Raw genomic sequence first — 53586 nt, 5'->3', positions numbered from 1 at the left:
GCCGCCGACACGGCCGCCGGGCAGCAGGACGTCGCCGGTACCGCGGGCCCCCGGCGTGGCCGGAGCGCGTCGCAGGGCTCGGCGAGCCGGCGGGACGCCTCTGACGCCGGGCAGCCGGACGACGCGGGTCCCGGCGGCGGCACCCGGGACGGCGACGCCACCGGCACTCCCGCCTCGCCCACCGAGGAACCGGCCGCGAAGCCGACGCCCACGACACCGCGCAGCCCGGACGCCCCGTGGCACCACGCCCGCCCGGCGTTCGACGAGCCTGCCGCCGCCGGGGAGCCGGGGGCTGCCGAAGAGTCACCGGCCGCTCCCGACGACGGGTCAGAAGCCTCCCGCGAGCCGGAGTCTCCCCAGGAGCCTGAGGCCCCGGGTGACACCGACACCCCGCCCGACCCGCCGAACTCCCCAGGAGGCCCGCAGTGAACGACGCGCTCGACGTCACCCTGCGCCTGCTGGTCGTCTTCGTCGTCTTCCTCGCGTTCCCCCTGATCGTCGGCCAGACCGAGCACAAGGTGATGGCCCACATGCAGGGCCGCCTGGGCCCCATGTACGCGGGTGGCTTCCACGGCTGGGCCCAGCTCGTCGCGGACGGCGTGAAGTTCGCGCAGAAGGAGGACGTGGTCCCCGCCGACGCGGACCGCCGCATCTTCCAGCTCGCCCCGGCCGTGGCCCTGCTGCCGTACCTCCTGGTCCTCCTGGCCATCCCGGTCGGGCCCGGAGAGGGCGCGGTCGGTCAGGCCGTCGACGCCGGCGTCTTCTTCGTCCTCGCCGTCATGGGCGTGGGCGTCCTCGGCTCGCTCATGGCCGGCTGGTCCTCCGCGAACAAGTTCTCCCTCCTCGGCGGCCTGCGTACCGCCGCCCAGCTCCTCGCGTACGAACTCCCGATGCTGCTGACCGCGGCCTCCGTGGCCATGGCGGCCGGCACCGTCTCCCTCGTCGGCATCCTCGACGCCTTCGAGTGGTGGTGGCTGCCCTGGCAGATCGTCGGCGCGATCGTCTTCTTCGTCGCCGGGCTGGCCGAACTGCAGCGGCCCCCGTTCGACATGCCGGTCGCCGACTCGGAGATCATCTTCGGCGCCTACACCGAGTACACCGGCCTGCGCTTCGCCCTGTTCCTCCTCGCCGAGTACGCCGGGATCGTCGTCCTGTGCGGTCTGACCACCGTCCTCTTCCTGGGCGGCTGGCACGGCCCCTGGGGCGACGACGGCCTCGGCTGGGTGTGGACCCTGCTCAAGGCGGCCGTCCTCGCCTTCGTCGTGATCTGGCTGCGCGTCACCTACCCGCGGCTGCGCGAGGACCAGCTCCAGAGACTGTCCTGGACGCTCCTCGTCCCCCTCTCCCTCGCCCAGATCGCCCTCACCGGCATCGTCAAGGTGGTGATCGCGTAATGGCCCCCGTCCCCGGCAGCGGCCTGGCCAAGGGCCTGGCCGTCACCCTGCGCACGATGACGAGGAAGACCGTCACCGAGCAGTACCCGGACGCCCAGCCCGAACTGCCGCCCCGTACCCGCGGTGTGATCGGCCTGTTCGAGGAGAACTGCACGGTCTGCATGCTGTGCGCCCGCGAGTGCCCCGACTGGTGCATCTACATCGACTCCCACAAGGAGACGGTCCCGGCGGCCACCCCCGGCGGGCGTGACCGCAGCCGCAACGTCCTCGACCGGTTCGCCATCGACTTCTCCCTGTGCATGTACTGCGGTATCTGCATCGAGGTCTGTCCTTTCGACGCCCTGTTCTGGTCCCCGGAGTTCGAGTACGCCGAGACCGACATCCGCGAGCTCACCCACGAGCGGGACAAGCTCCGCGAGTGGATGTGGACCGTGCCGGCCCCGCCCGCCCTCGACGCCGGCGCGGAGGAGCCCAAGGAACTCGCCGCCGCCCGCAAGGCCGCCGACAAGCTGGCCGCGCAGCCACGGACGGACCAGCCCGGGCAGACCGACCAATCCGGACAGACGGACCAGCCCGGAGAGGAGGACCGGTCATGACCCTCGCAGCGACCGTCGGCCACCTCGCCGCGTCCGCGCACCCCACGACCACCGCCGCCGGATCCCACGGCTTCCTGTCGCCGACCGGCGTGGAGATCGCCTTCCTCCTCGTCGGCCTGGTCACCCTCGGAGCCGCCGTCATCACCGTCACCACCCGCCAGCTCGTCCTCGCCGCCCTGTGGCTCGTGGTGGCCCTGGGCGGCCTCGCCGTCGAATACCTGCTGCTCACCGCCGAGTTCATCGCCTGGGTCCAGGTCCTCATCTACGTCGGTGCCGTCGTCGTCCTCATCCTGTTCGGGCTGATGCTCACCAGGGCGCCCATCGGCCGGTCCCCGGACGCCGACTCCGGCAACCGCTGGGCCGCGCTCACCGTGGCCGTCGCCTCGGCGGCGGCCCTGGTGTGGGTCGTCGTCGACGCCTTCCGCACCACCTGGATCGACCTGGACGGTCCGGCCGCAGGCTCCACCGCCGTCACCGGAGCGAGCCTGTTCCAGAACTGGGTCCTCCCCTTCGAGGCCCTCTCGGTCCTCCTCCTCGCCGCCCTGGTCGGCGCCATCGTCCTGTCCCGCAAGGCCAAGGCGGCCCGCGCGGGCGAGGCGTCCCAGCCGGGAAACCCCCAGGCCGGCACTTCCCAGCCCGGCACTTCCCAGTCCGGCACCTCCCAGACGGGTGGTGTCCGCTGATGCACCTCGCCTATCCCGCGGTCCTCTCCGCCCTCCTGTTCTGCACCGGCCTCTACGGCGTCCTCGCGCGCCGCAACGCGATCCTGGTCCTGATGTCGGTCGAGCTGATGCTGAACGCCGTCAACCTCAACCTGGTCGCGTTCGACGTCTGGCTCAGCAGGGCCGCCGAGGAGACCCTGCACTCCGGCCAGGCCCTGACCCTGTTCACCATCGCCATCGCGGCCGCCGAGATCGGCATCGGCCTGGCGATCGTCCTCGCCGTCCACCGCAACCGCGGCACCTCGGACATCGACAAGCTCCGCGACACCGCCGAGGGCCACGAGCCCGACGGCCCCGGCACCGACACCCCCGCGACCGGGACGGCCGCCGAGAAGGCTGAGGCCACCGCGTGACCACGACCACCCTCGCCGTACTCGTCCCCCTCCTTCCCTTCCTCGGGGCGGCCGCCGGTCTCCTGCTGGGCCGGTCGGCGCCCGGGTTCGTCCGCCCCCTCGCCGTCCTGCCGACGCTGGCGGCCCTCGTCCTCGCCGTACTCGTAGCGGCCCGTCAGGACGGCGGCCGGGCCGTCGACGCCGTCACGGAGCTGACACCCACCGGTTCGGTCCCCGTCGAACTCGCCCTGCACATCGACGGCTTCGCCGCCCTCGTCGCCATCCTGGTCGGCACCGTCGCCACCTGCGTGCAGATCTACTCGACGGGCTATCTGCGCGACGACCCGCGCTACGCCTCGTACGCCGCTCTCGTCTCCCTGTTCACCTCCGCGATGTTCCTCGTCGTGTACTCCGGCGACCTGATGGTGCTGCTGGTCGGCTGGGAGGTCATGGGCATCTGCTCGTACTTCCTGGTCGGCCACTACTGGGAGACCCCCGAGGCGCGCGCCGCCTCCCTCAAGGCCTTCCTGGTGACCAAGCTCGGCGACGTCCCCTTCCTGATCGGTCTGCTCGCGCTGGCGACGGAGGCCGGCTCCTTCCGCATCACCGAGATCCTCGGCGCGGTCGCGCACGGCTCGCTCGACCACCCGACGCTGATCGCCCTGCTGCTCCTGGCCGGCGTGGCGGGCAAGTCGGCGCAGTTCCCCCTGCACACCTGGCTCCCCGACGCGATGGCGGGCCCGACGCCCGTCTCCGCGCTGATCCACGCCGCGACGATGGTCGCCGCCGGTGTGTACTTCGTCGCCCGGCTCCTTCCGCTGTTCGAGGCCTCACGGGCCGCGATGGTCGTCCTCGCCGTCATGGCCGCCGTCACGATGGTCGGCTCCGCGCTCGCCGCCCTCGCTCAGGACGACATCAAACGCGTCCTGGCCTACTCGACGATCGGACAGCTCGGCTACATGACCGGCGCCCTCGCCACCGGCGACCGCGGTGCCGCCGTCTTCCACCTCCTCACACACGGCGCCTTCAAGGCGCTCCTGTTCCTCGCCGCCGGCGTGATCATCCACGCCGCCGGCACCAATTCGCTGGCCGCCATGTCCCGCATGCGGGGCCTGCGCGAACGCGTCCCGGACGCCTACTGGACGATGACCGTGGCCCTGCTCGCGCTCGCCGCGATCCCACCCTTCAGCGGTTTCTTCTCCAAGGAGTCCGTCCTCGGCGCCGCGGAGCACGTCGTCACCGGTCACACCGAGCACGCGCCCGGCGCCGCGGGCTGGACCGTGCTCCTCGCCGGGCTGATCACGGCCCTGCTCACCGCCGCCTACGCGACCCGCCTGTGGCTGCTGGCCTTCCGCGGCCGAGGCGCCGAGGCCCCCGACCACGGCAGGCAGCCGGTGGTCATGAACGCCGTGCTCTGGGTGCTCGCCATCCCCTCACTCGCCCTGGGCGGACTGGCCTTCCGACTGCTGCCCGACTGGTTCGACGGCCTCGACCTCACCCCGACCCTCACCACCTCCGTGCTGGGCACGGGAGTGGCACTGGTGGGCGGCATCGTCACCTACGCCGCCTGGCGGCACACCTCGTCGCTCGCAACCCGCACCCCGCTGGGCGCCGTCGCCGCCCACCCCGAGGGCGACGCCGCCCTGGTGGAGGCCGAGGCCATCGCCGCCCACCGGCCCGCCTACGGAGACCTCGCCTCCGCGCCCGACCCGTCAGACCCGGGGCGACTCCTGCTCGGCCCGGTGCACCGGCACGCGGCCGCCGGCTTCCACCTGGACGCGGTGTACACGACCCTCTTCGTCCGCCCGGTCCAAGCGGGCGCGAGCCTCGTCCGCTTCCTGGACCGCGAGGTGGTCGACACCTACGTACGTGCGGCGGGCGTGCTGCCCCGCTTGCTCGGGGCCGCCGTACGGCGTGCCCAGACCGGCAATGTGCAGACCTATGTGAGCGCGCTGCTCGCCGGCACCGTCGTCCTCGCGGTCGCCGCCGTCCTCGTCGCCACGGGAGCGTGAGCAGGCGTGATCGATATCAACGAGTCCGTGATGCAGGTCCTTCTCGCGTTCATCGTCGTCGGCCCGCTCCTCGGTGCCGCCGCCGCTCTTCTGCCGGCCCCGCCCGGACTGAAGGGGAAGTCACCCGAGCAGGCCGTACTCCGGCACGGCGTCACCGTCACCGGCGCCGTCCTCCTCGCGGCGGTCGTCCTCGTGCTCGGCTTCGACCACGACCATCCGTCGAAGATGCAGGCCAGCACGGACATCAGCTGGATCCCCGCACTCGACGTACGCATCCACCTCGGCATCGACGGCATCTCCCTCCCCCTGCTGGTCCTGACCGCGCTGCTGACTTTCCTCTGCGCGCTCTACTCGTACTTCAGGCCGCGACACGAGCGGCTGACGGCGCGGGCCTCCGGCCCGAGCCCGAAGGCATTCGTCGCGCTGCTGCTCGTCCTGGAGTCCGGCACCCTCGCGACCTTCGCCGTCCTCGACCTGATCCTGTTCTTCCTCGCCTTCGAGACGGTCCTCATCCCGATGTACTTCCTCATCGCCCGCTGGGGCGGCGAGGGACGGGCCGGGGCCGCCTGGAAATTCATCCTCTTCACCCTCCTCGGCTCCGTCGTCATGCTGCTCGGCCTGCTCCTGATCGGACTCACGGCGGGCACATTCGACATGGTGGCACTCGCCACTGACAACGGCCGGTCGCTGACCACATCCGTGCAGGTCATCGCCGTTCTGGCGATCGGGATCGGGCTCGCGGTCAAAACCCCGATGTGGCCGCTGCACAGCTGGCTGCCCGACGCCCACACCGCCGCGCCGACCGTCGGCTCGGTCCTGCTGGCCGGTGTCCTGCTGAAGATGGGTACGTACGGGTTCGTCCGGATTCTGCTCCCGGTCGCGCCGGAGGGCTTCCGCACCTTCGCGCCCTACCTCGCCGCCTTCGCCGTCGTCGGCATCATCTACGGCTCCCTGGCCTGCCTGGCCCTCGCCAGAAGGGGCGCCAAGGGCGACCTCAAGCGCCTCATCGCCTACTCCTCCGTCGGCCACATGGGCTTCGTCCTGCTCGGCGTCGCCACCATGACCCCGACGGGCGTCAACGGCGCCCTGTTCGCCAACATCGCCCACGGCCTCATCACCGGCCTGCTCTTCTTCGTGGTCGGCGCGCTCAAGGACCGCACCGGGACCACCGACCTCGACGCCCTCGCCGAAGAGTCCGGTCACGCCCTGTACGGCAAGGCACCGCGTCTCGGCGGACTGCTCGCGTTCGCGGCGGTCGCCTCGCTCGGTCTGCCGGGCCTGGCCGGATTCTGGGGCGAGATGCTCGCCCTGTTCGGCGCCTTCGACCCGCACGACGACCTCAGCCGCCCCGCCTTCCTCACCTTCATGGCCATCGCCGCCTTCGGGACCCTGCTGACCGCCGCGTACATGCTGATCGTGGTCCGCCGCGTCTGCATGGGCGCCGTGCCGCAGGACACCCCGCAGCCGAAGCTCGCCGACGTGCGCACCTACGAGTTCGCCGCCTGGACGCCGCTCGTCGCCCTCACCGTCGTCGCCGGACTGTGGCCCAGGACCCTCCTCGGGCTGACCGACCCGGCCGTGCAGCAGCTCCTCTCAGGAGGCATCCGATGAGCTCCCCGGCCCAGCTCCTCGCCGAGCCCCTGTCGCAGCCACTGGCCCAGAACCTCGTCCAGTCCGTCGACTGGCTCGCCATCGCGCCGCCCACCATCACGGCGGTCGTGGGTCTCGTCGTCCTCGTCACCGACCTGTTCGTCAAGGACGCCCGCAAGTCCCTGCTCGGCTGGCTCTCGGTCGCCGGACTCGCCGCCTCCGCCCTCATGCTGCTGCCCCTGGTGAACGACGACCGCTCGACGTTCTGCCTGGCCGGCGAGCCCGGCGTGTGCAGCTACACCGCAGACACCTTCACCCTCGCCATCCAGTTCCTGGTCCTCGGCGGGGCCCTGCTGACCGCCCTCCTGTCCGTCACCGCGGTGAAGGACGCCGACCGGGGACTGCCCGAGGGCGAGTTCTGGTTCCTGCTGCTCTCCTCCGCGGCCGGCGCCGCCCTCCTGCCCGCCTCCCGCGACCTCGCGACCCTCGTCGTCGCCCTGGAGGTCGCCTCCCTGCCCGCCTTCGCCCTCGTCGGCCTCCGGCAGGGCGACCGCAGGTCCTCCGAAGCGGCCCTGAAGTTCTTCCTGTCCTCGGTCACCGCCACCGCTGTCAGCCTCATGGGCATCAGCTTCGTGTACGCCACCACCGGCACCCTCTACCTCACCCAGGTGGCCGACCGCATCCAGCACGTCGACGGGCAGTTCACGACCCTCGCCCAGACCGGTGTCGTCCTCACCCTCGTCGGCTTCGCCTTCAAGACGGCCGCCGTCCCCTTCCACTTCTGGGTGCCCGACACCTACGTGGGGGCCCCGCTGCCGATCGCGGCCTACCTGTCCGTGATCGGCAAGGCGGTCGGCTTCTCCGGCCTCATCCTGGTCACGGTCGTCGCCCTGCCCTCCTACGCGGACGTCTGGGGCCCCGCCCTCGCGGCACTGGCCGCGCTCACCATGACCGTCGGCAACGTCGGCGCCCTCCGGCAGCAGGCCACGCGCGCGTACAGCGCGGTACGCCTGCTCGCCTGGTCGTCCGTCGGCCAGGCCGGCTACCTCCTGGTGCCGATCGCCGCCGCCGCGTACTCCGACGACGCCGAGCGCTCCATCGGCTCCACCGTCGCCTACGCCCTCATGTACGCCGCGGTGAACCTCGGTGCCTTCGCGGTGGCCGCGCTGGTGGGCCGCGCGAGGGCCCTGAACCGCGTCGCGGACTACCGCGGCCTGTACGCGTCCAACCCCCTCACCGCCCTGACCCTGGCGTTCTTCCTGCTCTGCCTCGCCGGACTGCCGCCCGGCGTCATCGGTCTCTTCGCCAAGGTCACGGTGTTCTCCGCGGCCGTCGACGCCGGACTCGGCTGGCTGGCCGTCGTCATGGCCGTCAACGTCGTGATCGCGCTCTTCTACTACCTCCAATGGACGGCTCTGCTGTTCCGGGCGCCCGAGGAGGCGCCCGCCGGCCACCGTGCCCCCGGCCCCCTCACGGCCACGATCGCCGCGACCGCCGTCCTCGCCGTCGCCCTCTCCGGAGCACCCCAGCTGATCCTGCGCTTCGCCGACACCGGCCTCTTCTGAGCGCACCCGCCCCGACACGCGCGTGCGGCACCGGGCTCCACGCGCGCGTGGAGCCCGCCGCGGCCGTCACCCGTACGGACCACACGTGCCGCGCGGGGGCCCGGGGAACTGGTGGCCTTCGCCTGGCGTTGACCAGTACGGAAGGGTCCACTGGACGTGTCACCCACGGCACCGGTGGCACCGGAGACCAGGAAGCAACCACAGCGAGCGAGACCAGCAAGCAAAGGGTTCCCCTGCTGCACGACTTGGAGGGCGTACCGTGCACCGCCGGCACAACGGGCTCAGGACCGCAGTACTCCTCGGGGGACTGTCCGCGCTCATCATCGTCATCGGCAGCTTCTTCGGCCGAGCGGGCCTCGTCGTCGCCGTCCTCGTCGCCCTGGGCACCAACGCCTACGCGTACTGGAACAGCGACAAGCTCGCGCTCCGCGCCATGCGCGCCCGCCCGGTCAGCGAGTTCGAGGCCCCGGCGCTGTACCGCATGGTGCGCGAGCTCTCCACCCAGGCCCGCCAGCCGATGCCCCGCCTGTACATCTCACCGACGGAGGCGCCGAACGCCTTCGCGACCGGCCGCAACCCGCGCAACGCGGCCGTGTGCTGCACCGAGGGCATCATGCGTCTGCTCGACGAGCGCGAACTGCGCGGCGTCATCGGCCACGAACTCAGCCACGTCTACAACCGCGACATCCTCATCTCCTCCGTCGCCGGTGCCCTCGCCTCGGTGATCATGTTCCTGGTCAACTTCGCCTGGCTGATCCCCGTGGGACGGTCCAACGACGATGACGGACCCGGTCTGCTGGGCATGCTCCTCATCATGCTGCTCGGACCGCTCGCCGCCACCGTCATCCAACTGGCGATCAGCCGTTCCCGGGAGTACGAGGCCGACGCCTCCGGCGCCCAGCTGACCGGCGACCCGCTCGCCCTGGCCGGTGCCCTGCGCAAACTGGAACTCGGCACCAAGCAGCTTCCGCTCCCCCCGGAGCCCCGGCTCGAGACCGCCAGCCACATGATGATCGCCAATCCCTTCCGGCCGGGGCAGGGACTCTCGAAGATGTTCTCCACCCACCCGCCGATGGCGGAGCGAATCGCCCGGCTCGAAAAGATGGCAGGTCGTCAGCAGTGAAGACCATCCTCAACGTCATTTGGCTCGTGCTCAGCGGCTTCTGGCTGTTCCTCGGCTACCTGCTCGCAGGCGCGCTGCTCTGCGTCACGATCATCGGAATCCCCTTCGGCATCGCGGCCTTCCGCATCGGCGTCTACGCCCTGTGGCCCTTCGGGTACACGGCGGTCGAGCGCCGCGACGCCGGAGCACCCTCCTGCATCGGGAACGTGCTGTGGCTCGTCCTCGCCGGCTGGTGGCTGGCGCTCGGCCACATCGTCACCGGTATCGCGCTGTGCGTCACGATCATCGGCATCCCGCTCGGCCTCGCCAACTTCAAGCTGATCCCCGTCTCGCTGCTCCCGCTGGGGCGCGAGATCGTGCGCACGGACCAGCCGTTCACCGCTGCGGCGACGTCGCAGCGGACCGGCTGGTGAAGGGTCTTCGCGGGCCGTCGTGGCCCACGTTGTCCACAGCGTCCTGGTTGTCCACAGGCCCGCCCGGATGTCAGTGGCGACCCGCATCATGAACCCATGACCGAGAACGAGCAGTTGCTGGAACGGGTGGCCGCCAAAGCGCGGAACACCCGCCCGTGGGGCTGGGCTTCCCTGCCCGAGCCCGTGGACGGGGCGACGCCGGCCCGCGCCGAGGCCGCCCTGGGCTTCCCCCTCCCCGTACTGCTCGCCGAGCTGTACCTGCGCATAGGAGACGGCGGGTTCGGCCCCGAGTACGGCCTGTTGCCCCTGCTCGACGGCCCGCCGTCGGGCGAGCCCGCCGCCGTCGCGCAGTACCTCGCCAACCGCGACAGCGGCGCCAAGGACCCCGACTGGCCCTGGCCCGAGGGTGTCCTGCCCATATCCAACTGGGGTTGCGCGATGTACGCGTGCGTCGACTGCCGCTCCCCGCAGGCCACCGTCCTCCTCTTCGAGCCCAACGGCGTCGACGCCGACCATGCCTGGTACGTCGACGCCCCGAGCCTCGCCGACTGGCTGCGCGCCTGGGTCGAGGGCACGGGCTGGTACGAGGAGGCCCACGAGGGCCCGGAACCGCCCCCGTGGGGCGACTTCCCCATACGCACCGGCAGAGGACCCGTGACGACGGTTACGTCGCCCACACCAGCCTCCTGAAGGGACACCGGCCGAACCCCTCCCGCCGGCTACCGCGGGACCTGCCGCCCCCGCACCCCGTACGCCACCACACCCACCGCCAGCACGCCCACACCCACGACGACCGACAGCGCCGGAAGCGAGAAGGCGAGCAGCACACAGCCGATCAGCCCCAGCGCCGGGACGACCCGCGACACCCGCGAGGGACCGAGCGTCCAGGCCGACGCGTTGGCCACGGCGTAGTACGTCAGCACACCGAAGGAGGAGAAGCCGATCGCTCCACGCACGTCCACCGTCGCCGCCAGGACCGCGACCACCGCGCCCACGGCCAGCTCCGCCCGGTGCGGCACCTGGAAACGCGGATGCACCGCGGCCAGCGCTCCGGGCAGATGACGGTCCCGGGCCATGGCCAGCGTCGTCCGGGAAACGCCCAGGATCAGCGCCAGCAGGGAGCCCAGCGCGGCCACGGCGGCCCCCACCCGCACGACCGGCGCCAGCGCCGGCACACCCGCCGCGCGTACCGCGTCGGCCAGGGGCGCCGTCGCCTGCCCCAGACCGGCCGGGCCCAGCACGGAGAGGACAGCCACCGCGACACCCCCGTACACCACCAGGGTGATCCCCAGTGCCAGTGGGATCGCGCGCGGGATCGTGCGCCGCGGATCCCGCACCTCCTCACCGAGGGTCGCGATGCGCGCGTACCCCGCGAACGCGAAGAACAGCAGGCCGGCCGCCTGCAGGACTCCGCCGACGCCGCCCGACAGGCCGACGTCCAGCCGTCCGGCGTCGGCCCGCCCCGACCCGAGACACACCACCACGACGGAAGCGAGGACAGCGAGGACCACCGCCACGATCACGCGCGTCAGCCAGGCGGACTTCCGGATCCCGCCGTAGTTCACCGCGGTCAGCGCCACCACGGCGGCGACCGCCACCGCATGCGCCTGCTCCGGCCAGACGTACGCGCCCACGGTGAGCGCCATGGCGGCACAGGAAGCCGTCTTCCCGACGACGAACGACCAGCCCGCGAGATATCCCCAGAACTCCCCGAGCCGCTCACGCCCGTAGACGTAGGCGCCACCCGAGGCCGGATAGCGGACGGCCAGCCGGGCCGAGGACATGGCGTTGCAGTAGGCGACGACGGCTGCCACGGCGAGGGCGAGGAGCAGTCCCGAGCCGGCGGCGCGCGCCGCCGGCGCCAGGGCGGCGAAGACGCCGGCACCGATCATGGAACCGAGTCCCACGACGACGGCGTCGCCCAGACCAAGGGTGCGACGCAGCCCCGAACCCGCAGGTGTCATGGGTCGCACCCTACTGATCGGCGCAACCACCCGGCGCGGTCCGAACGTCCCCTTCACCAAGGGGACGTGAACACCGCGCGGAGGAACGGCCCGCAGCACTGGCACCGTGTGGGCACAGAGAGAAAGGGCAGGGTCACGGCATGACCGTCATCAGCTGGATCATCCTCGGACTGCTGGCCGGAGCCATCGCCAAGGTCCTGCTGCCGGGCCGCGACCCCGGAGGGCTCATCGGCACCACCCTCATCGGCATCGCGGGCGCCTTCATCGGCGGCTGGATATCGGCCCGCTGGCTCGCCCACCCGATCAGCAAGGACTTCTACGACGGCGCCACCTGGGCGGCGGCGATCGGCGGTTCGCTGGTGCTCCTGGTCGCCTACCGGCTCCTGTTCGGCAATTCGCGCGACTGAACGCGCGGACCGGACGGGAAAGGGTGGACACCGTCGCGGTGCCCACCCTTTCCCGTCCCGGTTCAGCAGCTCACCGGTAGTTGACGAACTGCAGCGCGAAGTCGAAGTCCTGGCCCTTCAGCAGGGCGATCACGGTCTGCAGATCGTCCCGGCTCTTCGACGAGACCCGCAGCTCCTCGCCCTGCACCTGGGCCTTCACGCCCTTGGGGCCCTCGTCACGGATGAGCTTGGCCACCTTCTTCGCGTTCTCCTGGGAGATGCCCTCCTCGATCGACGCGAAGATCTTGTACTCCTTGCCGGAGAGCTGCGGCTCGCCCGCGTCCAGAGCCTTGAGCGAGATCCCGCGCTTGATCAGCTTGGACTGGAAGACGTCGAGGACTGCGGTCACCCGGTCCTCGGAGTTGGCCTCCATGAGGATCTTCTCCCCGGACCACGAGATCGAGGCGCCCACGCCCTTGAAGTCGTACCGCTGCGAGATCTCCTTGGCGGCCTGGTTGAGGGCGTTGTCGACCTCCTGCCGCTCGACCTTCGAGACGATGTCGAAACTGGAGTCGGCCATGTCCTGTGGCTCCTTGTATCTGGGTGCGTGTCGGGCCGCGTATCGGGTCCGTACCGGCATACGTCGGCGGCCGCCGGGCCCGGCGGGGTCCTCGGCCGCATCCGGACAAGCCTAGCCACCCGTCGCGGCAGGGGCGGCGATCAATCGGGTGGCGAAGCACCCCGCCACATCAGGTATTGTTTACGTCGTTGCCACGGAGCACCGCCCACCAGCGGTACGACGGGCAGCGAACCCCGGCGGTGTGCCCGAGCGGCCAAAGGGAGCAGACTGTAAATCTGCCGGCTCAGCCTTCCCAGGTTCGAATCCTGGCGCCGCCACACGGGAACGAAAGGGCCCCGTGACCTGCCCAACAGCAGGTTACGGGGCCCTTCGTCATGAGCTGGGTCGCCCGAGGGGGCGTGGGCCCCGCTCACCGTTCGCGGGGTGCGGGCAGACTGGTGTCATGGCCCCGTCCTCCCGCCGCAGGATCTGCCCCGAGTGCCGTCGCGAGATCGCCGTCGTCGCGGGGCGGTACGCGCGCCACGACCCGCCCGGCGCGCGGGAGAGCGGTGAGCTCGTGTCCTGTCCCGGTTCGCGGCGGTCGGCGCAACTCGGTGCGGCGCAGCCGTCCTTGGACGGGTACGTCGTCCCCGACTTCCCCGGGCAGCTGCCCCTCTTCTAGCCGCTGCCGGCCTTCGTGAGCGCCCGGGCCCCGAGTCGCCCCGCCGTCCTCAGTTCCCGGCCACCGACTTCACCGCCACCGACACCGGCGCCGAACCGCTGATCAGCTCCAGGGTCAGGCCGTTGGTGGCCGGGGTGTCGACCAGTTCCGCCAGGACGGCCGCGACGTCGTCGCGCGGAACGGGGCCGCGGCCGGTGTGCGCCTCCAGACGCACCAGGCCCGTGCCCGCGTCGTCCGTCAGGGCACCGGGGCGCAGGATCGTCCAGTCCAAGGCGTCCAACGAGCTGATGTACGCGTCCGCCTCGCCCTTGGCGCGCAGGTAGACGTCGAAGATCTCGTCCCCCTGGTGCCGGGGGTCGGCGCCCATGGACGACACGACCAGGAAGCGCCGTACGCCCGCCCGGACCGCCGCGTCCGCGAAGAGGACCGCCGCCGCCTTGTCCACCGTGTCCTTGCGGGCCACCCCGCTGCCGGGCCCCGCGCCCGCCGCGAAGACCGCCGCGTCCGCGCCCCGCAGCCGCTCCGCGACCTCCTCGACCGAGGCCGACTCCAGGTCCAGCACGACCGGTTCGGCGCCCGCGGCGCGCAGGTCGTCGGCCTGCTCCGCCTTGCGGACGATGCCCGCCACCTCGTCCCCGCGCGCGGCGAGCAACCGCTCCAGCCGCAGCGCGATCTGACCATGACCACCAGCGATGACAATGCGCATGCCTTCGACCGTACGCCTCGACGACCGCCCGCGCCGCACGACTTCGACCACCCCGCGCCAAGCCCGCTCGCCGCCCGCCCGGCTCCCGCTCAGGCCGTGTCCCCACGCCCGTCGCGACCGCCGGGCCCGCCGCGCCCGTCACCGCGTCCCCGCCCGCCACCGCCCTGCCGGGGCAGCCCCAGGTCCGGCGCGGCGGTCGAGTCGCCGTACTCCCGTACCGCGCTGGTCCGCGCCACCACGCGCCCCCGGTGCACCACGATCCGGCTGTACGCCAGCGACAGCGCGCCCGCCAGCCGGTCCCCGCGCACGGCGAGGAGTTCGGCCGGGAAACCCGCCTCCACCCGTACCTCGGGCAGCCCGAGCGCCGACCGTGCCGCCGCGCTCACCGCGTCGTACGCCTCCTCGGGGCGCAGCCCGTGGCGCGAGGCCAGCAGGTAGGCCGCCTCCAGGGGGTCGCCGCGCCCGACCGGGTTGGACACGTCCCGCAGCGCCCCGCTCCCGGCGGCGACCCGTACCCCGGCCGCCCGCAGCAGCCGTACCGGAGCCGTGCCGTCGGGGTGGTCCACGGTCCCGCAGGCGCCCTGCGGCAGGCAGACCACGCTCACTCCCGCCGCCGCGAGCTGGTCCGCGGCCCGGGAGAGCGCGTCGGCGGGCAGCCGGCCCAGGCCGTCGCAGGGGCCGATGGCGACTCCGGGGCGCAGCCCGCCCGCCATGGCCGCCAGCCGGGCCAGCCGCGCCGGGTCGGCGGCGTCCGTGTGCAGGTCGACCGGGCAGCCGTGCTCGGCGGCGACCTCCAGGACCGCCTCCACGTACCCCGCCGGATCGGGGTCCAGGTCCGGACACCCGCCCACCACGTCGGCGCCCATCTTGAGCGCGTCCCGCAGCATCGCCAGCCCGTCGGCGCCGGCCACCCCGGTCAGCACCCTCGGCATCGCCACCGCGGTCAGTTCGGCGAGCCCGCGCAGGGAGCGCCGGGTCCGCAGTACGGCGGTCAGCGCGCCGAGGCCCGCGACGTCGCCCACCCGCACGTGCGCCCGCAGCGCGGTGGCGCCGTGTCCCAGCTGGAGCAGGGCGGCCTCGGTGGCCCGGCGCTGGACGTCCTCGGGCTGGTAGGAGACGGGGCCGGGAACGTCGGCGGTGAGTGCCGTGTCGGCGTGGACGTGGGGATCGGCCGGGGCCGGGAGCAGCAGGTAGCCGCCCAGGTCGAGGTGGCCGCCGGGGCGGGGGCCGGGGCGTGGGCCGGGCGCGCGTCCCGGGGGCAGGTTGCCGAGGGCGCGGCGCGGGGTCAGGCTGCCGGCCGTGCCGACCGCCTCGATGCGGCCGCCGTGGAGCCGTACGTCCACGGTCCGGCCGTCGGTGAGCCGTGCCCCGGAGAGCAGGAGCGAGCCGTGGTCGGCGGGGTCCGAGGGGGAGGGCGAGTGGGGCGGCTGCGGCTGGCTGTCGGGCATCGCGCTCCTCTGGGCTCGGGGCTGCGCAGTGGGGGACGCAAGATCACGCAGAGTGAGACGAGCCTAGGACGGTGATCAGCCCGTGGCGCGGAGGAGCGCAATAGTCGTACCGGTGCGGTCCGCGTCGTCTCGGACCCCTCCGTCCCGTCCCACGGCGGTCGGGACGGGACGGGGCAGGGTCGGCGAAACGGATTTGGGCGAACGGCGGGCGACCGTGTAATGTCTTCATCGCTCGCCCCAATAGCTCAGTCGGCAGAGCGTCTCCATGGTAAGGAGAAGGTCAACGGTTCGATTCCGTTTTGGGGCTCTGGTGTGAGAGGTTCCCGTCGCGAGGCGGGGCCCGATCGCATCACAGCGGTGTAGCTCAGTCGGTAGAGCAAGCGGCTCATAATCGCTGTGTCACCGGTTCAAGTCCGGTCACCGCTACTCTCAGTAGCCGATTGCGGGGTCGGTCCTTCAATCGGCTACTCTTTCCTGCGTTAATACATCAATCCGTTCGTCAAGGAGTGCACTCACGTGGCTGCCACCGACGTCCGCCCGAAGATCACGCTGGCCTGCGTGGAGTGCAAGGAGCGGAACTACATCACCAAGAAGAACCGGCGTAACAACCCGGACCGACTGGAGATGAAGAAGCACTGCCCGCGTTGCAACGCGCACACCGCGCACCGCGAGACGCGATAGAACAGGCTCGTACACGAGGCCGTCCCCGAAGCTTGGGGGCGGCCTCGTGTCGTTGTCACCGTCGCTCGTCGACACGGATACGAAGAGCAGCAGGAGGTTGCGAGCCCATGGCGCTCGACCAGTCGTTCGTGGGGCGGACCTATCCGCCCACCGCGCCCTACGAGGTGGGCCGGGAGAAGATCCGCGAGTTCGCGGAAGCGGTGGGGGACGCCAACCCGGCGTACACCGACGCGGAGGCCGCGAAGGCGCTCGGCCATCCGGACGTGATCGCTCCGCCGACCTTCGTGTTCTCCATCACGTTCAAGGCGGCCGGTCAGGTCGTCGAGGACCCGCAGCTCGGGCTGGACTACAGCCGGGTGGTGCACGGCGACCAGAAGTTCGCCTACGCCCGTCCGGTGCGGGCCGGTGACCGGCTCACCGTCACCTCGACCATCGAGGCGATCAAGTCCATGGCCGGCAACGACATCCTGGACATCCGCGGCGAGGTCCACGACGAGGCCGGCGAGCACGTCGTGACCGCCTGGACCAAGCTTGTGGCCCGCGCGGCCGAGGAGGCGTGAGCACCCCATGACGCATGCGACGGACCCGACGCACTCGACGCGTCCCCCGGCGGCGAGGATCGCGTACAGCGACGTCGAGGTCGGCACCGAACTGCCCGCGCAGAGCTTCCCCGTGGACCGGGCCACGCTCGTGCGGTACGCGGGCGCCTCCGGCGACTTCAACCCGATCCACTGGAACGAGAAGTTCGCCAAGGAGGTGGGCCTGCCGGACGTCATCGCGCACGGCATGTTCACCATGGCCGAGGCGATCCGCGTGGTCACCGACTGGACCGGCGACCCGGGCGCGGTCGTGGAGTACGGGGTCCGCTTCACCAGGCCCGTCGTCGTACCGAACGACGACCGGGGCGCCGTGATCGAGGTCACCGGCAAGGTGGCGGCCAAGCTCGACGACAACACCGTCCGCGTCGACCTCACGGCCACCAGCGGCGGCCAGAAGGTCCTCGGCATGTCCCGGGCGGTCGTACGACTGGGCTGACCCGGCTCTCGTACGGTCCTCATCGTGAAGCGGCCACCCGGAACGTCGATGGCGTGGCCGACCGCGCCCGGTGCCCCGGCCGGTCGGTCAGGGCGGAGCCGGGTGCGTCCGCCGGTCGTGGGGAGCGGTTCGGGCCCTGGTCACGCGTGCGGGACCGCCGGCAGCCGAACCGTCCCACGGCGGCCGCACCGACCCGGCGCGCCCTTCCGGGTTACCTCCGCCACGTCCTGCGCTCGCCTCCCCTTGACGAAGTTAGTGATTGAGCACTAACTTCATTCCCATGGTCAGGATGAGTGCGGCGGAACGGCGCGAGAGCGTCATCCGCGCGGCGACGAGCGAGTTCGCACAGGGTGGGTACTACGGCACCTCTACGGAGACCATCGCCAAGCGGGTGGGGGTCTCCCAGCCGTACCTCTTCCGCCTCTTCCCGGGCAAGAAGGCGATCTTCCTCGCGGCGGCGGAACGCTGCCTGCGGGACATGTGCGAGCTCTTCGAGAAGACGTCCGAGGGCCTGCACGGCGAAGAGGCGCTGCATGCCATGGCCGAGGCCTACAACCGGCTGATCGCCGACGACCCCGAGAAGCTCCAGATGCAGTTGCAGGTGTACGTCACCGTCGCCGCCGCCGAGGCGGCCGGGGACCACGAGTTCGGCGAGATGGTGCGCAAGGGCTGGCTCGAACTCTGGGACACCGTGCACCTGCCCCTGGGGGCCGACATCGGCCAGACGACGACCTTCCTGGCGTACGGCATGCTGATCAACACCCTGGTGGGCATGGGGTTCCCGCCGGGTCACCGCGTCTATGGGGGCCTCTACGACTCGGCGCAGCCCAAGCCCGGCCGGGGCGACGCGTAGGAGTGCGCAAGGGGGGTGAGGGGGCGGGTGCGCCCGCTTCCGCACGCCCGTGAAAGTTAGTCATCGATCACTAATCTGTCACGACAAGTGAACACCCTCTGGGGGAGAGATGTCACAGCTCGGAGTACGTCGGAACGCTCGGGGTGGGGGAGCGGCCTGGGCCCTCGTCATCACCAGCGTCGCCGGTTTCATGGCGGCCCTGGACAACCTCGTCGTCACCACCGCCCTGCCCTCCATCCGCGAGGACCTGGGCGGCGCGCTGCACGACCTGGAATGGACCGTCAGCGCCTACACGCTCACCTTCGCCGTCCTCCTGATGTTCGGCGCGGCCCTCGGTGACCGTTTCGGCCGCCGCAGGCTCTTCCTGGTCGGCCTCACCGTCTTCACCGGGGCCTCCGCCGCCGCGGCCCTGGCGCCCGGCATCGACTCGCTCATCGCCGCCCGCGCGGTGCAGGGCGTCGGTGCGGCGATCATGATGCCGCTGACGCTGACCCTGCTCACGGCCGCGGTACCCGCCGAACGCCGCGGGATGGCGTACGGCATCTGGGGTGCCGTCAACGGGCTCGCCGTGGCCTCCGGGCCGCTGGTCGGCGGCAGCCTCACCGAGCACATCTCCTGGCAGTTGATCTTCTGGCTGAACGTTCCGCTGGGCCTGGCCCTGCTGCCCCTCGCCCGCCTCCGCCTCGCCGAGTCGCACGGCACCGGTGCCCCGCTCGACATACCCGGCACCGTGCTCGCCAGCGGCGGACTCTTCGGCATCGTCTACGGCCTGGTCCGCGGACCCGCCGACGGCTGGACCGGCGCCGTGGTGCTGACCGCCCTGTTCGCCGGGGCCGCGCTGCTCGCCGGCTTCGTCCTCTACAGCACCCGCGCCAAGAACCCCATGCTGCCGATGCGGCTGTTCCGCTCCCGTGCGTTCGCCGGCGTCAACGCGGCGAGCCTGCTGATGTTCCTGGGGATGTTCGGCTCGATCTTCCTGCTCAGCCAGTACATGCAGGGCGTGCTCGGCTACTCGCCCACCGAGGCGGGCCTGCGCATGCTGCCCTGGACCGGTATGCCGATGCTGGTGGCGCCGATCGCCGGCATCCTCTCCGACCGGATCGGAGGCCGCCCGGTCGTCGCGGCCGGACTCTTCCTCCAGGCGGCCGGCCTCGGCTACCTCGCCTCCGTGATCACGGCCGACGCCTCCTACGCGATCCAGCTGCCCGGTCTGATCGTCAGCGGGATCGGTATGGCCCTCTACTTCGCCCCCGCCTCCGCGCTGGTGATGTCCAGCGTCGCCGCGAAGGAGCAGGGCATCGCCTCCGGCGCCAACAACGCGCTGCGCGAGGTGGGCGGCGCGCTAGGCATCGCGGTCATGTCGTCGATCTTCGCCGCGCAGGGCGGCTACGAGTCCGCGCAGTCCTTCGTGGACGGACTGCGACCCGCGGTCGCCGTGGGCGGCGCGGTGGTGGCCCTCGGCGGCGTCGCGGCCCTGGTGATCCCGGCGCGCCGCCGCACCGGCGACGGGGGCCGGGGACCCTCGGCCGCACCGGCGACGGAGCCGGCCCCGGCATCCGAACCGGCCCTCGCCCCGACGGCCCCGCACTGAGCCGCACGACACGGAACGCGCCACAACGCACGAGGCGCGACGCGCAACTCACCACACACAACGCACGGGGCACGACGCGCCACATACAACGCACGAGGCACGACGCACCACGCACAACGCACAACGCAAGACCCACGACAACGCACCACACACAACGCAAAACGCCCGACAGACAACGCACCACACACGAACGCACAGGACACGAGAGGAGTACGACATGCCCACCCTTCCCTGGACCGTGCCGAACCGCCCTCCTCGGGCCACCGAGGTCCACGTCTTCGCCTCCCGCTTCGAGACCCGGACCCTGTGGGGAGCGCTGAGGTTCCTGGTGCGCACGCCGGGCGTGTGGCGGCAGGTGGGCAGCGCGCCCGGAGCGTACGGCGCCTCCCTGAAGGCGGAGCCCTTCAAGCGGACCTTCTGGACGCTCTCCGCCTGGGAGTCGCCCGACGCCCTCAAGACCTTCGCCCGCTCCGGCACCCACGCGCCGACCTCCCGCGGACTGTCGGCGCAGATGCGGGACGCGAAGTTCGCCTCCTGGCCCGCGTCCAGCGACGAACTCCCGGTGAGCTGGGCGGAGGTGCGCAGACGCCTGACGTGACGCACCCGCGTACGCGCGCACCCGCGACGACGCCCCGGCCGACCGGTCGGGGCGTCGCCCGTGTTCCCGCTGCCCGGGGCTGTCGGTGCCGTCTCGTAGTCTTGAGCGCGTGCAGGAACTCCACGACGCTCCCCTCGCCCCGCTGACCACCTTCCGCCTGGGCGGGCCCGCGACCCGGCTGGTCACGGCCACCACCGACGCCGAGGTGATCGCCGCCGTCCGCGAGGCCGACGACACCGGGACCCCGCTGCTGCTGATCGGCGGCGGGTCCAATCTGGTCATCGGCGACAAGGGCTTCGACGGCACGGCCCTGCACATCGCCACCCGCGGCCTGCGCCTCGACGGCACGACGCTGGAGCTGGCGGCCGGGGAGATCTGGACCGACGCCGTCGCCCGCACCGTCGAGGCGGGCCTGACGGGCGTCGAGTGCCTGGCCGGCATCCCCGGCTCGGCGGGCGCGACCCCGATCCAGAACGTCGGGGCGTACGGCCAGGAGGTGTCCGCCACGATCACCGAGGTCACCGCCTACGACCGCAGGAGCCGTGAGACGGTCGCCCTGTCCAACGCCGACTGCGCCTTCTCCTACCGCCACAGCCGCTTCAAGGCCGAGCCCGAGCGGTACGTCGTCCTGCGCGTCCGCTTCGCGCTGGAGGACGCCGGCGGTCTCTCCGCGCCGCTGCGCTACGCCGAGACGGCCCGCGCCCTCGGTGTCGAGGCGGGCGACCGGGTGCCGCTGACGGCCGCCCGGGAGACGGTGCTGAAGCTGCGCGCCGGGAAGGGCATGGTGCTGGACCCCGAGGACCACGACACCTGGTCGGCCGGGTCGTTCTTCACCAACCCGATCCTCACGGACGAGCAGTTCGCCGCCTTCCGCTCGCGCGTCGCCGAGCGCCTGGGCGACGCCGTGGAGCCGCCCGCCTTCCCGGCCGGGGAGGGCCGCGTCAAGACCTCCGCGGCCTGGCTGATCGACAGGGCGGGCTTCACCAAGGGGTACGGCACCGGCCCCGCCCGCATCTCCACCAAGCACACCCTCGCCCTCACCAACCGCGGCGAGGCGACCACCGAGGACCTGCTCGCGCTGGCCCGCGAGGTCGTCGCCGGGGTCCACGAGGCCTTCGGGGTCACGCTGGTCAACGAACCGGTGACGGTCGGCGTGAGCCTGTGACCGGCCGCCGGAACCCCCGTGGCGCCGGGACGCCTCTCCCGGCCGCACGGCTTCAGTAGGCCACCCCGACGCCCTGCTTCACCGTCCCCGCGTCCTCGGTCATGGCGAGCATGGCGTGGGCGACGTCGGCGCGGCCCGCGAAACGGCCCTTGGGCGGGAAGCCGCCGATCACCGTCCGGTACCGGCCGGTCAGCGGCTTGTCCTGCAACCGCGGCGGCCGCACGGCCGTCCAGTCCGTGGCACTGCGCGCCAGCTCCGCCTCCATGGCGCGCAGATCGGTGTAGACGTCCTTGAGCACGGCGGAGACGACACCGCGCGCCGCCCGGTCCAGCAGCCCCGCGCCCGCCGGCTCCGGCCCGACCGGAGCGGCACTGACCACCAGCAGCCGGCGCACGCCCTCCGCCTCCATCGCGTCGAGGACCGTACGGGTCAGCCTGGCCGCGACCCCGGCGTCGGCGCGGCGGCGGGCGCCCAGCCCGGACAGCACGGCGTCCCGGCCGGCCACCGCGGGCCGCACCGCCGCGGGGTCGCCCAGGTCCGCCCGGAACACCTCCAGACGTGCGCCGGTCACCGGCAGCCGCGCCGGGTCCCGTACGACGGCCGTGACCTCGTGTCCGGCGTCGAGCGCCTGCCGGACGATCTCCTGACCGATGCCTCCCGTGGCACCGAAGACGGTGAGTTTCATGGCGTACTTCTCCGTTCCGGCGGCGCGGCCGAGTCCGGCGCGCTCGGTGGTCGGTGGGTGAGTACTCACTCACCCTGGTCTCCTCTAGAGTGAGTAAGTACTCACCCACTAGTCAAGCCCGACGGGAGCAGCCATGCCGGCCACGCCGTCCGCCAAACCGGCCAGGGAACGCATCCTGGACGCCGCCCACGAGCTGATGCGGACCGTCGGGCTCGCCCGTGCCACCACGAAGGAGATCGCCAGGGTGGCCGGCTGCTCCGAGGCGGCGCTGTACAAGCACTTCGCGAGCAAGGAGGAGCTCTTCATCCGGGTGCTGTCCGAACGGCTGCCGCGGCTGACCCCCCTGCTCCGGGGCCTCGCGGCCGAACCCGGACGGGCCCCGCTCGAGGACAACCTGACGGAGATCGCCCGCCAGGCCGCGCTCTTCTACGAACAGAGCTTCCCGATCGCCGCGTCGCTGCACGCGCAGACCCAGCTCAAGCGCCGGCACGACGACGCGATGCGCGAGCTGGGCACCGGGCCGCACCTGCCGATCGAGGGCCTCGACGCCTACCTGCGGGCCGAGCAGGCGGCGGGTCGCGTCAGGAGCGACGCGGACACCTTCGCGGCCGCGTCGCTCCTGCTGGGGGCGTGCGCGCAGCGGGCGTTCGCGTACGACGCGACCCCGACCGGCGTACGCCCGCCGGTCGACACGTTCGCGCGCCGCCTGTCCCGGACGCTGCTCGACGGACTCCGCTGACCCCCGCCCCACCCCCACCCGCAGCCGGGGCCCGGCGTCTCGCCTAAGCCGTCAGCCAGTCGTCCACCCCGGCCAGCAGCCGCGCCTTCACGTCCTCGGGTGCCGCCGACCCCCGTACCGACTGGCGCGCCAGTTCCGCCAGCTCCGCGTCCGTGAACCCGTGGTGCTCGCGCGCGATCTCGTACTGGGCGGCCAGCCGGGACCCGAACAGCAGCGGGTCGTCCGCGCCCAGCGCCATCGGCACCCCCGCCTCGAACAGCGTCCGCAGCGGCACGTCCTCCGGCTTCTCGTACACGCCCAGGGCGACGTTCGACGCCGGGCACACCTCGCACGTCACCTGCCGGTCCGCCAGCCGCTTCAGCAGCCGGGGGTCCTCCGCCGCCCGCACGCCGTGCCCGATCCGGTCCGCGTCCAGGTCGTCCAGGCAGTCCCGCACCGACGCCGGACCGGTCAGCTCACCGCCGTGCGGCGCGCTCAGCAGCCCCCCGTCCCGCGCGATCGCGAACGCCCGGTCGAAGTCCCGGGCCATCCCGCGCCGTTCGTCGTTCGACAGCCCGAAGCCGACCACGCCCCGCTCCGCGTACCGCACCGCCAGCCGCGCCAGCGTCCGCGCGTCCAGCGGATGCTTCATCCGGTTCGCGGCGACCAGCACCCGCATCCCGATCCCGGTGTCCCGCACGGTCGTCTCCACCGCGTCCAGGATGATCTCCAGCGCCGGGATCAGCCCGCCCAGCCGCGGCGCGTACGACGTCGGATCGACCTGGATCTCCAGCCACCCCGACCCGTCCCGCACGTCCTCCTCCGCGGCCTCCCGGACCAGCCGCTGGATGTCCTCGGGCTCCTGGAGGCACGACCGCGCCGCGTCGTACAGCCGCTGGAAGCGGAACCAGCCCCGCTCGTCCGTCGCCCGCAGCTTCGGCGACTCCCCGCGGCCCAGCGCCTCGGTCAGCGTCTCGGGCAGCCGCACGCCGTGCTTGTCGGCCAGTTCCAGCAGGGTGGTGGGCCGCATCGACCCGGTGAAGTGCAGGTGGAGATGGGCCTTGGGCAGTTCAGAGACATCACGTACACGCTCCATCTGGTGATCCTGCCGTACGACACGCCCGGCCCGACAGCACTTTCCCCGTACGTGGTCTTGCTCGCACAAACAAACAGGGCCACACCGGAACGTTCCGGTGTGGCCCTGCGGGGGAGGAGGACGGTCAGTCCCGCGCCTCCGCCAGCAGCTTCTGGATCCGGCTCACGCCCTCGACGAGGTCCTCGTCCCCGAGCGCGTACGACAGCCGCAGGTACCCCGGCGTGCCGAAGGCCTCACCCGGCACCACGGCGACCTCGGCCTCCTCCAGGATGAGCGCGGCCAGCTCGACCGAGTCCTGCGGACGCTTGCCGCGGATCTCCTTGCCGAGCAGCGCCTTCACCGACGGGTAGGCGTAGAACGCGCCCTCGGGCTCCGGGCAGAGCACGCCGTCGATCTCGTTGAGCATCCGCACGATGGTCTGGCGGCGCCGGTCGAAGGCCTCCCGCATCTTCGCCACCGCCTCCAGGTCGCCGGAGACCGCGGCCAGCGCCGCCGCCTGGGAGACGTTGGACACGTTGGACGTGGCGTGCGACTGGAGGTTGGTCGCGGCCTTGACGATGTCCTTGGGGCCGATCACCCACCCGACCCGCCAGCCGGTCATCGCGTAGGTCTTCGCCACGCCGTTGACCACGATGCACTTGTCGCGCAGCTCGGGCAGCAGCGCCGGCAGGGACACCGAGAAGGCGTCGCCGTAGACGAGGTGCTCGTAGATCTCGTCGGTCAGCACCCACAGGCCGTGCTCGACGGCCCACGTGCCGATCGCCTCGGTCTCGGCCTCGCTGTACACCGCGCCCGTCGGGTTCGACGGCGACACGAAGAGGACGACCTTGGTCTTCTTGGTGCGCGCGGCCTCCAGCTGCTCCACCGTCACCCGGTAGCCGGTCGTCTCGTCGGCGACCACCTCGACCGGGACGCCGCCGGCCAGCCGGATCGACTCGGGGTACGTGGTCCAGTACGGCGCCGGGACGATGACCTCGTCGCCCGGGTCGAGGATCGCGGCGAACGCCTCGTAGATGGCCTGCTTTCCGCCGTTGGTGACGAGGATCTGCGACGGGTCGACCTCGTAGCCGGAGTCGCGCAGCGTCTTCGCGGCGATGGCGGCCTTCAGCTCGGGCAGCCCGCCGGCCGGCGTGTAGCGGTGGAACTTCGGGTTCTTGCACGCCTCGACGGCGGCCTCGACGATGTAGTCCGGCGTCGGGAAGTCGGGTTCACCCGCGCCGAAGCCGATCACGGGACGTCCGGCGGCCTTGAGGGCCTTCGCCTTGGCGTCCACGGCGAGGGTCGCGGACTCGGAGATCGCGCCGACTCGGGCGGAGACCCGGCGCTCGGTGGGAGGGGTTGCAGCGCTCATGACCCCATCGTTCCAGACCGGAAACCTCCCGGGCACAGGGGTTTCACGGACTGAACCCGGACCGGTCCAGGACCTGAACTCCAGTCCGGGCCACACCCTGAACATCAGTCCGGACGCGCTTTCTGTTCGACGCCCGGCCCGTGAGCACGTACACTCTCACCTCGTTGGCCTTCAGCGGCCCGCGATCACCCGGTGCACACCGAGCATCCGGGCGTATGCGGTACGTTGGGGGACGAACAAAGGGTCGTAGCTCAATTGGTAGAGCACTGGTCTCCAAAACCAGCGGTTGGGGGTTCAAGTCCCTCCGGCCCTGCTACACACACCATCGCCAGGATGTGTGCGCATGTACGTACAGCAATGCACCGCCGTGCGGCTCCAACCGGGCGCGGCACGGCCACGACCCGGAATCAGGTGAGGACGAGTGACGGACGCCGTGGGCTCCATCGACATGCCTGATGCCCAGGACGAGGCGCCGGACTCCAAGAAGTCCCGCAAGGGCGGCAAGCGAGGCAAGAAGGGCCCGCTGAAGCGGCTCGCGCTCTTCTACCGCCAGATCGTCGCGGAGCTGCGCAAGGTCGTCTGGCCCAGCCGCAACCAGCTGTCGACGTACACCACCGTGGTGATCATCTTCGTGGTCATCATGATCGGCCTGGTGACTCTGATTGACTATGGCTTCTCTCACGCCGCCAAGTACGTCTTCGGCTGAGTCGAGAGCGAAGGGCGCCGAGGTACCCGGCGCCCCTTTCGCGTGTTCCACCCCTATGTATCCAGGAAGAAGCAGCCACAGTGTCTGACCCGAACGTGAACGACGCCATCGAGCCGGTCGAGTCCGTCGAGGACGAGCTCGGCACCGTCGAGGGCGCCGACAACGAGGACACCGAGGCCTCCGCCGAGGCCGAGGCTGCCGACGACACGGTCGTCGCGGAGACGGACGAGGACGCGGCGGACGCGGAGGCGGACGAGACCGCCGAGGCGGCCGACGCGGAGACGGACGAGACCGAAGCCGAGGCCGAGGCCGAGGCCCAGGAGCCCGACCTCGACCCGATCGAGAAGCTCCGCCAGGAGCTGCGCGTCCTGCCCGGCGAGTGGTACGTCATCCACACCTACGCCGGTTACGAGAACCGCGTGAAGACCAACCTCGAGCAGCGCGCCGTCTCGCTCAACGTCGAGGACTACATCTTCCAGGCCGAGGTGCCGCAGGAAGAGGTCGTCCAGATCAAGAACGGCGACCGCAAGACGATCCGCCAGAACAAGCTGCCGGGTTACGTCCTGGTCCGCATGGACCTCACCAACGAGTCCTGGGGCGTCGTCCGCAACACCCCCGGCGTCACCGGCTTCGTCGGCAACGCCTACGACCCGTACCCGCTGACCCTGGACGAGATCGTCAAGATGCTCGCCCCGGAGGCCGAGGAGAAGGCCGCCCGCGAGGCCGCCGAGGCCGAGGGCAAGCCGGCTCCGCAGCGCAAGGTCGAGGTCCAGGTCCTGGACTTCGAGGTCGGCGACTCGGTCACCGTCACCGACGGTCCGTTCGCCACGCTGCAGGCCACCATCAACGAGATCAACGCCGACTCGAAGAAGGTCAAGGGCCTCGTCGAGATCTTCGGTCGCGAGACCCCGGTCGAGCTGAGCTTCGACCAGATCCAGAAGAACTAGTACCTCACCGGTACCTCTCTGGACGTACTGCTTCCGACCAGGTCAGGCGACCGCTCACGCGGCGTCTGACCTGCTCGGTTTTTGGCCGCGCATCTATACCCGTTATCGTTGTGCGGTATGCCTGTGTCCGGGTAGCTCCCGAACGCGGGCAGGACCCGAATCGAAAGGACCCGGAGAGCTATGCCTCCCAAGAAGAAGAAGGTCACGGGGCTCATCAAGCTCCAGATCCAGGCCGGTGCCGCGAACCCGGCTCCGCCGGTCGGCCCCGCGCTGGGTCAGCACGGCGTCAACATCATGGAGTTCTGCAAGGCCTACAACGCCGCGACCGAGTCGCAGCGCGGCTGGGTCATCCCGGTGGAGATCACGGTCTACGAGGACCGTTCCTTCACCTTCATCACCAAGACGCCGCCGGCCGCCAAGATGATCCTCAAGGCCGCGGGCGTGGAGAAGGGCTCCGGCGAGCCGCACAAGACCAAGGTCGCGAAGATCACGCGTGACCAGGTCCGTGAGATCGCCACCACCAAGATGCCCGACCTCAACGCCAACGACCTGGACCAGGCGGAGAAGATCATCGCCGGTACCGCGCGTTCCATGGGCGTCACGGTCGAGGGCTGACCCTCCACCCCGTAAGCAAGCAGCCACGCGGCGGTAGCCGCGAGGTCAGGACAGTGTGGCAGGGCCTGCTCGGCCCGCACCACGACTCCTCAGAAGCCAACAGGAGCAGTAGTGAGCAAGCGCAGCAAGTCTCTCCGCGCTGCGGACGCCAAGATCGACCGGGAGAAGCTCTACGCCCCGCTCGAGGCCGTCCGTCTCGCCAAGGAGACCTCCACGTCCAAGTTCGACGGCACCGTCGAGGTCGCCTTCCGTCTGGGTGTCGACCCGCGCAAGGCGGACCAGATGGTCCGTGGCACCGTGAACCTCCCGCACGGCACCGGTAAGACCGCCCGGGTCCTGGTCTTCGCGACCGGTGACCGTGCCGAGGCCGCGCGTGCCGCGGGCGCCGACATCGTCGGCGCCGACGAGCTGATCGACGAGGTGTCGAAGGGGCGTCTGGACTTCGACGCCGTCGTCGCCACCCCGGACCTCATGGGCAAGGTCGGCCGCCTCGGCCGCGTGCTCGGTCCCCGTGGTCTGATGCCGAACCCGAAGACCGGCACCGTGACCCCGGACGTGACCAAGGCCGTCACCGAGATCAAGGGCGGCAAGATCGAGTTCCGCGTCGACAAGCACTCGAACCTGCACTTCATCATCGGCAAGACGTCGTTCGACGACACCAAGCTGGTGGAGAACTACGGCGCGGCGCTGGAGGAGATCCTCCGTCTGAAGCCGTCCGCCGCCAAGGGTCGTTACATCAAGAAGGCCGCCCTCAGCACCACGATGGGCCCCGGCATTCCGCTCGACTCCAACCGCACCCGCAACCTCCTCGTCGAGGAGGACCCGGCCGCGGTCTGAGCCGACGGCTCGCCCCACCGGTTCACGGGCCCCGCACCTTTCGAGGTGCGGGGCCCGTCCCTTTTGGCCCGTCCCCTTTTCCGGCGCCCTGGGTTAGCGTGCGGGCAACGGACCCGCGCACGGGGCGCAGGAGCCGTACGGGGCGCAAGGGGTGGGTGGATGACGGGTACGACGGCACGCCGTACGGCCGCCTCGATCGCGGTGTCGGCCGCGCTGGCGTGCTCCACCGCCTGCACCGGAGCCGGCGGACCCGGCGGCTCCGGCGAGTCCACCGGCCCGGCCGGTTCGGCCGCGCCCTCCGCCTCCGCTCCGCCGTCCTCCCGGCCTCCGGCCCTCACCGGTCCTTCGGCGGACGCCCTGCGGGCCGTCGAGCGGGCCACCGGGCGGGCGGGGTCGGCGCGGGTGGAGTCCACGACCGTGATGGGCCGCGAGCTGTCCCTGGCGGCCGAGGGCGCCCTCGGCTGGGACGACGGCCTCACCGGCACCCTGACGATCACCTACACGGGCGGTACGACCGCCGAGACCATGCGCCGCCTCGGCACCACCGCGATGGAGGCCCGGTACCTGCCCGACGCCTACTACGCCAGGATGGGCGACGAGTTCGCCGAGCGGCTGGCCGGCCGGCACTGGATCAAGTACGTGTACGAGGACCTGGAGGACCTCGACGGCGGCGCGGGTGCCGGATTCGCCGACCAGATGCGCAGCACCACGCCCAACCAGGCGGTGAAGCTGCTGCTGACGGCCGGGGACGTGCGCAAGGTGGGCGAGGAGACGACGCGCGGCCGGCGCACCACGCACTGGTCCGGCACGGTGGGCGGGAGCACCGAGCAGACCGTCGACATCTGGGTCGACGACCGGGACCTGCTGGTCAAGAAGGTCGAGCGGGGACGCACGAAGACCGGGGAACTGACCCAGACCGCGTACTACAGCGACTACGGCGTCACGGTCCCCGCCGCGCGCCCACCGGCCGCGGACACGACGGACTTCAAGGAACTGCTGGCGTCACAGGGGAGCTAGGGCCGGACCGGGTGGACCGGGACGGACGGACCGGGCCGGGGAAATCACAAGATCGTTCGAACCGTTTCGGCTAAGCTCGCGTCCTTGTTCCAAAGAACCGCAAAGAACTGCTGTGGAGCGGCGGTGCGTCTCCTGTGCCCCTTCACGCTCCCGTGCTCCTTGCTCCGTGAATCCCGTGGGGGGATACCGATGAAGACTTCCGTACGTGTGCCCGTCGGCGCCGGACTGGCCGCGCTGCTGCTCGCCGCCGGGGCGGTGGGCTGTTCCAAGGAGGACAACGCCTCCGAGTCCCCGGAGATGACCCCCGCGGCGGCCGTCGCCAAGGCGGCGAAGAACACGGAGGAGATCAACTCCCTCCGCTACCGCATGACCGGCAAGGTCCCCGAGGAGGGCCGGGTCAAGGCCGAGGCCGAGATGCAGATCAAGCCGACCCTCGCGATGAGCATGAAGATGACGGCGCTCGACCAGGGGGCCGACGGCACCGCGGAGATCCGGCTCGTCGACAAGGCCCTGTACATCGGCGGCGGCCCCGAGGCGGCCAAGGAGATGGACGGCAAGAGCTGGATCAAGTTCGACATGTCCGCGATGGGCGCCGACGAGGAGCTGAACCAGCTCGGCGGCGCCTCCCAGGCCGACAAGAACCCGGCGACCGAGTCCACCTTCCTCACCGGGGCCAAGGACGTCGAGAAGGTCGGCACCGAGACCGTCGACGGCGTGAAGACCACCCACTACAAGGGCACGGTCACCCTCGCCGACCTGGAGAAGTCGATCGGCGACGAGGACAAGGCCACCCAGGACAAGCGCCAGAAGAGCCTTGAGCAGTACGAGAAGATGGGCGTCGACAAGCTCACGATGGACATGTGGGTCGACGGTGACGACCAGACCAAGCAGTTCCGCATGCGCGGCGAGGCCGACAAGGGCCCGCTGGACATGACCATCACCTTCCTCGGCTTCAACGAGCCCGTGAAGGTCACCGCCCCGCCGGCCGCGGAGACCGCCGACCTGGCCGAGATGATGAAGGGCGCCGAGCAGGGCTGAGGCGCTGTGCGCCCGGTCCGCCCGGGTCGCCGCGGGGGCGGATTTGCTTGACACTGCCCCGTTCACGTACGCTTCCACAGAAGCCAAAGACCGCTGGTCGTTGCCGTGTGTTCGAAAGAGGACACGGTGGCCGAAGGATCCGCTGAACTGCGGACGACCCGCGCAGGTGACTGTGGATGAACTCCCGGAGTGCCCGCCCCGTGCGGATGCCGACCGGTCGAGTCACGCCCCGAGCGCCTGCGCCGGGGCGTTTCGTTTTCCCCAGTCCTCCTTCGGGTCCGCGCGGTCCGAATCACCCGGAAGGAGGCCGAGGCTCTATGGCGACGCCCGAGAAGGCTGCCGCGGTTGCCGAGCTGACGGACAAGTTCCGCAGCTCCAACGCCGCTGTGCTGACCGAGTACCGCGGTCTCACCGTGGCGCAGCTCAAGACGCTGCGCCGGTCGCTCGGTGAGAACGCCCAGTACGCCGTGGTGAAGAACACGCTGACCAAGATTGCGGCCAACGAGGCCGGGATCACGCTCGACGACCAGCTCTTCGCTGGTCCGACGGCGGTCGCCTTCGTCACCGGTGACCCGGTGGAGTCGGCGAAGGGTCTGCGCGACTTCGCCAAGGACAACCCGAATCTCGTCATCAAGGGCGGTGTCCTTGACGGCAAGGCGATGTCCGCCGACGAGATCAAGAAGCTTGCGGACCTCGAGTCCCGCGAGGTTCTGCTCTCCAAGCTGGCCGGTGCCATGAAGGGCAAGCAGTCCCAGGCTGCCTCTGTCTTCCAGGCGCTGCCGTCGAAGCTCGTCCGCACCGTGGACGCGCTCCGTGCCAAGCAGGACGAGCAGGGCGGTGCCGAGTAACTCGGCTCGCTTTCTGATCCGGGCCGCCTGAGCGCGGCACGGGTCGCAGCGGGCCGACGTACGCCCGCCACACCCCGTACATCCGGCACCTGCCGAATTAGTGGAAGGACCGCCATCATGGCGAAGCTCAGCCAGGACGACCTGCTCGCCCAGTTCGAGGAGATGACCCTCATCGAGCTCTCCGAGTTCGTGAAGGCCTTCGAGGACAAGTTCGACGTCACCGCCGCCGCTGCCGCGCCGGTCGTCGTCGCCGGCCAGGGTGGCGGCGCCGCCGCCGAGGCCGCCGAGGAGAAGGACGAGTTCGACGTCATCCTCACCGGTGCCGGCGACAAGAAGATCCAGGTCATCAAGGTCGTGCGCGAGCTGACCTCCCTGGGTCTGAAGGAGGCCAAGGACCTCGTGGACGGCGCCCCGAAGCCCGTCCTCGAGAAGGTCGCCAAGGACGCCGCCGAGAAGGCCGCCGAGTCCCTCAAGGGTGCCGGCGCCTCCGTCGAGGTCAAGTAAGACCGCACCGGCACGACGGATCCGTCAGGGTCTGTAACGCCGTAGCACCGAAGAGCGATCATCCATCCGGGTGGTCGCTCTTCGGCGTATCCGGGGTGCGGCGGCGGTCGCCTTGCACGCGTGACGGTGAAGAGTAGGGTGATCTTCGTCGTGCCGTCGCCGGGGCCCTGAGAGCTCCCGAGCGACAACCGGTTTGGGCAAGGGGGGCCTTGACGAACCGCACGCAGCGCGCAATTCTCAGGGCGTCGTCACAAGGATCCGAATCCGAGGCATGGATCGACGGCGAAGAGGGCAGTATCTGGGTGCGTTGAGGGCGAGGCCTTGCCGCACAGGTGGTGAGAACAACGAGGAGTGAACACGGTCCCCGAGAACCGCACTGGACATCAGTGTGCCAAGTGGCTACACTGACCCTTTGCGCTGCCTGTTAGCTGCCCCCTGCCCGTCACCAGGGGTCTACCCTCGCCCGAGCACTGACGACCAGAGCATGTCTGACCTGGCTCTTTAGCCACATCAGGCACCCCCTGTCTTCGTGCCCGGAAGAGGGGCCGGTACGCGCGTAGTGAGTCCGAGCCCTCGGAAGGACCCCCTCTTGGCCGCCTCGCGCAATGCCTCGACCGCGAATACGAACAACGCTGCCAGCACCGCCCCGCTGCGCATCTCCTTTGCAAAGATCAAGGAGCCCCTCGAGGTTCCGAACCTTCTCGCGCTGCAAACCGAGAGCTTCGACTGGCTCCTCGGCAACGACGCCTGGAAGGCTCGCGTCGAGTCGGCTCTGGAGTCCGGTCAGGACGTCCCCACCAAGTCCGGTCTGGAGGAGATCTTCGAGGAGATCTCCCCGATCGAGGACTTCTCCGGGTCGATGTCGCTGACGTTCCGCGACCACCGCTTCGAGCCCCCGAAGAACAGCATCGACGAGTGCAAGGACCGTGACTTCACGTACGCGGCCCCGCTCTTCGTCACCGCCGAGTTCACCAACAACGAGACCGGCGAGATCAAGTCCCAGACGGTCTTCATGGGCGACTTCCCGCTCATGACGAACAAGGGCACCTTCGTCATCAACGGCACCGAGCGTGTCGTCGTGTCGCAGCTGGTCCGCTCGCCGGGTGTCTACTTCGACTCCTCCATCGACAAGACGTCCGACAAGGACATCTTCTCCGCCAAGATCATCCCGTCCCGGGGTGCCTGGCTGGAGATGGAGATCGACAAGCGCGACATGGTCGGTGTGCGCATCGACCGCAAGCGCAAGCAGTCCGTGACCGTCCTGCTCAAGGCTCTCGGTTGGTCGACCGAGCAGATCCTGGAGGAGTTCGGCGAGTACGAGTCCATGCGCGCCACCCTGGAGAAGGACCACACCCAGGGCCAGGACGACGCGCTGCTCGACATCTACCGCAAGCTGCGTCCGGGCGAGCCCCCCACGCGTGAGGCCGCGCAGACGCTGCTCGAGAACCTCTACTTCAACCCGAAGCGCTACGACCTCGCCAAGGTCGGCCGCTACAAGGTGAACAAGAAGCTCGGCGCGGACGAGCCGCTGGACGCCGGCGTGCTCACCACCGACGACGTCATCGCCACCATCAAGTACCTGGTGAAGCTGCACGCCGGTGAGACCGAGACGGTCGGCGAGTCGGGCCGGGAGATCGTCGTCGAGACCGACGACATCGACCACTTCGGCAACCGCCGCATCCGCAACGTCGGCGAGCTGATCCAGAACCAGGTCCGTACGGGTCTCGCCCGTATGGAGCGCGTCGTGCGTGAGCGCATGACCACCCAGGACGTCGAGGCGATCACGCCGCAGACCCTGATCAACATCCGGCCGGTCGTCGCCTCCATCAAGGAGTTCTTCGGCACCAGCCAGCTGTCCCAGTTCATGGACCAGAACAACCCGCTGTCGGGGCTGACGCACAAGCGTCGTCTGAACGCCCTCGGCCCGGGTGGTCTCTCCCGTGAGCGGGCCGGCTTCGAGGTCCGCGACGTCCACCCGTCGCACTACGGCCGCATGTGCCCGATCGAGACGCCCGAAGGCCCGAACATCGGTCTGATCGGCTCGCTCGCCTCGTACGGCCGGATCAACCCCTTCGGCTTCATCGAGACGCCGTACCGCAAGGTCGTCGAGGGCCAGGTCACCGACGACGTCGACTACCTGACCGCCGACGAGGAGGACCGCTTCGTCATCGCGCAGGCCAACGCCACGCTCAACGACGACATGCGGTTCGCCGAGGCCCGCGTCCTGGTCCGCCGTCGTGGCGGCGAGGTCGACTACGTCCCCGGTGACGACGTCGACTACATGGACGTCTCGCCGCGCCAGATGGTGTCGGTCGCGACCGCGATGATCCCGTTCCTGGAGCACGACGACGCCAACCGTGCCCTCATGGGCGCGAACATGATGCGTCAGGCCGTGCCGCTCATCAAGAGCGAGTCCCCGCTGGTCGGCACCGGCATGGAGTACCGCTCCGCCGCCGACGCCGGTGACGTGGTCAAGGCCGAGAAGGCGGGTGTGGTCCAGGAGGTCTCCGCGGACTACATCACCACGACCAACGACGACGGCACGTACATCACGTACCGCCTGGCCAAGTTCTCCCGGTCCAACCAGGGCACCTCGGTCAACCAGAAGGTCATCGTCTCCGAGGGCGACCGCGTCATCGAGGGCCAGGTCCTCGCCGACGGTCCGGCCACCGAGAACGGCGAGATGGCGCTCGGCAAGAACCTGCTGGTCGCGTTCATGCCGTGGGAGGGTCACAACTACGAGGACGCGATCATCCTGTCGCAGCGCCTCGTGCAGGACGACGTCCTCTCCTCGATCCACATCGAGGAGCACGAGGTCGACGCCCGTGACACCAAGCTCGGCCCCGAGGAGATCACCCGGGACATCCCGAACGTCTCCGAGGAGGTCCTCGCCGACCTCGACGAGCGCGGCATCATCCGCATCGGTGCCGAGGTCGTCGCCGGCGACATCCTGGTCGGCAAGGTCACGCCCAAGGGCGAGACCGAGCTGACCCCGGAGGAGCGCCTGCTCCGTGCGATCTTCGGTGAGAAGGCCCGTGAGGTCCGCGACACCTCGCTGAAGGTCCCGCACGGCGAGATCGGCAAGGTCATCGGCGTCCGCGTCTTCGACCGCGAGGAGGGCGACGAGCTTCCCCCCGGTGTGAACCAGCTGGTGCGCGTGTACGTGGCGCAGAAGCGCAAGATCACCGACGGTGACAAGCTCGCCGGCCGGCACGGCAACAAGGGCGTCATCTCCAAGATCAACCCGATCGAGGACATGCCGTTCCTGGAGGACGGCACGCCCGTCGACATCATCCTGAACCCGCTGGGTGTCCCGTCCCGAATGAACCCGGGGCAGGTCCTGGAGATCCACCTCGGCTGGCTCGCCAGCCGCGGCTGGGACGTCTCCGGCCTCGCGGAGGAGTGGGCGCAGCGGCTCCAGGTCATCGGCGCCGACAAGGTCGAGCCCGGCACCAACGTCGCCACCCCGGTCTTCGACGGTGCGCGCGAGGACGAGCTGGCCGGCCTGCTCCAGCACACCATCCCGAACCGGGACGGCGAGCGCATGGTGCTCCCGTCCGGCAAGGCGCGGCTGTTCGACGGCCGCAGCGGTGAGCCGTTCCCGGAGCCGATCTCGGTCGGCTACATGTACATCCTCAAGCTCCACCACCTGGTCGACGACAAGCTGCACGCCCGGTCGACCGGCCCGTACTCGATGATCACCCAGCAGCCGCTGGGTGGTAAGGCCCAGTTCGGTGGCCAGCGCTTCGGTGAGATGGAGGTGTGGGCGCTGGAGGCTTACGGCGCCGCGTACGCCCTCCAGGAGCTGCTGACCATCAAGTCCGACGACGTGACCGGCCGCGTGAAGGTCTACGAGGCCATCGTCAAGGGCGAGAACATCCCTGAGCCCGGCATCCCCGAGTCCTTCAAGGTGCTCATCAAGGAGATGCAGTCCCTGTGCCTCAACGTGGAGGTGCTGTCCTCGGACGGCATGTCCATCGAGATGCGTGACACCGACGAGGACGTCTTCCGCGCAGCGGAGGAGCTCGGCATCGACCTGTCGCGGCGCGAGCCGAGCAGCGTCGAAGAGGTCTGACGGGAGTCAGGCGGGGCCTCTTCCGCAGAGGCCCCGCCGATCCCGCGACCCCCGTTTCAGACCACAGACTTACAACCCTGAGAGGGATTGACGCATAGTGCTCGACGTCAACTTCTTCGACGAGCTCCGGATCGGTCTGGCTACCGCTGACGACATCCGTCAGTGGAGCCACGGCGAGGTCAAGAAGCCCGAGACCATCAACTACCGCACCCTCAAGCCCGAGAAGGACGGACTCTTCTGCGAGAAGATCTTCGGTCCGACCCGGGACTGGGAGTGCTACTGCGGCAAGTACAAGCGCGTCCGCTTCAAGGGCATCATCTGTGAGCGCTGCGGCGTCGAGGTCACTCGCGCCAAGGTGCGCCGTGAGCGGATGGGCCACATCGAGCTGGCCGCTCCCGTCACCCACATCTGGTACTTCAAGGGCGTCCCGTCGCGTCTGGGCTACCTGCTGGACCTGGCGCCGAAGGACCTCGAGAAGGTCATCTACTTCGCCGCATACATGATCACCTTCGTGGACGAGGAGCGCCGTACGCGCGACCTGCCCTCGCTGGAGGCCCACGTCTCCGTCGAGCGCCAGCAGATCGAGCAGCGCCGCGACTCCGACCTGGAGGCCCGCGCCAAGAAGCTCGAGACCGACCTGGCCGAGCTGGAGGCCGAGGGCGCCAAGGCCGACGTGCGCCGCAAGGTGCGCGAGGGTGCCGAGCGTGAGATGAAGCAGCTGCGCGACCGTGCGCAGCGCGAGATCGACCGCCTCGACGAGGTGTGGAACCGGTTCAAGAACCTCAAGGTCCAGGACCTGGAGGGCGACGAGCTGCTCTACCGCGAGCTGCGCGACCGCTTCGGCACCTACTTCGACGGCTCGATGGGGGCGGCTGCCCTGCAGAAGCGCCTGGAGTCCTTCGACCTCGACGAGGAGGCCGAGCGCCTCCGCGAGATCATCCGCACCGGCAAGGGCCAGAAGAAGACCCGTGCGCTCAAGCGCCTCAAGGTCGTCTCCGCGTTCCTGCAGACCAGCAACAGCCCCAAGGGCATGGTGCTCGACTGCGTGCCGGTCATCCCGCCGGACCTGCGTCCGATGGTGCAGCTGGACGGTGGCCGCTTCGCGACCTCCGACCTGAACGACCTGTACCGCCGCGTGATCAACCGCAACAACCGCCTGAAGCGGCTTCTCGACCTCGGCGCGCCCGAGATCATCGTGAACAACGAGAAGCGCATGCTCCAGGAGGCCGTCGACGCGCTCTTCGACAACGGCCGCCGCGGCCGCCCGGTCACGGGCCCCGGCAACCGTCCGCTGAAGTCGCTGTCCGACATGCTCAAGGGCAAGCAGGGCCGCTTCCGTCAGAACCTGCTCGGCAAGCGAGTCGACTACTCGGCGCGTTCCGTCATCGTCGTCGGCCCGCAGCTGAAGCTGCACCAGTGCGGTCTGCCCAAGGCCATGGCGCTGGAGCTCTTCAAGCCGTTCGTGATGAAGCGCCTGGTCGACCTGAACCACGCGCAGAACATCAAGAGCGCCAAGCGCATGGTCGAGCGCGGCCGCACGGTCGTGTACGACGTGCTCGAAGAGGTCATCGCGGAGCACCCGGTTCTGCTGAACCGTGCGCCCACCCTGCACCGCCTCGGCATCCAGGCCTTCGAGCCGCAGCTGGTCGAGGGCAAGGCCATCCAGATCCACCCGCTCGTCTGCACCGCGTTCAACGCGGACTTCGACGGTGACCAGATGGCCGTGCACCTGCCGCTGTCCGCGGAGGCGCAGGCCGAGGCCCGCATCCTGATGCTGTCCTCGAACAACATCCTCAAGCCGGCCGACGGCCGTCCGGTGACGATGCCGACCCAGGACATGGTCCTCGGTCTGTTCTTCCTCACCACCGACGGCGAGGGCCGCGACCTCAAGGGCGAGGGCCGTTCCTTCGGTTCCGCCGCCGAGGCGATCATGGCGTTCGACGCGGGCGACCTGTCGCTCCAGTCGAAGGTCGACATCCGCTTCCCGGTGGGCACCATCCCGCCCCGCGGCTGGGAGCCCCCGGCCCGCGAGGAGGGTGAGCCGGAGTGGCAGCAGGGTGACACCTTCACCCTGAAGACCACGCTGGGCCGCGCGCTCTTCAACGAGCTGCTGCCCGAGGACTACCCCTTCGTCGACTACGAGGTCGGCAAGAAGCAGCTCTCCGAGATCGTCAACGACCTCGCCGAGCGGTACCCGAAGGTCATCGTGGCGGCGACGCTCGACAACCTGAAGGCGTCCGGCTTCTTCTGGGCGACCCGTTCCGGCGTCACCGTGGCCATCTCCGACGTCGTCGTTCCCGAGGCGAAGAAGGAGATCGTCAAGGGTTACGAGGCGCAGGACGAGAAGGTCCAGAAGCAGTACGAGCGTGGTCTGATCACCAAGGACGAGCGCACGCAGGAGCTCATCGCGATCTGGACCAAGGCGACCAACGAGGTCGCCGAGGCGATGAACGACAACTTCCCGAAGACCAACCCGATCTTCATGATGGTGAACTCGGGCGCACGAGGCAACATGATGCAGATGCGTCAGATCGCCGGTATGCGTGGTCTGGTGTCGAACGCGAAGAACGAGACGATCCCGCGTCCGATCAAGGCGTCCTTCCGTGAGGGCCTGTCCGTGCTGGAGTACTTCATCTCCACGCACGGTGCCCGTAAGGGTCTGGCGGACACCGCTCTGCGTACCGCCGACTCGGGTTACCTCACGCGTCGTCTGGTCGACGTCTCCCAGGACGTCATCATCCGCGAGGAGGACTGCGGCACCGAGCGCGGCCTCAAGCTGCCGATCGCCGTGCGCGACGCGGACGGCACGCTGCGCAAGGCCGACGACGTCGAGACCAGCGTCTACGCCCGCATGCTCGCCGAGGACGTCGTCATCGACGGCAAGGTGATCGCGCCGGCCAACGTCGACCTCGGTGACGTCCTGATCGACGCCCTGGTCGCCCACGGCGTCGAGGAGGTCAAGACCCGCTCGATCCTGACCTGCGAGTCCCAGGTCGGCACCTGCGCCATGTGCTACGGCCGCTCGCTGGCCACCGGCAAGCTGGTCGACATCGGTGAGGCGGTCGGCATCATCGCCGCCCAGTCCATCGGTGAGCCCGGCACCCAGCTGACGATGCGTACCTTCCACACCGGTGGTGTGGCCGGTGACGACATCACGCAGGGTCTGCCGCGTGTCGTCGAGCTCTTCGAGGCCCGTACCCCGAAGGGTGTCGCCCCGATCTCCGAGGCCTCCGGCCGCGTCCGGATCGAGGAGACCGAGAAGACCAAGAAGATCGTCGTCACCCCCGACGACGGCAGCGACGAGACGGCGTTCCCGATCTCGAAGCGTGCCCGTCTGCTGGTGGGCGAGGGCGACCACGTCGAGGTGGGCCAGAAGCTCACCGTGGGTGCCACCAACCCGCACGACGTGCTGCGCATCCTGGGTCAGCGTGCCGTCCAGGTCCACCTGGTCGGCGAGGTCCAGAAGGTCTACAACTCGCAGGGCGTGTCGATCCACGACAAGCACATCGAGATCATCATCCGGCAGATGCTGCGCCGCGTGACGATCATCGAGTCCGGCGACGCCGAGCTGCTGCCCGGCGAGCTGGTCGAGCGGACGAAGTTCGAGACCGAGAACCGTCGTGTGGTCCAGGAGGGCGGTCACCCGGCCTCCGGTCGTCCGCAGCTGATGGGTATCACCAAGGCCTCGCTGGCGACGGAATCCTGGCTGTCGGCCGCCTCCTTCCAGGAGACGACCCGAGTCCTGACGGACGCGGCGATCAACGCCAAGTCCGACAGCCTCATCGGCCTCAAGGAGAACGTCATCATCGGTAAGCTCATCCCGGCCGGTACGGGCCTGTCCCGCTACCGCAACATCCGGGTGGAGCCGACCGAGGAGGCCAAGGCCGCGATGTACTCGGCCGTCGGCTACGACGACATCGACTACTCGCCGTTCGGCACGGGCTCCGGCCAGGCCGTTCCGCTGGAGGACTACGACTACGGTCCGTACAACCAGTAAGCGGGCAGCTTGATACGACCGAAGGGCGGTCACCCCGAGTGGGTGGCCGCCCTTCGGCGTGCTCGGACCGCGGGGCAGAATCACGTGCGTCGTTCGATCCGCGCACCATCCGCCCTCCGCCCCTGGGAGTTGTCACGTGCTCGCGATAGGAATCATCCTCGTCGTCCTGGTGTGCGGCTCGACGTTGGTGCTGTGCACCAATCTGTACGCCCTGCGGAAGGCGAAGCGGCTGGAGTCCGCGGGCACCCGCGTCGAGGGCGAATGCATCAGCCACTACTGGCCGAGCGGCGGCTACGTGGGGGCGGTCTGCACGTACTCCACGGGAACCGGGCAGGAGCTCACGGTCCGCTCGTCGAGGTACTCCGTCCCCCCGGTGGAGGTGGGTGACGTGGTGGAGGTCGTCCACGAGCCGGGGAGGCCGGAGCGCGCGATGCTGCTGTTCGAGGCGAGCCGGCGGGTGGGGTACGACACGGCCCTGACGGCCGTCATGGGCGCGATGTGGGTGGCGGCGGTGACGGGGCTGCTCTTCACGCTGTGACGGGACGGCGCCGCCGCACCGCGCGGTGGCTACGGCACGCCCAGTTCGAAGATCACGTAGTGGGCGTACCAGCCGGAGGCGATCGAGGCCGTGGTGAAGAAGACCACCAGGCTCGGCAGCTTCAGGCGGCTCAGGGCCGCCGCCGGGGCGAGGAGCAGGGGGAAGGCGGGGAGCAGGTAGCGCATCGTGTTGCCGAACATCTGCTGGGTGCCCAGGACCGTGACGATCGTCGCCAGGGTGTACGCGACCAGCACCAGCGGGGGCTTCCTGCGCAGCATCAGCGCGATCAGGAAGGGCAGCGCGAGGACCAGCTGGAGGGAGAGCAGGTCCGGGGTGGAGAAGGCGAAGGGGTAGTCGCCGCGGCCCACCGCGAGGTTGCGCAGGACGTCCCAGGTGTAGGCGCCGTAGTCGAAGAAGTGGGCCCAGCCCTCGCGCTGGAGGGTGAAGTAGGCCGTGGCCTCGCCGGTGCGGTAACCGACCCAGGCGATGTAGGAGAGCAGGCCGAGCGGCGCGACGAGCATCGCGTACACCGGGCCGCGTACGCCGTGTTCGCGCCGGGACGCGGGGCGGGCCAGCGTCACCAGCGCGGCGAGGCCCACGGCGCCTATGAGGACGGCGGAGGTGGGCCGGTTCAGGCCCGCGGTGAAGGCCAGCAGGCCCGCCGCCACCCAGCGCCCCTTCATCACGGCGTAGCAGGCCCAGGCGGCGATGGCGACGAACAGGGACTCGGAGTACACCGCCCACTCGACGCCCGCGCCGGGCGCCACCGCCCACAGCCCGGCCGCGACGGTGCCCGCCCGCGCTCCCGCGATCAGCGAGATCACGGCGTAGATCCCGGCCGCGGCGACGAACGACGTGAGGACGGAGACCAGGATCCCGGAGCCGTACAGGCCGAGGCCGGTGGACTCCGAGACCATGCGGATGAGCGCCGGGTAGAGCGGGAAGAACGCGACCGAGTTCTGCTGGACCGTGAACAGGCCGTCGCCGCCGAGCCGCACCAGGGCGGGGCTGTACCCGTGCTCGGCGACCTGGAGGTACCACCAGCCGTCCCAGGTGCCCAGCACGTCCCACCAGTGGGCGCCGCCGCCGAAGCGCGGGTTCTTCCCCCGGAAGTCCCCGGCGTACGTCAGGAGGGAGGCGAAGACCCCGAGGCCGACGAGCTTGGTGACGCCGTACAGCACCAGGGGGGCGAGGTAGGGCCGCGCGCCGGCCGGGAGGGCGGGGGGCCAGCTCCGCCAGGAGCGTGCCGCGGCCTCGCCGGGCGGTCGTTCGCCGGTGCCGGCCGGCCCGTCGGTCACCGTGTCGTCGGCAGCCGTGTCCATGGCTGTCATCCCCCTCGGGCCACCCTCAACCGTCAATTGCTGCCATAAGATCGCACAAGAGTCGCACATCTGTACTCAAGGTCATGCGGAGGGAGGCGCGGTGCCCGAGGGACGGAACGCGGAGCGGCACGAACCGGTCGTGCTGTCGGTCGTCATTCCGATGTTCAACGAGGAGGACGTCCTGCCCGCGCTGGTCACCAGACTGCGTCCGGTCCTCACCGAGCTGGGCGTGCCGCACGAGGTCGTCGCCGTCGACGACGGCAGCGTCGACCGCACGGCGGAGCTGCTCGACGCCTTCCGGCTGGGCTGGCCGGAGCTGCGCGTGGTCGCCCTGCGGCGCAACTCCGGCCACCAGGCGGCCCTCACGGCGGGCCTCGACCGGGCCCGCGGCGCCTACGTGGTCAGCCTGGACGCCGACCTCCAGGACCCGCCGGAGAAGATCCCCGACATGCTGGCGCTGGCCCGCGCGGAGGGCCTCGACATCGTGTACGGGGTCCGCGCGGACCGCAGCAGCGACTCCGGGTTCAAGCGGTGGACGGCGGGCTTCTACTACCGGCTCATGCGGCGCCTGGCCGGTCCCTCGGTCCCCGCCCAGGCCGGGGACTTCCGGCTGCTGAGCCGGGCCGCCGTGGAGGCGCTCAAGGCGCTCCCGGACCAGCAGCGGGTGTACCGCCTGCTGGTGCCCTGGCTGGGCTTCCCGAGCGGGCAGGTGACGTACGAGCGCGCTCCGCGTACGGCGGGCCGTACGAAGTACCCGCTGGGGCGGATGATCCGCCTGGCGGTCGACAGCGTCACCGGCTTCTCCGCGGCCCCGCTGCGCATCGCCACCTGGCTGGGCGGCGGCGCGTTCCTGGTCTGCCTGGGGCTGCTGGTCTACACGCTGACCGCGTTCGCCCTGGGCCGCACGGTCCCCGGCTGGACCTCGCTGTTCACCGGCATCGTCTTCATCGGCGCCGTGCAGCTGGTCTGCGTCGGCCTCCTCGGTGAATACGTCGGGCGCATATACACGGCCGTGCAGAACCGGCCGACCTACTTCGTCCGCCACGACACGGCGGCGCCCGCACCCCCGGCCTCCTCCCGACCCGCACCCGACGGCACGGACGACGACGCGCGGCGCGTCCCGCTGCCGAGGGCCTGAGACGGCTTCCGCCGAGCAGGGCAAAGTGGGGTGAACCGGGCGGGTATGCCGGTGTCGCCCATTTGTTTTGACCGCAGCGAATGCGCTAGGTACGCTCAGACCTTGTGCCTGGGGTGTGCCCTGGCCCTCGTGCGTGTCTACAGCCGCATCGGGGCCGTGTGTGGCCACCGCATTTCGCGTCTCCTTCCGTCTCGCGGGCGGAGTTCGCGGCTTCGACACACCCGACCGCGTGGGTCGGTGGCGTTCCAGGTTAGCTCCACCATTCGGCACACAGAAACCGGAGAAGTAGTGCCTACGATCCAGCAGCTGGTCCGCAAGGGCCGGCAGGACAAGGTCGAGAAGAACAAGACGCCCGCACTCGAGGGTTCCCCTCAGCGCCGTGGCGTCTGCACGCGTGTGTTCACGACCACCCCGAAGAAGCCGAACTCGGCCCTGCGTAAGGTCGCGCGTGTGCGTCTGACCAGCGGGATCGAGGTCACTGCTTACATTCCGGGTGAGGGGCACAACCTGCAGGAGCACTCCATCGTGCTCGTGCGCGGCGGCCGTGTGAAGGACCTGCCGGGTGTTCGTTACAAGATCATCCGCGGCTCCCTCGACACCCAGGGTGTCAAGAACCGCAAGCAGGCCCGCAGCCGCTACGGCGCCAAGAAGGAGAAGTAAGAATGCCTCGTAAGGGCCCCGCCCCGAAGCGCCCGGTCATCATCGACCCGGTCTACGGTTCTCCTCTGGTGACCTCCCTGATCAACAAGGTGCTGCTGAACGGCAAGCGCTCCACCGCCGAGCGCATCGTCTACGGCGCCATGGAGGGTCTGCGCGAGAAGACCGGCAACGACCCGGTCATCACGCTCAAGCGCGCTCTCGAGAACATCAAGCCGACCCTCGAGGTCAAGTCCCGCCGTGTCGGTGGTGCGACGTACCAGGTGCCGATCGAGGTCAAGCCCGGTCGCGCCAACACCCTCGCGCTGCGCTGGCTCGTCGGTTACTCCCGCGCCCGTCGCGAGAAGACCATGACCGAGCGTCTGCTCAACGAGCTCCTCGACGCCTCCAACGGCCTGGGTGCCGCTGTGAAGAAGCGCGAGGACACGCACAAGATGGCCGAGTCCAACAAGGCCTTCGCGCACTACCGCTGGTAGTCGCTACCCACATCGAGACCGAGAGAAGACTGAAGCCTTATGGCTACCACTTCACTTGACCTGGCCAAGGTCCGCAACATCGGGATCATGGCCCACATCGACGCGGGCAAGACGACCACCACCGAGCGGATCCTGTTCTACACCGGCGTGTCGTACAAGATCGGTGAGGTCCACGACGGCGCCGCCACGATGGACTGGATGGAGCAGGAGCAGGAGCGTGGCATCACGATCACGTCTGCTGCGACCACCTGTCACTGGCCGCTCGAGGACAACGACTACACGATCAACATCATCGACACCCCGGGGCACGTCGACTTCACCGTCGAGGTGGAGCGTTCCCTGCGGGTGCTCGACGGTGCCGTGACCGTGTTCGACGGTGTCGCCGGTGTCGAGCCGCAGTCCGAGACGGTGTGGCGTCAGGCCGACCGTTACGGCGTGCCGCGTATCTGCTTCGTCAACAAGCTGGACCGCACCGGCGCCGAGTTCCACCGCTGCGTGGAGATGATCTCGGACCGCCTGGGTGCCCAGCCGCTCGTCATGCAGCTCCCGATCGGCGCCGAGGCCGACTTCAAGGGCGTCGTGGACCTGGTCCGCATGAAGGCGCTCGTGTGGTCCGCCGAGGCCGCCAAGGGCGAGATGTACGACACCGTCGACATCCCGGCCACGCACACCGAGGCCGCCGAGGAGTGGCGCGGCAAGCTGGTCGAGGCCGTCGCGGAGAACGACGAAGAGATCATGGAGCTGTACCTGGAGGGCGAGGAGCCCACCGAGGAGCAGCTGTACGCCGCGATCCGTCGCATCACCATCGCCTCCGGCAAGTCCAGCGACACCACGGTCACCCCGGTGTTCTGCGGCACCGCGTTCAAGAACAAGGGCGTCCAGCCCCTGCTCGACGCGGTCGTGCGCTACCTGCCGACCCCGCTCGACGTCGAGGCCATCGAGGGTCACGACGTCAAGGACCCCGAGGTCGTCGTCAAGCGCAAGCCGTCGGAGGACGAGCCGCTCGCCGCGCTCGCCTTCAAGATCATGAGCGACCCGCACCTCGGCAAGCTCACCTTCGTCCGGGTGTACTCCGGCCGCCTAGAGTCCGGCACCGCGGTGCTGAACTCCGTCAAGGGCCGCAAGGAGCGCATCGGCAAGATCTACCGCATGCACGCCAACAAGCGTGAGGAGATCGAGTCGGTGGGCGCCGGTGACATCGTCGCCGTCATGGGTCTGAAGCAGACCACCACCGGTGAGACGCTGTCCGACGACAAGAGCCCGGTCATCCTGGAGTCCATGGACTTCCCGGCGCCGGTCATCCAGGTCGCCATCGAGCCCAAGTCGAAGGGCGACCAGGAGAAGCTCGGCGTCGCGATCCAGCGCCTGGCCGAGGAGGACCCCTCCTTCCAGGTCAGCACGAACGAGGAGACGGGCCAGACCATCATCGGTGGTATGGGCGAGCTGCACCTCGAGGTGCTGGTCGACCGCATGCGCCGTGAGTTCAAGGTCGAGGCCAACGTCGGCAAGCCTCAGGTCGCCTACCGTGAGACGATCCGCAAGACCGTCGAGCGCGTGGACTACACCCACAAGAAGCAGACCGGTGGTACCGGTCAGTTCGCCAAGGTGCAGATCGCGATCGAGCCGATCGAGGGCGGCGACGCCTCGTACGAGTTCGTGAACAAGGTGACCGGTGGCCGCATCCCGAAGGAGTACATCCCTTCGGTGGACGCCGGTGCGCAGGAGGCCATGCAGTTCGGCATCCTGGCCGGCTACGAGATGACGGGCGTCCGCGTCACGCTCATCGACGGTGGCTACCACGAGGTCGACTCCTCCGAGCTCGCCTTCAAGATCGCCGGTTCGCAGGCGTTCAAGGAGGCCGCGCGCAAGGCTTCGCCCGTGCTCCTGGAGCCGATGATGGCCGTCGAGGTCACCACACCCGAGGACTACATGGGCGACGTCATCGGTGACATCAACTCCCGCCGTGGCCAGATCCAGGCCATGGAGGAGCGGATGGGTGCCCGCGTCGTGAAGGGCCTCGTGCCGCTGTCGGAGATGTTCGGCTATGTCGGGGACCTCCGCAGCAAGACGTCGGGTCGCGCAAGCTACTCGATGCAGTTCGACTCCTACGCCGAGGTTCCCCGGAACGTCGCCGAGGAGATCATCGCGAAGGCCAAGGGCGAGTGACGGACTCCGTTTAACGGACCCCGCGAACACGCTTTAGGCTTGACCCCGGAGCCTGCATGGGGCATTCCGCCGTGAAATCGGCGGAATGCCCCCGGCACCCGGGCTTTCCAGCAAAGATCACCTGGCGCCGATGAGTAAGGCGTACAGAACCACTCCACAGGAGGACCCCAGTGGCGAAGGCGAAGTTCGAGCGGACTAAGCCGCACGTCAACATCGGCACCATCGGTCACATCGACCACGGTAAGACGACCCTCACGGCCGCCATTACCAAGGTGCTGCACGACGCGTACCCCGAGCTGAACGAGGCCTCGGCCTTCGACCAGATCGACAAGGCTCCCGAGGAGCGCCAGCGCGGTATCACGATCTCCATCGCGCACGTCGAGTACCAGACCGAGACGCGCCACTACGCGCACGTCGACTGCCCCGGTCACGCGGACTACATCAAGAACATGATCACGGGTGCGGCGCAGATGGACGGCGCCATCCTCGTGGTCGCCGCGACCGACGGCCCGATGCCGCAGACCAAGGAGCACGTGCTCCTGGCCCGCCAGGTCGGCGTTCCGTACATCGTCGTCGCGCTGAACAAGGCCGACATGGTGGACGACGAGGAGATCCTGGAGCTCGTCGAGCTCGAGGTGCGTGAGCTCCTCTCCGAGTACGAGTTCCCGGGCGACGACCTGCCGGTCGTCAAGGTCTCGGCGCTCAAGGCCCTCGAGGGCGACAAGGAGTGGGGCAACTCCGTCCTCGAGCTCATGAAGGCCGTCGACGAGAACATCCCGCAGCCCGAGCGTGACGTCGACAAGCCGTTCCTGATGCCGATCGAGGACGTCTTCACGATCACCGGTCGTGGCACCGTCGTCACCGGTCGTATCGAGCGCGGCATCCTCAAGGTCAACGAGACCGTCGACATCGTGGGCATCAAGCAGGAGAAGACCACCACCACGGTCACCGGCATCGAGATGTTCCGGAAGCTCCTCGACGAGGGCCAGGCCGGTGAGAACGTCGGTCTGCTGCTTCGTGGCATCAAGCGCGAGGACGTCGAGCGCGGCCAGGTCATCATCAAGCCGGGCTCGGTCACCCCGCACACCGAGTTCGAGGCCCAGGCCTACATCCTGTCGAAGGACGAGGGTGGCCGTCACACCCCCTTCTTCAACAACTACCGTCCGCAGTTCTACTTCCGTACGACGGACGTGACCGGCGTCGTGACCCTCCCCGAGGGCACCGAGATGGTCATGCCGGGTGACAACACCGAGATGAAGGTGGAGCTCATCCAGCCCGTCGCCATGGAAGAGGGCCTGAAGTTCGCCATCCGCGAGGGTGGCCGGACCGTGGGCGCCGGCCAGGTCACCAAGATCAACAAGTAAGCTCCGCTTGCTTGTCGGTCCAGCCGACCTGACATGGGCTGATGCCTGAAAGGGCCCGTACGACTTCGGTCGTACGGGCCCTTTCGCCATTCCACCGGTCGTCACTCCCGGATGCCGGCGGCCTCCACCGCCCGGCGGCGCAGGGCCAGGCCCGCCGGGACCACCGAGGCGACGACCGCGAGCACCGCGCAGGCACCCGCGGCCGTGCCGACGGCCGCCCACGGCACCACCGGCGCGGCGGGGACCGAGAGCAGGCCCAGCGCCGCCCCCGTCCCGGCCAGGTCGAGCCAGGCGACGGCCAGCCCGAGGAGGGCACCGGCCGCGGCGACCGTCAGCGACTCGACGGCGACCAGCCGCAGCACCTGCCCGTCGGTGGCTCCGGCGAGCCGCAGTACGGCCAGCTCGCGGACCCGGTCGGACGTCGCCATCAGCAGGGTGTTGACCACGGAGATCCCCGTGTAGAGCAGGGCGATGCCGAGGACCAGGAGCAGGCCCGCCCGCGTCGCGCCCCCGGGCCCGGGGGAGGCCGCCGCGGCCCACTCGGTCCCGCTCGCCACCCGTCCGCCGGACGCCGCCACCGCCTCGCGCAGCCCGGCGGCCACCGTGTCGGCGTCGGCGCCGTCGGCGAGGGCCACGTCCACCCGGTCGACGGGGGCGCCGGCGGCGTTGGCCGCGGTGACGTAGACGCCGTTGCCACCGGTGCCGGTGCGCATCACCGCGGCGATGCGCAGCGACCTCGGCGTGCCGTCCCCGAGCCGGACCCGCACGCTGCGGCCGACCGTGTGCTCCTCCCACTCCTCGTTGACGATGATCGAGTGGTCGTCCAGGCCGGTGACCCGCCCCCGCGCGAGGGGGAGCCGGGTGGTCGCGGCGAGGGCGCCGGGGTCGGCGACGGCTCGCGCGTCGGACCGGATCAGGGCCACGCCGTCCTCCAGGACGTACACCGCGCCCGACGCGCTCGGGGAGATCCGCGCCCAGGGCACCGCGCGCAGGCGCTGCACGGCCGCCGGGTCGAAGCCCGCTCCGGGCGGGGCCGTGACCACGAAGGCGGCGGTGGTCCGCTCCCGTGCCTCGGCGGCCTCCGCCCCGTCCAGGGTCGCGACGGTGCCGAGCAGCGAGCCCGTGAGCGCGACCGTGACCAGGACGGGCGCCGCGAGGGCCGCGGTACGGCGGACCCCGGCCGCCGCGTTCTCCCGGACCAGCAGGCCCGTGGCGCCCGGCAGGCGGGCCGGCAGCCAGGTCAGCAGCCGGGTCAGCGGGCGCACCACGACCGGTGCGAGCAGCGCGGCCGCGGCGATCAGCGGCATCGGGCGCGTCACATAGGTCTTGCGGTGCAGCAGGTCGCCGGGGTCGTCCGCGAGGGCGAGGACGAGGGTCACCAGGGCGGTCAGCAGCAGCCCCAGCCCGACCAGCCACCGACCCCGGGTCATCGCGCCGGCGTCCACCGACGCCTCCCGCAGCGCCTCGACCGGGGCGGTGCGCCCCGCCCGCCAGGACGCCGCGACCACGCCGCACAGGGCGACCAGCAGCCCGGTCCAGAAGGCCAGGTGAAAGGGCCAGGTGTGGTCGCCGAGGGTGAACCAGGCCGGGGCCAGGCCCTCGTCGGCCACCCGGCGCACCAGCGGCGGCGCACCGTACGCGCCGAGCACGCAGCCCGTGCCGGAGGCGAGGACGCCGACCAGCGCGGCCTCGGCGACCACCGTCCGGCGGAGCTGTCCCGGCGTCGCCCCGGCCGTGCGCAGCAGCCCGAACTCCCGGCGCCGCTGGGCGACCGCGAAGGCGAAGGTGGACGCCACGACGAACACCGACACGAACGCGGTGACGCCGCCGGCCGTGCCGAACAGGGCGTTCAGCGCGGTCAGCGCCTCGGCGTCCCGGCCGGGGTCGGCGTCCGCGAACCGCCGCTCGTCCCCGGTGAGCACCCGGACACCCGCACTGTCCGGCACCGAGTCCCGTACGGCGTCCCGTACCGCCTCCCGTACGGCGGACGCCTCCGCGTCGACCGCCGACTGGACGCTGACCGGGGCGAGTGCGGCGGCCCGCGCGTCGGTGAAGAAGACGGCGTCCTCGAACCCGAGGCCGGGCACGGTCCCCACCACCCGCAGGGTGCCCCGGTCCGTGCGCACCCGCTCGCCCGGCACGGCCCAGCCGCCGGTGACGACGACCTCGTCGGCGGTGCGGGGCGCGCGGCCCGCGTCGATCCGGTACGGGGCGAACGCGGCCGTGGACCAGGGGTGGCCCACCAGCTCACCGGGGCTCTGCCCGCCCCGGACGCGTACCGGGAAGGACCGGTCCTCGACGACGGTGCCGAGCCGCTCCAGCCGGGCCACGACGGCGCCGGGCACGGCACGCGGCCGGGCCAGCTCCTCCGTACGCTCCCCGGAGGGCGTCGGCACCCGCAGGGTGTCCTGCCCCCGCACCACCACCGGAGCGGCGGCGAACCGCTCCGGCGCCCGGTCGGGCGCGTCCAGCGAGGCGGCCAGCGCCAGCCCCGTGACGGTCAGCAGTGCGACCCCCAGCGCCAACGCCACGAAGCTCCCGACGAAGGAGACCCAACGGGCGCGCAGGGTGCACAGGGTGAGGGTCAGCACGGGGTGGCCTCCGGCCGGGGGGTGGGGGTGGCGGTGGGGCGGGCGAGGGCGGCCCGGGGCGGGGGCTTGCCCTGTGGAGTGCTGCTCAGCACGGGGTGGCCTCCAGGTGGGTCATGCGGGCGGCGATGGCCTCTGCTCCGGAGCCGGTCAGTTCGTCGTGGACGCGGCCGTCGGCGAGGAACAGCACGCGGTCGGCGCGGGCGGCGGCCACCGGGTCGTGGGTGACCATGACGACCGTCTGGCCGTCGACGTCGACCATGCCGCGCAGCAGGGCCAGCACCTCGCGGCCGGTGCGGGAGTCCAGCGCCCCCGTCGGCTCGTCGGCGAACACCACCTCGGGGCGGGTGACCAACGCGCGGGCCAGGGCGACGCGTTGCTGCTGGCCGCCGGACAGCTCGGTGGGCCGGTGCCGGGCGCGGTCGGCGAGACCCACCCGGCCCAGCACCTCGCGCACCCGGCCGCGGGGCGGGCGGCGGCCGGACAGCCGCAGGGGGAGCGCGACGTTCTGCTCGGCGGTCAGGGACGGCAGCAGGTTGAACGCCTGGAAGACGAAGCCGACGCGTTCCCTGCGCAGCAGCGTCAGCCGCCGCTCGCTCAGCCCGGTCAGCTCGGTGCCGCCGAGGAGGACCGAGCCCGAGGTGGGCCGGTCGAGACCGGCCGCGCACTGCAGGAAGGTCGACTTGCCCGAGCCGGAGGGGCCCATCACCGCGGTGAACGTGCCCCGGGCGAAGGCGGCGGAGACGGCGTCGAGGGCCGTCACCGCGCCGTCGCCCGCCCCGTACCGCCGGCTGACGGAGCGCAGCCGGACCACGTCGTCGGTGTCGTCGGTGTGGTTCGGTCCAGTTTTCATGTGCCCCCGTTCATCGGGCGCCGGATGGCGACTTGCCTGATCACTCGCTGACCGGCACCACGAAACCGCCCGCGACCGCCCCGGCGCAGTGCGGCAGGGGCGAGAACGGGGGTAGGGCGGGCCATACCCCCCGGACGCCCACTGGACCGATGGCCGCGCCGCACGCACGGGTCCTACGGTGATCCGCATGCACCCCGGCCCCGATCCCCGCCCTCCCGGCTCCCGCACCGTGTGGCAGGCCCTGTCCGTCCACGGCTACCTGCTCTCGGCCTGGCCCTGGCGTGCCGTCGCCTACCTGGTGACGGGGGCGGTGGCCGGCGCCGCGGTCCTGGTGGGGGCGGTGACCGCCCTCGCCCTCTCGGGCGTGCTCTCGGTGGTCCTGGTGGGCCTGCCGCTGCTGGTGCTCACCGCCCTGCTCGGCATCCCCGTGGCCCGCCTCGAACGGCACCGGCTGCGCCTGGTCGACCGTGTCCCGGCCCCCACCCGGCCCGTACGGCAGCCGCCCGCCACCGGCCCCTGGCCCTGGCTGATCACCCGGCTGCGGGAGCGGGCGACCTGGCGGGAGCTGGGCCACGCGCTGCTGTTCGCCCTGCTGCTCTGGCCGCTGGACGCCCTGGTCGTCGCACTCGCCCTGGCGGCACCCCTCCATCTCGTCGCCACTCCGCTGCTGATGGCCACGTACGGCGGCGGCGAGGAGGCGAAGGTCCTCAAGCAGTGGACGGTCACCAGCTGGCCGGCCGCGTTCGGCGTCGCGGTGCTCGGACTGCTGCTCCTGGCCCTGGGCGGCTACGCGCTGGGCCTCGCGGCGGGCGCGCGGGCCGAGCTGGCCCGCGTGCTCGTGGGCGCCCCGCGCGAGGGCTACCCGGAGGCCAGGATCGTCGAACTCACCCGCTCCCGGGTGCGGTTGGTGGACGCCTTCGAGGCCGAGCGGCGCCGGATCGAACGCGACCTGCACGACGGCGCCCAGCAGCGCCTCGTCGCCCTGACCATGGCCCTCGGCCTGGCCCGCCTGGACGCCCCGCCGGGGCCCCTGGCCGACCAGCTCGCCAAGGCGCACGGCGAGGCGGGCAAGGCCCTGGAGGAACTGCGCGAACTCATCCAGGGCATCCACCCCAAGGTCCTCGCCGACTACGGCCTGCCGGCGGCCGTCGCCGACGCCGCCGACCGCTCCGCCGTCCCCGTCGACGTCGCCCTGGAACTGCCCGGACGGCTGCCCCAGGCGGTCGAGGCCGCCGCCTACTTCGTGGTCTGCGAGGCCCTCGCCAACATCGGCAGGCACAGCGGCGCCGCCCGCGCGGAGGTGACCGGCGGCCACCGCGACGGACGGCTCGTGCTGCGGGTCCGCGACGACGGCCGGGGCGGGGCCGACGCCGCGGCGGGCAGCGGGCTGACCGGTCTCGCCGACCGGGTGTCGGTCCTGGATGGCAGACTCTCCCTGTCCAGCCCGCCGGGCGGACCGACCCTGCTGAGCGTGGAGATTCCTTGCGATCCGTGCGGCCCCCGCGACCCCTGCGCGTAGTACTGGCCGAGGACAGCGTGCTGCTGCGGGACGGCCTGACCGGCCTGCTCACCCGCTTCGGCCACGAGGTCGTGGCGGCCGTCGGCGACGCGGAGGCCCTCGTCGCGGCCGTGCGGGAGCACGTCCCGGACGTCGTCGTCACCGACGTCCGCATGCCGCCCGGCTTCCAGGACGAGGGCCTGCACGCGGCCGTACGGCTGCGCGAGGAGCGGCCCACCCTGCCCGTCCTGGTCCTCAGCCAGTACGTCCAACGGGCCTACGCGGCCGGGCTGCTGGATTCCGGCGACGGCACCGGCGTCGGCTATCTGCTCAAGGACCGCGTCGGCCAGGTCGAGGAGTTCGTCGACGCGCTGGCCGAGGTCGCGGACGGCGGCACGGTCGTCGACCCGGAGGTGGTACGCCAGTTGCTGCGCCGCCGCCGGGACCCGCTGGAGCGGCTCAGCCCGCGCGAGCGCGAGGTGCTCGCGCTGATCGCGGAGGGCAGGTCCAACGCGGCCATCGCCGGTGAACTCGTCGTCTCCGAGGCGGCCGTGGGCAAGCACATCGGCAGCATCCTCACCAAACTCGACCTGCCCCCGGCGACCGAGACCCACCGCAGGGTGCTGGCCGTGCTGACGTATCTGCGTGCCTGACACGACCCGATTGATCGCCGGGAGCCCGGCCCCGGCCGCCCGTACCCACTCGCCACCGCCACGGCCACCGTCACCGCCACCGTCACTGCCCCCGCCCCCGTCACCGTCACCAGGAAGTGAGCCCGTGAGTCCCGTCCCGCCCCCTCCCGACCGTTCCGGCGACGAACCGGCCCCCTCGATCTCCGACGAGCAGTTGGAGGCGTTCCTGCGCGAGGCCGCCGAAGGCGGTGCCGCCTCCGCGCCCAAGGAGCCGTCGGCGCGGGCGCGGATGGTGGCCCGGCGGTTGCGCGAGGAGGAGCCCACGCCGTGGCGTGCCCCGCACCCCGCCCCGAAGGGCGACGGCCGCCCGCGCCGGCGCCTGATCGGCGCGGTCGTCGGCGTCCTCGTGCTGGCGGCGCTCGCGGTGGTCGCCGTACGGCCCTCCCTGCTCCTGGACCGGCTGCCCGGCGGGGACGACGCCTCCGCGGCGCCGACCATGGCGGCC

The 53586-nt window shown here is 70.7% G+C and carries 48 protein-coding genes, 4 tRNA genes and 2 pseudogenes; 44 read left to right on the top strand and 10 right to left on the bottom strand.

Annotated features, from left to right (window positions below; genetic code table 11):
• From BZZ08_RS39640 to BZZ08_RS25560, 11 genes and pseudogenes are all read left to right on the top strand, one after another.
• Window positions 1-429: pseudogene (locus BZZ08_RS39640) on the top strand (NADH-quinone oxidoreductase subunit C); the annotation flags it as partial.
• Window positions 426-1394 (top strand): complex I subunit 1/NuoH family protein, encoded by a 969-nt coding sequence (locus tag BZZ08_RS25605; protein ID WP_104634606.1) that lies wholly within the window; start codon window positions 426-428, stop codon window positions 1392-1394. The pseudogene BZZ08_RS39640 and the gene BZZ08_RS25605, both read left to right, overlap by 4 nt.
• Window positions 1394-1990 carry a NuoI/complex I 23 kDa subunit family protein gene (locus BZZ08_RS25600; RefSeq protein WP_104634605.1) on the top strand — a complete coding sequence of 199 codons (597 nt, stop codon included), beginning with the start codon at window positions 1394-1396 and terminating at the stop codon, window positions 1988-1990. Before BZZ08_RS25605 ends, BZZ08_RS25600 begins: the two co-directional genes overlap by 1 nt.
• The gene (locus BZZ08_RS25595; RefSeq protein ID WP_104634604.1) at window positions 1987-2673 is read left to right on the top strand and encodes an NADH-quinone oxidoreductase subunit J family protein; all 687 of its coding nucleotides are present in this window, start codon (window positions 1987-1989) and stop codon (window positions 2671-2673) included. The genes BZZ08_RS25600 and BZZ08_RS25595 overlap by 4 nt, the downstream gene beginning before the upstream one ends.
• Window positions 2673-3065, top strand: coding sequence for an NADH-quinone oxidoreductase subunit NuoK (nuoK, locus tag BZZ08_RS25590; protein WP_104634603.1), 393 nt, complete (start codon window positions 2673-2675; stop codon window positions 3063-3065). Before BZZ08_RS25595 ends, nuoK begins: the two co-directional genes overlap by 1 nt.
• Complete coding sequence (locus BZZ08_RS25585) at window positions 3062-5056, top strand: NADH-quinone oxidoreductase subunit 5 family protein (protein ID WP_104634602.1); 1995 nt, start codon at window positions 3062-3064, stop codon at window positions 5054-5056. The genes nuoK and BZZ08_RS25585 overlap by 4 nt, the downstream gene beginning before the upstream one ends.
• Window positions 5057-5062: 6 nt before the next feature.
• The gene (locus BZZ08_RS25580; RefSeq protein ID WP_104634601.1) at window positions 5063-6667 is read left to right on the top strand and encodes an NADH-quinone oxidoreductase subunit M; all 1605 of its coding nucleotides are present in this window, start codon (window positions 5063-5065) and stop codon (window positions 6665-6667) included.
• Window positions 6664-8211 (top strand): NADH-quinone oxidoreductase subunit N, encoded by a 1548-nt coding sequence (locus tag BZZ08_RS25575; RefSeq protein ID WP_104634600.1) that lies wholly within the window; start codon window positions 6664-6666, stop codon window positions 8209-8211. The genes BZZ08_RS25580 and BZZ08_RS25575 overlap by 4 nt, the downstream gene beginning before the upstream one ends.
• 259 nt (window positions 8212-8470) lie before the next feature.
• Window positions 8471-9334 (top strand): zinc metalloprotease HtpX, encoded by an 864-nt coding sequence (htpX, locus tag BZZ08_RS25570; RefSeq protein ID WP_030145418.1) that lies wholly within the window; start codon window positions 8471-8473, stop codon window positions 9332-9334.
• Complete coding sequence (locus BZZ08_RS25565; RefSeq protein WP_104634599.1) at window positions 9331-9747, top strand: YccF domain-containing protein; 417 nt, start codon at window positions 9331-9333, stop codon at window positions 9745-9747. The genes htpX and BZZ08_RS25565 overlap by 4 nt, the downstream gene beginning before the upstream one ends.
• A 96-nt stretch (window positions 9748-9843) precedes the next feature.
• The gene (locus BZZ08_RS25560; RefSeq protein ID WP_104634598.1) at window positions 9844-10437 is read left to right on the top strand and encodes an SMI1/KNR4 family protein; all 594 of its coding nucleotides are present in this window, start codon (window positions 9844-9846) and stop codon (window positions 10435-10437) included.
• 29 nt (window positions 10438-10466) lie between these two features.
• Here the strand turns inward: BZZ08_RS25560 and BZZ08_RS25555 are convergent, their stop codons facing one another.
• Window positions 10467-11711: an APC family permease gene (locus BZZ08_RS25555; RefSeq protein WP_104634597.1), complete on the bottom strand. Its 1245-nt coding sequence runs from the start codon at window positions 11709-11711 to the stop codon at window positions 10467-10469.
• Between the two features lie 140 nt (window positions 11712-11851).
• Between BZZ08_RS25555 and BZZ08_RS25550 the strand changes: the two genes are divergently transcribed.
• Window positions 11852-12118, top strand: a complete 267-nt coding sequence (locus BZZ08_RS25550; RefSeq protein WP_104634596.1) for a GlsB/YeaQ/YmgE family stress response membrane protein — start codon at window positions 11852-11854, stop codon at window positions 12116-12118.
• A gap of 70 nt (window positions 12119-12188) precedes the next feature.
• Here the strand turns inward: BZZ08_RS25550 and BZZ08_RS25545 are convergent, their stop codons facing one another.
• Window positions 12189-12677, bottom strand: coding sequence for a YajQ family cyclic di-GMP-binding protein (locus BZZ08_RS25545; RefSeq protein WP_059299986.1), 489 nt, complete (start codon window positions 12675-12677; stop codon window positions 12189-12191).
• 235 nt (window positions 12678-12912) lie between these two features.
• On the opposite strand from BZZ08_RS25545, the gene BZZ08_RS25540 reads away from it, so the two are divergent.
• Both BZZ08_RS25540 and BZZ08_RS25535 read left to right on the top strand, forming a co-directional pair.
• Window positions 12913-12994, top strand: a tRNA-Tyr gene (locus tag BZZ08_RS25540).
• A gap of 125 nt (window positions 12995-13119) precedes the next feature.
• On the top strand, window positions 13120-13338 hold the full coding sequence (locus BZZ08_RS25535) for a hypothetical protein (RefSeq protein ID WP_104634595.1): 219 nt from the start codon (window positions 13120-13122) through the stop codon (window positions 13336-13338).
• A 49-nt stretch (window positions 13339-13387) separates the two neighbouring features.
• On the opposite strand, the gene BZZ08_RS25530 is transcribed toward BZZ08_RS25535, so the two are convergent.
• Both BZZ08_RS25530 and BZZ08_RS25525 read right to left on the bottom strand, forming a co-directional pair.
• Window positions 13388-14044: an SDR family oxidoreductase gene (locus BZZ08_RS25530; RefSeq protein ID WP_104634594.1), complete on the bottom strand. Its 657-nt coding sequence runs from the start codon at window positions 14042-14044 to the stop codon at window positions 13388-13390.
• A gap of 89 nt (window positions 14045-14133) precedes the next feature.
• Window positions 14134-15492 (bottom strand): hydrolase, encoded by a 1359-nt coding sequence (locus BZZ08_RS25525; RefSeq protein ID WP_104634593.1) that lies wholly within the window; start codon window positions 15490-15492, stop codon window positions 14134-14136.
• Between the two features lie 234 nt (window positions 15493-15726).
• On the opposite strand from BZZ08_RS25525, the gene BZZ08_RS25520 reads away from it, so the two are divergent.
• The 9 genes from BZZ08_RS25520 to BZZ08_RS25480 all read left to right on the top strand — a co-directional run bounded on the left by BZZ08_RS25520 (window position 15727) and on the right by BZZ08_RS25480 (window position 21415).
• Window positions 15727-15799, top strand: a tRNA-Thr gene (locus tag BZZ08_RS25520).
• A gap of 46 nt (window positions 15800-15845) precedes the next feature.
• Window positions 15846-15918 (top strand) — tRNA-Met (locus tag BZZ08_RS25515).
• Window positions 15919-16008: 90 nt separating this feature from the next.
• Window positions 16009-16173: a 50S ribosomal protein L33 gene (gene rpmG, locus BZZ08_RS25510; protein ID WP_003948671.1), complete on the top strand. Its 165-nt coding sequence runs from the start codon at window positions 16009-16011 to the stop codon at window positions 16171-16173.
• A 107-nt stretch (window positions 16174-16280) separates the two neighbouring features.
• Window positions 16281-16733, top strand: coding sequence for a MaoC family dehydratase N-terminal domain-containing protein (locus BZZ08_RS25505; protein WP_104634592.1), 453 nt, complete (start codon window positions 16281-16283; stop codon window positions 16731-16733).
• 7 nt (window positions 16734-16740) lie between these two features.
• Entirely contained in the window at window positions 16741-17208 is a 468-nt protein-coding gene (locus BZZ08_RS25500) for a MaoC family dehydratase (RefSeq protein WP_104634591.1), read from the top strand.
• A gap of 280 nt (window positions 17209-17488) precedes the next feature.
• Window positions 17489-18061 carry a TetR/AcrR family transcriptional regulator gene (locus tag BZZ08_RS25495; RefSeq protein WP_104634590.1) on the top strand — a complete coding sequence of 191 codons (573 nt, stop codon included), beginning with the start codon at window positions 17489-17491 and terminating at the stop codon, window positions 18059-18061.
• Window positions 18062-18170: 109 nt separating this feature from the next.
• Window positions 18171-19652: an MFS transporter gene (locus tag BZZ08_RS25490; RefSeq protein WP_104634589.1), complete on the top strand. Its 1482-nt coding sequence runs from the start codon at window positions 18171-18173 to the stop codon at window positions 19650-19652.
• Window positions 19653-19869: 217 nt separating this feature from the next.
• Window positions 19870-20250 carry a DUF3291 domain-containing protein gene (locus tag BZZ08_RS25485; protein WP_104634588.1) on the top strand — a complete coding sequence of 127 codons (381 nt, stop codon included), beginning with the start codon at window positions 19870-19872 and terminating at the stop codon, window positions 20248-20250.
• A gap of 109 nt (window positions 20251-20359) precedes the next feature.
• Complete coding sequence (locus tag BZZ08_RS25480) at window positions 20360-21415, top strand: UDP-N-acetylmuramate dehydrogenase (protein WP_104634587.1); 1056 nt, start codon at window positions 20360-20362, stop codon at window positions 21413-21415.
• Between the two features lie 52 nt (window positions 21416-21467).
• Here BZZ08_RS25480 and BZZ08_RS25475 read toward each other — a convergent pair whose 3' ends face one another.
• A complete protein-coding gene (locus tag BZZ08_RS25475; RefSeq protein ID WP_104634610.1) occupies window positions 21468-22100 on the bottom strand; it encodes an NAD(P)-dependent oxidoreductase in 633 nt (210 codons plus the stop codon).
• A 133-nt stretch (window positions 22101-22233) separates the two neighbouring features.
• On the opposite strand from BZZ08_RS25475, the gene BZZ08_RS25470 reads away from it, so the two are divergent.
• Window positions 22234-22839 carry a TetR/AcrR family transcriptional regulator gene (locus tag BZZ08_RS25470; RefSeq protein ID WP_104634586.1) on the top strand — a complete coding sequence of 202 codons (606 nt, stop codon included), beginning with the start codon at window positions 22234-22236 and terminating at the stop codon, window positions 22837-22839.
• Window positions 22840-22882: 43 nt separating this feature from the next.
• Here BZZ08_RS25470 and BZZ08_RS25465 read toward each other — a convergent pair whose 3' ends face one another.
• Both BZZ08_RS25465 and BZZ08_RS25460 read right to left on the bottom strand, forming a co-directional pair.
• Window positions 22883-23914: an adenosine deaminase gene (locus tag BZZ08_RS25465; protein ID WP_104634585.1), complete on the bottom strand. Its 1032-nt coding sequence runs from the start codon at window positions 23912-23914 to the stop codon at window positions 22883-22885.
• A 124-nt stretch (window positions 23915-24038) separates the two neighbouring features.
• Window positions 24039-25265, bottom strand: a complete 1227-nt coding sequence (locus tag BZZ08_RS25460; protein ID WP_104634584.1) for a pyridoxal phosphate-dependent aminotransferase — start codon at window positions 25263-25265, stop codon at window positions 24039-24041.
• 240 nt (window positions 25266-25505) lie between these two features.
• On the opposite strand from BZZ08_RS25460, the gene BZZ08_RS25455 reads away from it, so the two are divergent.
• The 12 genes from BZZ08_RS25455 to BZZ08_RS25395 all read left to right on the top strand — a co-directional run bounded on the left by BZZ08_RS25455 (window position 25506) and on the right by BZZ08_RS25395 (window position 40387).
• Window positions 25506-25578: transfer RNA gene (locus BZZ08_RS25455), tRNA-Trp, on the top strand.
• A gap of 108 nt (window positions 25579-25686) precedes the next feature.
• Window positions 25687-25971 carry a preprotein translocase subunit SecE gene (secE, locus tag BZZ08_RS25450; protein WP_104634583.1) on the top strand — a complete coding sequence of 95 codons (285 nt, stop codon included), beginning with the start codon at window positions 25687-25689 and terminating at the stop codon, window positions 25969-25971.
• Window positions 25972-26051: 80 nt separating this feature from the next.
• On the top strand, window positions 26052-26918 hold the full coding sequence (gene nusG, locus BZZ08_RS25445; RefSeq protein ID WP_104634582.1) for a transcription termination/antitermination protein NusG: 867 nt from the start codon (window positions 26052-26054) through the stop codon (window positions 26916-26918).
• Window positions 26919-27098: 180 nt separating this feature from the next.
• Window positions 27099-27533 (top strand): 50S ribosomal protein L11, encoded by a 435-nt coding sequence (rplK, locus tag BZZ08_RS25440; RefSeq protein WP_003974315.1) that lies wholly within the window; start codon window positions 27099-27101, stop codon window positions 27531-27533.
• A 111-nt stretch (window positions 27534-27644) separates the two neighbouring features.
• Entirely contained in the window at window positions 27645-28370 is a 726-nt protein-coding gene (gene rplA, locus BZZ08_RS25435; protein ID WP_104634581.1) for a 50S ribosomal protein L1, read from the top strand.
• A 159-nt stretch (window positions 28371-28529) separates the two neighbouring features.
• Window positions 28530-29387 (top strand): hypothetical protein, encoded by an 858-nt coding sequence (locus BZZ08_RS25430; protein WP_104634580.1) that lies wholly within the window; start codon window positions 28530-28532, stop codon window positions 29385-29387.
• 189 nt (window positions 29388-29576) lie between these two features.
• The gene (locus BZZ08_RS25425; RefSeq protein ID WP_104634579.1) at window positions 29577-30425 is read left to right on the top strand and encodes a DUF1396 domain-containing protein; all 849 of its coding nucleotides are present in this window, start codon (window positions 29577-29579) and stop codon (window positions 30423-30425) included.
• A gap of 317 nt (window positions 30426-30742) precedes the next feature.
• Window positions 30743-31273, top strand: a complete 531-nt coding sequence (gene rplJ, locus BZZ08_RS25420) for a 50S ribosomal protein L10 (RefSeq protein WP_007443924.1) — start codon at window positions 30743-30745, stop codon at window positions 31271-31273.
• Between the two features lie 117 nt (window positions 31274-31390).
• Window positions 31391-31777, top strand: a complete 387-nt coding sequence (gene rplL, locus BZZ08_RS25415) for a 50S ribosomal protein L7/L12 (RefSeq protein ID WP_104634578.1) — start codon at window positions 31391-31393, stop codon at window positions 31775-31777.
• Between the two features lie 589 nt (window positions 31778-32366).
• The gene (gene rpoB, locus BZZ08_RS25405; RefSeq protein WP_104634577.1) at window positions 32367-35852 is read left to right on the top strand and encodes a DNA-directed RNA polymerase subunit beta; all 3486 of its coding nucleotides are present in this window, start codon (window positions 32367-32369) and stop codon (window positions 35850-35852) included.
• A 97-nt stretch (window positions 35853-35949) separates the two neighbouring features.
• Window positions 35950-39849 carry a DNA-directed RNA polymerase subunit beta' gene (locus BZZ08_RS25400; protein WP_104634576.1) on the top strand — a complete coding sequence of 1300 codons (3900 nt, stop codon included), beginning with the start codon at window positions 35950-35952 and terminating at the stop codon, window positions 39847-39849.
• A 136-nt stretch (window positions 39850-39985) separates the two neighbouring features.
• Window positions 39986-40387, top strand: a complete 402-nt coding sequence (locus BZZ08_RS25395; protein ID WP_104634575.1) for a DUF3592 domain-containing protein — start codon at window positions 39986-39988, stop codon at window positions 40385-40387.
• Window positions 40388-40416: 29 nt separating this feature from the next.
• Here BZZ08_RS25395 and BZZ08_RS25390 read toward each other — a convergent pair whose 3' ends face one another.
• A complete protein-coding gene (locus BZZ08_RS25390) occupies window positions 40417-41709 on the bottom strand; it encodes a hypothetical protein (protein WP_198601690.1) in 1293 nt (430 codons plus the stop codon).
• A gap of 100 nt (window positions 41710-41809) precedes the next feature.
• On the opposite strand from BZZ08_RS25390, the gene BZZ08_RS25385 reads away from it, so the two are divergent.
• The 5 genes from BZZ08_RS25385 to tuf all read left to right on the top strand — a co-directional run bounded on the left by BZZ08_RS25385 (window position 41810) and on the right by tuf (window position 47510).
• Window positions 41810-42847, top strand: coding sequence for a glycosyltransferase family 2 protein (locus BZZ08_RS25385; protein ID WP_104634573.1), 1038 nt, complete (start codon window positions 41810-41812; stop codon window positions 42845-42847).
• Between the two features lie 288 nt (window positions 42848-43135).
• Window positions 43136-43507 (top strand): 30S ribosomal protein S12, encoded by a 372-nt coding sequence (rpsL, locus tag BZZ08_RS25380; RefSeq protein WP_003948652.1) that lies wholly within the window; start codon window positions 43136-43138, stop codon window positions 43505-43507.
• A gap of 2 nt (window positions 43508-43509) precedes the next feature.
• On the top strand, window positions 43510-43980 hold the full coding sequence (gene rpsG / locus BZZ08_RS25375) for a 30S ribosomal protein S7 (protein WP_003974303.1): 471 nt from the start codon (window positions 43510-43512) through the stop codon (window positions 43978-43980).
• Window positions 43981-44019: 39 nt separating this feature from the next.
• Window positions 44020-46146: an elongation factor G gene (fusA, locus tag BZZ08_RS25370; RefSeq protein WP_104634572.1), complete on the top strand. Its 2127-nt coding sequence runs from the start codon at window positions 44020-44022 to the stop codon at window positions 46144-46146.
• A gap of 170 nt (window positions 46147-46316) precedes the next feature.
• Window positions 46317-47510, top strand: coding sequence for an elongation factor Tu (tuf, locus tag BZZ08_RS25365; protein ID WP_104634571.1), 1194 nt, complete (start codon window positions 46317-46319; stop codon window positions 47508-47510).
• Window positions 47511-47611: 101 nt separating this feature from the next.
• On the opposite strand, the gene BZZ08_RS25355 is transcribed toward tuf, so the two are convergent.
• Together BZZ08_RS25355 and BZZ08_RS25345 are read right to left on the bottom strand one after the other, a co-directional pair.
• The gene (locus tag BZZ08_RS25355) at window positions 47612-50101 is read right to left on the bottom strand and encodes an ABC transporter permease (RefSeq protein WP_198601689.1); all 2490 of its coding nucleotides are present in this window, start codon (window positions 50099-50101) and stop codon (window positions 47612-47614) included.
• 85 nt (window positions 50102-50186) lie between these two features.
• Window positions 50187-50951 carry an ABC transporter ATP-binding protein gene (locus BZZ08_RS25345; RefSeq protein WP_104634569.1) on the bottom strand — a complete coding sequence of 255 codons (765 nt, stop codon included), beginning with the start codon at window positions 50949-50951 and terminating at the stop codon, window positions 50187-50189.
• A gap of 187 nt (window positions 50952-51138) precedes the next feature.
• Between BZZ08_RS25345 and BZZ08_RS25340 the strand changes: the two genes are divergently transcribed.
• The 3 genes and pseudogenes from BZZ08_RS25340 to BZZ08_RS25330 form a co-directional block, all read left to right on the top strand.
• The gene (locus tag BZZ08_RS25340; protein ID WP_104634608.1) at window positions 51139-52470 is read left to right on the top strand and encodes a sensor histidine kinase; all 1332 of its coding nucleotides are present in this window, start codon (window positions 51139-51141) and stop codon (window positions 52468-52470) included.
• Window positions 52443-53102 carry a response regulator transcription factor gene (locus tag BZZ08_RS25335; RefSeq protein WP_198601688.1) on the top strand — a complete coding sequence of 220 codons (660 nt, stop codon included), beginning with the start codon at window positions 52443-52445 and terminating at the stop codon, window positions 53100-53102. Before BZZ08_RS25340 ends, BZZ08_RS25335 begins: the two co-directional genes overlap by 28 nt.
• 124 nt (window positions 53103-53226) lie before the next feature.
• Window positions 53227-53586: pseudogene (locus BZZ08_RS25330) on the top strand (hypothetical protein); the annotation flags it as partial.

It is taken from the genome of Streptomyces sp. MH60, assembly GCF_002939385.1.
Lineage (GTDB): Bacteria > Actinomycetota > Actinomycetes > Streptomycetales > Streptomycetaceae > Streptomyces.
Note: the sequence above shows the minus strand (reverse complement) of the source record. Positions and strands in the feature narration are given on the sequence as shown.

Excerpts from the sequence above, each read along its gene's own strand:
- BZZ08_RS25345 (WP_104634569.1), bottom strand. The coding sequence starts at position 50,951 with ATGAAAACTGGACCGAACCACACCGACGACACCGACGACGTGGTCCGG.
- rplL (WP_104634578.1), top strand. The coding sequence starts at position 31,391 with ATGGCGAAGCTCAGCCAGGACGACCTGCTCGCCCAGTTCGAGGAGATG.
- BZZ08_RS25490 (WP_104634589.1), top strand. The coding sequence starts at position 18,171 with ATGTCACAGCTCGGAGTACGTCGGAACGCTCGGGGTGGGGGAGCGGCC.
- BZZ08_RS25555 (WP_104634597.1), bottom strand. The coding sequence starts at position 11,711 with ATGACACCTGCGGGTTCGGGGCTGCGTCGCACCCTTGGTCTGGGCGAC.
- BZZ08_RS25485 (WP_104634588.1), top strand. The coding sequence starts at position 19,870 with ATGCCCACCCTTCCCTGGACCGTGCCGAACCGCCCTCCTCGGGCCACC.
- BZZ08_RS25470 (WP_104634586.1), top strand. The coding sequence starts at position 22,234 with ATGCCGGCCACGCCGTCCGCCAAACCGGCCAGGGAACGCATCCTGGAC.
- BZZ08_RS25460 (WP_104634584.1), bottom strand. The coding sequence starts at position 25,265 with ATGAGCGCTGCAACCCCTCCCACCGAGCGCCGGGTCTCCGCCCGAGTC.
- BZZ08_RS25600 (WP_104634605.1), top strand. The coding sequence starts at position 1,394 with ATGGCCCCCGTCCCCGGCAGCGGCCTGGCCAAGGGCCTGGCCGTCACC.
- BZZ08_RS25595 (WP_104634604.1), top strand. The coding sequence starts at position 1,987 with ATGACCCTCGCAGCGACCGTCGGCCACCTCGCCGCGTCCGCGCACCCC.
- BZZ08_RS25495 (WP_104634590.1), top strand. The coding sequence starts at position 17,489 with ATGGTCAGGATGAGTGCGGCGGAACGGCGCGAGAGCGTCATCCGCGCG.
- BZZ08_RS25530 (WP_104634594.1), bottom strand. The coding sequence starts at position 14,044 with ATGCGCATTGTCATCGCTGGTGGTCATGGTCAGATCGCGCTGCGGCTG.
- BZZ08_RS25500 (WP_104634591.1), top strand. The coding sequence starts at position 16,741 with ATGACGCATGCGACGGACCCGACGCACTCGACGCGTCCCCCGGCGGCG.
- BZZ08_RS25575 (WP_104634600.1), top strand. The coding sequence starts at position 6,664 with ATGAGCTCCCCGGCCCAGCTCCTCGCCGAGCCCCTGTCGCAGCCACTG.
- nuoK (WP_104634603.1), top strand. The coding sequence starts at position 2,673 with ATGCACCTCGCCTATCCCGCGGTCCTCTCCGCCCTCCTGTTCTGCACC.
- BZZ08_RS25550 (WP_104634596.1), top strand. The coding sequence starts at position 11,852 with ATGACCGTCATCAGCTGGATCATCCTCGGACTGCTGGCCGGAGCCATC.
- BZZ08_RS25425 (WP_104634579.1), top strand. The coding sequence starts at position 29,577 with ATGAAGACTTCCGTACGTGTGCCCGTCGGCGCCGGACTGGCCGCGCTG.
- rplK (WP_003974315.1), top strand. The coding sequence starts at position 27,099 with ATGCCTCCCAAGAAGAAGAAGGTCACGGGGCTCATCAAGCTCCAGATC.
- BZZ08_RS25525 (WP_104634593.1), bottom strand. The coding sequence starts at position 15,492 with ATGCCCGACAGCCAGCCGCAGCCGCCCCACTCGCCCTCCCCCTCGGAC.
- BZZ08_RS25545 (WP_059299986.1), bottom strand. The coding sequence starts at position 12,677 with ATGGCCGACTCCAGTTTCGACATCGTCTCGAAGGTCGAGCGGCAGGAG.
- rplJ (WP_007443924.1), top strand. The coding sequence starts at position 30,743 with ATGGCGACGCCCGAGAAGGCTGCCGCGGTTGCCGAGCTGACGGACAAG.
- BZZ08_RS25535 (WP_104634595.1), top strand. The coding sequence starts at position 13,120 with ATGGCCCCGTCCTCCCGCCGCAGGATCTGCCCCGAGTGCCGTCGCGAG.
- BZZ08_RS25475 (WP_104634610.1), bottom strand. The coding sequence starts at position 22,100 with ATGAAACTCACCGTCTTCGGTGCCACGGGAGGCATCGGTCAGGAGATC.
- fusA (WP_104634572.1), top strand. The coding sequence starts at position 44,020 with ATGGCTACCACTTCACTTGACCTGGCCAAGGTCCGCAACATCGGGATC.
- BZZ08_RS25430 (WP_104634580.1), top strand. The coding sequence starts at position 28,530 with ATGACGGGTACGACGGCACGCCGTACGGCCGCCTCGATCGCGGTGTCG.
- BZZ08_RS25390 (WP_198601690.1), bottom strand. The coding sequence starts at position 41,709 with ATGGACACGGCTGCCGACGACACGGTGACCGACGGGCCGGCCGGCACC.
- BZZ08_RS25465 (WP_104634585.1), bottom strand. The coding sequence starts at position 23,914 with ATGGAGCGTGTACGTGATGTCTCTGAACTGCCCAAGGCCCATCTCCAC.
- BZZ08_RS25505 (WP_104634592.1), top strand. The coding sequence starts at position 16,281 with ATGGCGCTCGACCAGTCGTTCGTGGGGCGGACCTATCCGCCCACCGCG.
- rpsG (WP_003974303.1), top strand. The coding sequence starts at position 43,510 with ATGCCTCGTAAGGGCCCCGCCCCGAAGCGCCCGGTCATCATCGACCCG.
- BZZ08_RS25560 (WP_104634598.1), top strand. The coding sequence starts at position 9,844 with ATGACCGAGAACGAGCAGTTGCTGGAACGGGTGGCCGCCAAAGCGCGG.
- BZZ08_RS25340 (WP_104634608.1), top strand. The coding sequence starts at position 51,139 with ATGCACCCCGGCCCCGATCCCCGCCCTCCCGGCTCCCGCACCGTGTGG.